This is a genomic window from Streptomyces sp. NPDC017991 (assembly GCF_044328075.1).
Taxonomy (GTDB): domain Bacteria; phylum Actinomycetota; class Actinomycetes; order Streptomycetales; family Streptomycetaceae; genus Streptomyces.
Window position 1 is genome coordinate 5791 of the sequence record NZ_JBIRGP010000019.1, and the last position, 57671, is coordinate 63461.

At 69.0% G+C, this 57671-nt stretch carries 39 protein-coding genes and 1 pseudogene (1 of these 40 running past the window's edge); 24 read left to right on the forward strand and 16 right to left on the reverse strand.

What is annotated here, in order from left to right; translation table 11 throughout:
* Nucleotides 1-1255 precede the first annotated feature (1255 nt).
* Nucleotides 1256-2590 (forward strand): ferric reductase-like transmembrane domain-containing protein, encoded by a 1335-nt coding sequence (locus ACH4DZ_RS40235; RefSeq protein ID WP_398294012.1) that lies wholly within the window; start codon nucleotides 1256-1258, stop codon nucleotides 2588-2590.
* Nucleotides 2591-3082: 492 nt separating this feature from the next.
* On the opposite strand, the gene ACH4DZ_RS40240 is transcribed toward ACH4DZ_RS40235, so the two are convergent.
* The 4 genes from ACH4DZ_RS40240 to ACH4DZ_RS40255 form a co-directional block, all read right to left on the reverse strand.
* Complete coding sequence (locus ACH4DZ_RS40240) at nucleotides 3083-4357, reverse strand: S1 family peptidase (RefSeq protein ID WP_398294014.1); 1275 nt, start codon at nucleotides 4355-4357, stop codon at nucleotides 3083-3085.
* A gap of 366 nt (nucleotides 4358-4723) precedes the next feature.
* Nucleotides 4724-5914, reverse strand: coding sequence for a protein-L-isoaspartate O-methyltransferase (locus ACH4DZ_RS40245; protein ID WP_398294016.1), 1191 nt, complete (start codon nucleotides 5912-5914; stop codon nucleotides 4724-4726).
* 428 nt (nucleotides 5915-6342) lie between these two features.
* On the reverse strand, nucleotides 6343-6765 hold the full coding sequence (locus ACH4DZ_RS40250) for a hypothetical protein (protein ID WP_398294018.1): 423 nt from the start codon (nucleotides 6763-6765) through the stop codon (nucleotides 6343-6345).
* A gap of 472 nt (nucleotides 6766-7237) precedes the next feature.
* Nucleotides 7238-8188, reverse strand: a complete 951-nt coding sequence (locus ACH4DZ_RS40255) for an NmrA family NAD(P)-binding protein (RefSeq protein ID WP_398294019.1) — start codon at nucleotides 8186-8188, stop codon at nucleotides 7238-7240.
* A 959-nt stretch (nucleotides 8189-9147) separates the two neighbouring features.
* Between ACH4DZ_RS40255 and ACH4DZ_RS40260 the strand changes: the two genes are divergently transcribed.
* Nucleotides 9148-10095 carry a hypothetical protein gene (locus ACH4DZ_RS40260; RefSeq protein ID WP_398294021.1) on the forward strand — a complete coding sequence of 316 codons (948 nt, stop codon included), beginning with the start codon at nucleotides 9148-9150 and terminating at the stop codon, nucleotides 10093-10095.
* 174 nt (nucleotides 10096-10269) lie between these two features.
* A complete protein-coding gene (locus ACH4DZ_RS40265) occupies nucleotides 10270-11229 on the forward strand; it encodes a polyprenyl synthetase family protein (RefSeq protein ID WP_398294023.1) in 960 nt (319 codons plus the stop codon).
* Nucleotides 11230-11422: 193 nt separating this feature from the next.
* On the opposite strand, the gene ACH4DZ_RS40270 is transcribed toward ACH4DZ_RS40265, so the two are convergent.
* From ACH4DZ_RS40270 to ACH4DZ_RS40280, 3 genes are all read right to left on the reverse strand, one after another.
* Nucleotides 11423-11872, reverse strand: coding sequence for a hypothetical protein (locus ACH4DZ_RS40270; protein ID WP_398294025.1), 450 nt, complete (start codon nucleotides 11870-11872; stop codon nucleotides 11423-11425).
* A gap of 905 nt (nucleotides 11873-12777) precedes the next feature.
* On the reverse strand, nucleotides 12778-13218 hold the full coding sequence (locus ACH4DZ_RS40275; protein WP_398294027.1) for a hypothetical protein: 441 nt from the start codon (nucleotides 13216-13218) through the stop codon (nucleotides 12778-12780).
* A gap of 205 nt (nucleotides 13219-13423) precedes the next feature.
* Nucleotides 13424-13792, reverse strand: a complete 369-nt coding sequence (locus ACH4DZ_RS40280) for a hypothetical protein (protein WP_398294029.1) — start codon at nucleotides 13790-13792, stop codon at nucleotides 13424-13426.
* A 92-nt stretch (nucleotides 13793-13884) separates the two neighbouring features.
* Between ACH4DZ_RS40280 and ACH4DZ_RS40285 the strand changes: the two are divergent.
* Both ACH4DZ_RS40285 and ACH4DZ_RS40290 read left to right on the forward strand, forming a co-directional pair.
* Nucleotides 13885-14423: pseudogene (locus ACH4DZ_RS40285) on the forward strand (DUF2397 family protein).
* The gene (locus ACH4DZ_RS40290; RefSeq protein ID WP_398294031.1) at nucleotides 14348-14548 is read left to right on the forward strand and encodes a DUF2397 family protein; all 201 of its coding nucleotides are present in this window, start codon (nucleotides 14348-14350) and stop codon (nucleotides 14546-14548) included. The pseudogene ACH4DZ_RS40285 and the gene ACH4DZ_RS40290 overlap by 76 nt, the downstream one beginning before the upstream one ends.
* Before the next feature lie 274 nt (nucleotides 14549-14822).
* On the opposite strand, the gene ACH4DZ_RS40295 is transcribed toward ACH4DZ_RS40290, so the two are convergent.
* Complete coding sequence (locus ACH4DZ_RS40295) at nucleotides 14823-16352, reverse strand: helix-turn-helix domain-containing protein (protein WP_398294033.1); 1530 nt, start codon at nucleotides 16350-16352, stop codon at nucleotides 14823-14825.
* A gap of 63 nt (nucleotides 16353-16415) precedes the next feature.
* On the reverse strand, nucleotides 16416-16613 hold the full coding sequence (locus ACH4DZ_RS40300; protein WP_107022172.1) for a DUF4236 domain-containing protein: 198 nt from the start codon (nucleotides 16611-16613) through the stop codon (nucleotides 16416-16418).
* Nucleotides 16614-17072: 459 nt separating this feature from the next.
* Between ACH4DZ_RS40300 and acnA the strand changes: the two genes are divergently transcribed.
* The 6 genes from acnA (at nucleotide 17073) to ACH4DZ_RS40330 (ending at nucleotide 27621) form a co-directional block, all read left to right on the forward strand.
* Nucleotides 17073-19787, forward strand: a complete 2715-nt coding sequence (acnA, locus tag ACH4DZ_RS40305) for an aconitate hydratase AcnA (RefSeq protein ID WP_398294035.1) — start codon at nucleotides 17073-17075, stop codon at nucleotides 19785-19787.
* A gap of 519 nt (nucleotides 19788-20306) precedes the next feature.
* Nucleotides 20307-21023: a response regulator transcription factor gene (locus ACH4DZ_RS40310; protein WP_398294037.1), complete on the forward strand. Its 717-nt coding sequence runs from the start codon at nucleotides 20307-20309 to the stop codon at nucleotides 21021-21023.
* Nucleotides 21020-22615 carry a sensor histidine kinase gene (locus ACH4DZ_RS40315; protein WP_398294039.1) on the forward strand — a complete coding sequence of 532 codons (1596 nt, stop codon included), beginning with the start codon at nucleotides 21020-21022 and terminating at the stop codon, nucleotides 22613-22615. Before ACH4DZ_RS40310 ends, ACH4DZ_RS40315 begins: the two co-directional genes overlap by 4 nt.
* A 581-nt stretch (nucleotides 22616-23196) precedes the next feature.
* Entirely contained in the window at nucleotides 23197-24570 is a 1374-nt protein-coding gene (locus ACH4DZ_RS40320; protein ID WP_398294041.1) for a DUF3500 domain-containing protein, read from the forward strand.
* A gap of 285 nt (nucleotides 24571-24855) precedes the next feature.
* Nucleotides 24856-25971, forward strand: a complete 1116-nt coding sequence (locus ACH4DZ_RS40325) for a lytic polysaccharide monooxygenase (RefSeq protein WP_398294043.1) — start codon at nucleotides 24856-24858, stop codon at nucleotides 25969-25971.
* Nucleotides 25972-26250: 279 nt separating this feature from the next.
* Nucleotides 26251-27621 carry a hypothetical protein gene (locus ACH4DZ_RS40330; RefSeq protein ID WP_398294045.1) on the forward strand — a complete coding sequence of 457 codons (1371 nt, stop codon included), beginning with the start codon at nucleotides 26251-26253 and terminating at the stop codon, nucleotides 27619-27621.
* Nucleotides 27622-27657: 36 nt separating this feature from the next.
* Here ACH4DZ_RS40330 and ACH4DZ_RS40335 read toward each other — a convergent pair whose 3' ends face one another.
* A complete protein-coding gene (locus tag ACH4DZ_RS40335; protein WP_398294047.1) occupies nucleotides 27658-31497 on the reverse strand; it encodes a GH92 family glycosyl hydrolase in 3840 nt (1279 codons plus the stop codon).
* A 1509-nt stretch (nucleotides 31498-33006) separates the two neighbouring features.
* On the opposite strand from ACH4DZ_RS40335, the gene ngcE reads away from it, so the two are divergent.
* The 9 genes from ngcE (at nucleotide 33007) to ACH4DZ_RS40380 (ending at nucleotide 45283) form a co-directional block, all read left to right on the forward strand.
* A complete protein-coding gene (gene ngcE, locus ACH4DZ_RS40340; protein ID WP_398294049.1) occupies nucleotides 33007-34455 on the forward strand; it encodes an N-acetylglucosamine/diacetylchitobiose ABC transporter substrate-binding protein in 1449 nt (482 codons plus the stop codon).
* A 91-nt stretch (nucleotides 34456-34546) separates the two neighbouring features.
* Entirely contained in the window at nucleotides 34547-35476 is a 930-nt protein-coding gene (locus ACH4DZ_RS40345; RefSeq protein ID WP_398294051.1) for a carbohydrate ABC transporter permease, read from the forward strand.
* A 37-nt stretch (nucleotides 35477-35513) separates the two neighbouring features.
* Entirely contained in the window at nucleotides 35514-36431 is a 918-nt protein-coding gene (locus tag ACH4DZ_RS40350; RefSeq protein WP_398294053.1) for a carbohydrate ABC transporter permease, read from the forward strand.
* Between the two features lie 194 nt (nucleotides 36432-36625).
* Nucleotides 36626-37825: an ROK family protein gene (locus tag ACH4DZ_RS40355; protein ID WP_398294055.1), complete on the forward strand. Its 1200-nt coding sequence runs from the start codon at nucleotides 36626-36628 to the stop codon at nucleotides 37823-37825.
* 133 nt (nucleotides 37826-37958) lie between these two features.
* Nucleotides 37959-39065 (forward strand): substrate-binding domain-containing protein, encoded by a 1107-nt coding sequence (locus tag ACH4DZ_RS40360; RefSeq protein WP_398294204.1) that lies wholly within the window; start codon nucleotides 37959-37961, stop codon nucleotides 39063-39065.
* A gap of 220 nt (nucleotides 39066-39285) precedes the next feature.
* Nucleotides 39286-40077 (forward strand): ATP-binding cassette domain-containing protein, encoded by a 792-nt coding sequence (locus tag ACH4DZ_RS40365; protein WP_189777611.1) that lies wholly within the window; start codon nucleotides 39286-39288, stop codon nucleotides 40075-40077.
* Nucleotides 40074-41366 (forward strand): sugar ABC transporter permease, encoded by a 1293-nt coding sequence (locus ACH4DZ_RS40370; protein WP_398294057.1) that lies wholly within the window; start codon nucleotides 40074-40076, stop codon nucleotides 41364-41366. Before ACH4DZ_RS40365 ends, ACH4DZ_RS40370 begins: the two co-directional genes overlap by 4 nt.
* A gap of 331 nt (nucleotides 41367-41697) precedes the next feature.
* A complete protein-coding gene (dxs, locus tag ACH4DZ_RS40375; RefSeq protein ID WP_398294059.1) occupies nucleotides 41698-43620 on the forward strand; it encodes a 1-deoxy-D-xylulose-5-phosphate synthase in 1923 nt (640 codons plus the stop codon).
* Nucleotides 43621-43786: 166 nt separating this feature from the next.
* Entirely contained in the window at nucleotides 43787-45283 is a 1497-nt protein-coding gene (locus ACH4DZ_RS40380; protein ID WP_398294061.1) for an amino acid permease, read from the forward strand.
* Nucleotides 45284-45303: 20 nt separating this feature from the next.
* Here the strand turns inward: ACH4DZ_RS40380 and ACH4DZ_RS40385 are convergent, their stop codons facing one another.
* Complete coding sequence (locus ACH4DZ_RS40385) at nucleotides 45304-45678, reverse strand: NTP pyrophosphohydrolase (protein WP_398294063.1); 375 nt, start codon at nucleotides 45676-45678, stop codon at nucleotides 45304-45306.
* 57 nt (nucleotides 45679-45735) lie between these two features.
* On the opposite strand from ACH4DZ_RS40385, the gene ACH4DZ_RS40390 reads away from it, so the two are divergent.
* On the forward strand, nucleotides 45736-46767 hold the full coding sequence (locus ACH4DZ_RS40390) for a hypothetical protein (RefSeq protein ID WP_398294065.1): 1032 nt from the start codon (nucleotides 45736-45738) through the stop codon (nucleotides 46765-46767).
* A 157-nt stretch (nucleotides 46768-46924) separates the two neighbouring features.
* On the opposite strand, the gene ACH4DZ_RS40395 is transcribed toward ACH4DZ_RS40390, so the two are convergent.
* The 4 genes from ACH4DZ_RS40395 to ACH4DZ_RS40410 all read right to left on the reverse strand — a co-directional run bounded on the left by ACH4DZ_RS40395 (nucleotide 46925) and on the right by ACH4DZ_RS40410 (nucleotide 54152).
* Entirely contained in the window at nucleotides 46925-49051 is a 2127-nt protein-coding gene (locus ACH4DZ_RS40395) for a 3-hydroxyacyl-CoA dehydrogenase NAD-binding domain-containing protein (RefSeq protein ID WP_398294067.1), read from the reverse strand.
* The gene (locus tag ACH4DZ_RS40400) at nucleotides 49048-50274 is read right to left on the reverse strand and encodes an acetyl-CoA C-acyltransferase (protein WP_107022155.1); all 1227 of its coding nucleotides are present in this window, start codon (nucleotides 50272-50274) and stop codon (nucleotides 49048-49050) included. Before ACH4DZ_RS40400 ends, ACH4DZ_RS40395 begins: the two co-directional genes overlap by 4 nt.
* A gap of 414 nt (nucleotides 50275-50688) precedes the next feature.
* Nucleotides 50689-51720, reverse strand: coding sequence for a LacI family DNA-binding transcriptional regulator (locus ACH4DZ_RS40405; RefSeq protein ID WP_398294069.1), 1032 nt, complete (start codon nucleotides 51718-51720; stop codon nucleotides 50689-50691).
* Nucleotides 51717-54152 (reverse strand): glycoside hydrolase family 2 protein, encoded by a 2436-nt coding sequence (locus ACH4DZ_RS40410; RefSeq protein WP_398294071.1) that lies wholly within the window; start codon nucleotides 54150-54152, stop codon nucleotides 51717-51719. Before ACH4DZ_RS40410 ends, ACH4DZ_RS40405 begins: the two co-directional genes overlap by 4 nt.
* Before the next feature lie 160 nt (nucleotides 54153-54312).
* Between ACH4DZ_RS40410 and ACH4DZ_RS40415 the strand changes: the two genes are divergently transcribed.
* The 3 genes from ACH4DZ_RS40415 to ACH4DZ_RS40425 are packed head-to-tail and all read left to right on the forward strand — an operon-like array spanning nucleotide 54313 to nucleotide 57424.
* Nucleotides 54313-55629, forward strand: a complete 1317-nt coding sequence (locus tag ACH4DZ_RS40415) for an ABC transporter substrate-binding protein (protein ID WP_398294073.1) — start codon at nucleotides 54313-54315, stop codon at nucleotides 55627-55629.
* The gene (locus ACH4DZ_RS40420; RefSeq protein ID WP_398294075.1) at nucleotides 55629-56579 is read left to right on the forward strand and encodes a carbohydrate ABC transporter permease; all 951 of its coding nucleotides are present in this window, start codon (nucleotides 55629-55631) and stop codon (nucleotides 56577-56579) included. Before ACH4DZ_RS40415 ends, ACH4DZ_RS40420 begins: the two co-directional genes overlap by 1 nt.
* Nucleotides 56576-57424, forward strand: a complete 849-nt coding sequence (locus ACH4DZ_RS40425; RefSeq protein WP_398294077.1) for a carbohydrate ABC transporter permease — start codon at nucleotides 56576-56578, stop codon at nucleotides 57422-57424. Before ACH4DZ_RS40420 ends, ACH4DZ_RS40425 begins: the two co-directional genes overlap by 4 nt.
* Before the next feature lie 151 nt (nucleotides 57425-57575).
* Here ACH4DZ_RS40425 and ACH4DZ_RS40430 read toward each other — a convergent pair whose 3' ends face one another.
* On the reverse strand, nucleotides 57576-57671 hold the end of the coding sequence (locus ACH4DZ_RS40430) for an HRDC domain-containing protein (protein WP_398294079.1). 1191 nt of this gene lie beyond the right edge of the window; the window shows 96 of its 1287 coding nt (coding positions 1192-1287); its start codon lies off the right edge, out of view; it ends in the stop codon at nucleotides 57576-57578.

Consider the following 57671-nt stretch of genomic DNA (forward strand, 5'->3'; position numbering starts at 1 on the left):
GCCCGGCGCCGCTGCGCGGGGGGGGGGGGGGCGGGGCCCCCCCCCCCCCCCCGGGGCGCCCCCCCCCCCCCGGGGGGGGGCGCGCCCCCCCCCCCCGCCCCCGGGGGGGGGGCCCCCACGTCTCACCGCTCCGCGGAGGCCCGCGTCGTTCCCACCGCAGGGGCGGCCGGGGCGCTGCCTGCCGCCGGTTTCAGACCGTCCGGTTTCCCGGGACGAGGCATCGCCCAACTCGTCCTCGTCCTCGTCCTGGAACGAACATCCTTGTGACGACCGCCGGATCCTGCCCGGTCACTTGCCGCGCTGATGGGGCCGGGCTTCTCCACGAACATTCGACGTCGGGTACGTCATGTGGTGCGGATCAGCGCCCACCCCGCTGTCCCTGCTGCTGTCGGATGACGCGCTACGGGCACCGGGAGAGGCCAGCCCCGCCGCGGACGCGACGCTGTTCGGCGAGAGAGCGGTGGGTGAGATCGGTTCGGCGACGTCGCGTGTCGCGTGCACCCACTCCGCGACTCGGTCGGGCCTCGGGACGTGGGCTGCCGGCGGTGCGACGGGGACGCCCATCCACACGCGGTCCGCTGTCTGTGCCGGGTCCTGCTGTGCCCAGGGTCGTCCTACCACGTGCGCGGGCATGGGCGCGGGCATGGGCATCCCATGCCTGCTTGTTGTACCTGGGCCTGTGCTCGGAACCGCGCCTGGGCCTGCGCTTGTGACTCCGCTGGGACCCGGCCTTGTGCCTGTGCCGGATTCGCGAACCCGGGCATCTGCTTCGGCTGCGGATTCGGATCCCTGTCGTAGATTTGCTTGATAGTGCTCAAGTACCCATTTTTCTAGGTACTTTCCTTCATCGGCGGCCTGCCCTCGATCGCGAGCGTCCTGTTTACCGTCCCTATGACAAGTGTGGCAATGTCTTTTTGACTTCTTCCGCGCTCCTCAGGGGTGAGGGCTATGTAGGCGTTCCAGAGCGCGATGTGTTCGGGGCTCATATCTCTCCAGGTTCGGGGAAGGCAGCTCAGCTTCCCGTCCGTCTCCGTCTACGGCGGGCCGACAGCTGCGGTTCAGTCACGGCAGCGGACAGACCGGAGTGTGCCGGGGACGGAGAAAGAGTGACCAGCACTGATTGACTGAACCGATCCGTGCCGACTTCCGTTCCACAACCGAGTGGGGTTCCGCAACAGGCTGGAACTCCTGTTCTCCGTGGCGTTACGGGCGTCGTCCGCCCAGTGCCGTTACGCGACGATGAGGGGTAACGAAAATGGTGACGAGTTCACGGGTGCGACACAGCACCTTGGCGCCGGTCGTCGCGGCGCAGTGGGCGCTGTGGACGTTCGCCGTCGTCAACGTGGTGATTGTCGAGGTCCTGTTCTCCACCGGTGTCGCCGGCAAGAACGGGACCCTGGGCGTCGCCAAGTTCTTCGGCCTGCAGGCGGCCCTGCTGATGGTCTTTCAGTTGCTGCTGGTGGCCCGCATACCGTGGCTGGACCGACGTATCGGGATGGACCGGCTGACGCTGTGGCACCGGTGGATCGGCTTCACCCTGCTGTGGACCATCCTCACCCACGCCACACTGGTCGTGCTCGGCTACGCCAGGCTCGACGACGCACCGATGCTGAAGACGTTCTTCGTGCTGAGTGGAGTGCCCGCCTCCCTGCTGGGCATGCTCGCCGCCGCCGTCATCATCGTGATCGCTGTGGTGTCCACCCGCCCCCTGCGGCGCCGGCTGCGCTATGAGACCTGGCACGGCCTGCACCTGCTGCTGTACATAGCTCTGGGGGCGGCGTTCGTCCACCAACTGCTGGAGACCACCACCTTCACGTCCTCCGCGTTCGCCACGGTCTACTGGTGGGCCCTGTGGCTGTTCGCCTTCGGCGCCCTGCTGATCGGGCGGATCATCGTGCCGGTCCGGCGCAACGCCTACCACCGATTCCACGTCGCGGCCGTCGTGCCCGAGTCGCACGACGTGGTATCGGTACACGTCACCGGCCGCCACCTGGATCAGTTGCCCGCTCGGGCCGGCCAGTTCTTCGTCTGGCGCTTTCCCGGACACAACCACTGGTGGCTGGCGAACCCGTTCTCGCTGTCGGCGGCGCCCGACGGTCACACGCTGCGCCTGAGCGCCAAGGCGGTGGGCGCCACCAGCGCCGGTCTGCGGCAACTGCCGGTGGGTTCACGCGCGTTCCTGGAGGGTCCGTACGGAGCGCTCACCTCTTTGCACCGATCGCGTCCCGGTGTGCTGCTGATCGCCGGCGGGATGGGGATCACCCCGATCCGGGCCCTGCTGGAGGAGGAGCCGGCCGGCGACATCGTCGTGCTCTACCGGGTGCGTACCGAGAACAACGCCATCCTGGGCGATGAGGTGCGAGAACTGGTGGATGCCCGCGGCGGGCGCCTGCATCTGCTCACCGGTCAGACCCGGGAAGGAGCCCTGCCGTTCGAGCCGGACAACCTCCGCGCCCTGGTCCCCGACATCACCGAACGCGACGTGTACGTCTGCGGCCCGCCCGCCATGACCTCGGCCGTGCTCGGCAGCCTCCGGCAACTGAAGGTTCCTGTCCGGCAGGTGCACGCCGAGAAGTTCAGCCTGGCCTGACAGGCAGCGGCCGTGCGGGTCAGGTGACCGGATCAGCCCCACGCTTCACAGAGGCGGCTGATCCGGCGGAGGCTGATTCAGGCTGATGTCGTTGCCGGAGGTTCCGGGTACGCGGTCGGGGCAGGCCCGGCACGAGTCGCGCGTAGCGCGGCCGGCGGCGGACGGTGCCGTCGGACGCCGTACGAGGACTTCGCGAAGGGCCCGAGGACAGGGGAGTACGCAGACGTCGGTCTCGTCACCTCGGTCAGAGCCGTCGGCGCGGATGTCCCGGAGCGCCCGGTCGCCTCCGTGTCGTCAGCGCAGGGGGGGCGAAGAGCCGGAACGCGAACCGGTTCTGCAAGCGGAAAGCGCCTCCCGCGTGAACCGGCGGGACCCGTCGGCAGGGTTACCGCTCTGTTCCAGGAGGCGCTTTTGCGATCGTGAGAAGTGTTCGGCCTCCACCTCGACCGGAGAGCTGGGACCCGTCGCCAGCAGGTCACACAGCCCGTGGCGTCAGCGCGAGTCGGGGTCGGTAACCAGGACCGTGCCCGACTCCGCGAGAGCCCTCGGGAGCGGCTGAAAGATCATCAGGTCGTTCGTCGGATCCTTTCCCGGAGCGCTTACGCTGGCGATACCGATCGCGATCACCGTGTCGTCTCCACGCGGATCAAGGACGAAGACCGGACCGCCGCTGTCGCCTTCGTCAGCCACGAGGGCCGCCATCGTCACTCCGAGCAGGGTGTGGTCGACGGCCTCCGACGTGTCGACGGGCACCGAAGCGTTGTGAGCGGTGATGCGGCCGCAGGTGAGCGCGGTCGTCCTTCCTCGCTTACAGACGATCGACCCGACGACGAAAGACTCGGGGGAGGCCACCCTGGAAATGCTGAGGGTCGTCGGACCGGCGGGAACCGTGGCGGAGAGCTGGTCCGCGACGGCCTCATCGGCCACAGGGATGAGAGCCCAGTCGGAGCTGTCGCGCCGGAACAGTGCGGACGGGCCGAACTCCCCGTCCGCGTGTCTCCATGTCTGACCGGCCGCGTCGTCGACCACGCAGTGCCCGGCCGTCATGACGTAGTCCTTGTTCTGCCGGGCGTCGGCGCTGCGCACCCACCACCCGGCGGAACAGATCTTGCTTCCGGTGATCTCGTCACCACTGGAGATCGCCACGGGGGCGATACGGCCACTCCGGTAACGGACATCGATCGCGCCCGGGAACGTCCGGCCCAGTTCCGAGGCGACCGCCCCGGGCAGATCCGACCGTTGCGCCTGAATCACCACGACGTTCTTGGTCACATCGATGAAGGTCGTCGCCTGCTCGACCGATCGGCGCGCCAGTAGCCGCTCCACACGGGAGCGCACATTCCGCAGATCCTGCGCCGACCGCTCGACCAGTCGTGGCTCGGCGTCTCGCGCCCGGACCTCGGCGGCCCTGCGCTCATTGGTGACGGCCACCACCAGATTGCCGCTCTTGCGGTCGAGCCACGTGCCCGCGCTCCAGCTGTCCTTGAGCGTCGGCTCGACGGTCGTGTTCAACGCGATCATCCTGGCCTGCTGGACGAGCCGGTCCCCGGCCTGGTTCCTGTTCACGTGGAGCGTCTTGGCGACCGCGGCCACGGTCTCGTCCAGCAGCGGGGTGGCCGACGGCGAGGCAGCGGCTGACGACAGCCCGGCCTTGCCATCGGAGTTCTCGGCGCTGTCGACGTTCACGACAACCAACGCGGCGACCGCCGTCAGCGTCAGGCCGGCCGCGGTCACTTTCGTGCGCCTACTCATTTTCAGCTCGGGCATTTTCTCTCCATCGCGCCGTTGGCTCGTATGACTTACGGTTCCGGCAGAGGGGGCGGGATCCGTCTCACGTACTAACGTCTGCTGTCGACGCCGGGTTCACGCACAGGCTTCGGGCGTTTTAGTCACTTCGAGCGCTTTCCGGGAATTGGCTGCTTCGGACAGTGGACCTGTTCGACGGGCTTTTCTTCCGGGAGTGGAAACCGTGGACACCGGCCCTCGGGAATTACCTGCAGATCCAGTGGAAAACGCGACCGATTGCGGCGGGGTATCCCTTTGCGTGCACGTGGCACCGGCAGGTTTTTCGCAGGCCGGAACATCCCGCTGTCGGCAGGAGGACCGGAAAACTCCGGTGCGGCGGAGGCGGGGTCAAGTCGCGATGTGAACAGTGTCGTTGCCGACCCCGGTGTTCGGTCCGGTCGGTGACGCGGCGGCCGGAATGGTCGTTCTCCAGGTGCCCCGGGTGAGGTGCAGGGTCGCGTCGGGGTCGATGGTGACGGTGGCGCCGTAGACGGGCAGGGACCCGTCGCTGAGCCAGTCGTGCCGGATGGCGTCGAGGGTGTCCCACAGACGGCGGGGGCCGCTCTGGTGGACCGTGGGGCGTTTGCCGCGGCAGCCGGTGGCACGGGCCCAGGAACCGTCCGGGTGGACCATGACGGCCGTCCTTACCCCGTCCCTGTCCTCGCTGTACGAGTGCTGCACGCCGGGCGCCGCCAGGGCCAGGCAGGTCAGCAGTTCCCAAGTCCGGGCCACCGGGACCACGGGGTGGCGGCCGGTGGTGACGTCGTCGGCGTCGTCGGTCCAGGCGTGCCGGGTGCCGGCCGGCGCAGGGTAGTCCCGGCCGGTGCGGGTGGCCATGAATCCGGCCGGTTCCCAGGTGACACACCCGCGGGCGCCGCCGTCGGAGGTCTTGTCGGCGGTGATCACCAGCCCGGTGGCGGCCAGGTTGGTGACGAGGCGTCCGCCGCCACGCAGCGAACTCAGCCAATGCGGCGGGACACCGGGCAGCCCGACCGTGGACACGATCCGGTCGAACGTGCCGGGCAGGGGGCCGGTGATGTCGGCTACGCGCACCAGGGGGCGCGCTCCGATGAGGTCGAGGCGACCGCGGGCCGTGTCGACCAGGTGGGGGTCGATGTCGATGCTGGTCACCCTGCGGTCACCGATCCGACGGGAGAGCAGTGCGGTTCCGTAGCCGGTGCCGGTCACGCACAGCACATCCGTACCGTCGGTGATCATGGCGTGCCGGTACATCGTCACGACGAGGGAGGGCAGGGTACTGGAGGAGGTGGGCGCTCCCTCCGGGTGGTCCGCCTCGGTGGCGTGATCGGCGTGCAGCGGTCCGACACGGGTCACCAGGGTGCGGTCGGCGTAGACGGCATCCGCCCACCGGCCGGGTTCGGCGGCGCCGCCGCTCAGGGTCCAGCCGGATCCGGGCCGGTAGCCCCACCAGTTGGGCACGAACAGGTGCCGCGGGACGTCAGCGAGCGGCTGGTGCCAGCGCGACGCCGGATGTACGACGGCGTCGGCCAGCGCCGCGGCGCGCGGTTTCCAGTCCATGACGATGAAGCAGCCTCTCAGTAGAGCGGGGTGCCGTCCGGGGAGGGGGCGGCTTCACCCGGAATGCCTTTATGGCCGCGGCCGGTGTCCGTGGGAGGGCGGTCGGCACCCCGGACGGCACGGCACATGTACAGGCACACGGTCCTGATACCGGACCTCGCCGCGAACCAGGCGTACACAGCGCCACACCACAGGTGAACCAGGACCAGCAGGACCAACGGCCCGCGACGAGCAGAGCCCGGGCGGGCGGCAGACGGCAAGTGCCGTGCTCCGAACTCTCGTTGTCGGGCCGGGAGCCGCCTGCCCGCCACCCCGTACAGCCCTTGCTCGTCGACACATCGGTACCGCTGGCAGGCTGAGTTCGCCTCATCGACGACCGCGATTCACCGAGAGCCTCACAGGAGGGCCCAGTTGCGCGAGCCGGAGCCTCAACAAGGCTTCATCGAGGACATCTTGTCGTTGTGACTGGCAAAGCCTCCTTCGAACACGATCGTGGCACGGGGGGCTATCTCGAAAGGAGAACCCTGGAAATCCGTGTCGTGGTAGAGGCAGTACGTGGTGTCACCAAGGTTCATGACCGTCGAAACCTTGTCGTTGAACCCGGAGTCGGTGAGGTTTCGCTGCGCGCCGGCCAGGACGACGGAGTTTGTGCTGCTGACCTCGAAGTCGCTGCTCAGAGCAAGGCCCTGCAGGGACTCAAGGGCTTCCGGATCGATGCTGGTGAAGAACTGGGAGGAAATCTCCGCAGTCGTCTTCTTCGGCTCTTCGTCCATGAGGTTCGGGACTACGAAGAACGCGCCGACCGCGAGAGATGCGGTCACGCCGACTGCTGCGAGAAACGTCTTCTTCATGAGCTTGTTTGTTCCTTCTGTGGATTTCAAAAACGGCCGAGGTCGCAGTCGCGGCATCATTGCTGCTCATCCACGTGAACGAGTGGAAGGAGGACTGCGATCCACGTTGCTTACATCAGAGGAAACGGCCGCGCGCCGGTGCCGGTTCACTCCTGGAACAAAGAAACAGGAGAGGACGGCGAAAGCGGCGATGACGGCGTAGGTAACTGGCTGAGATGCTTGCGGACTTCGGCTTGCTGGAGTCAGGAGCAGCTGACTCGTGGCCTGCCGACGGGAGAGCAGGGCCTGAGTGCCGACTGGCCGTCAAGCCGTGCCTCACCGGTACTGCGATGACACGTGCGTCGGCGTGCCACAAGGCCCGGCATCTGTGCCGAGACCGCCTGCGCCGCTCGGCCGCCCATTCCGGCCGGGCGGCACCGGCTGCTCCTCTACGGGGAGTCGGCGCTTCGCGGCGCTTTCGGAAGGATCAACCCTAACCGAGGGGGATCAAGGCCTTGTTGTGCTTGAGCCAGGTGGAGAAGTCCTGCAATTCAGGGTTGAGCGACCTGCTGATTTCGATGTCGCGGGCCTCCACCAGCGCATCGCTGCAGTCCGCCTGGTACTGGAACATGTTCGCGAGGTCATTCGCACCGGGAAACCCGAACTCGCGAAAATCCGCGGGCTTGAGCGGAGAGTACAGAACCTGTTCGCCCAGCGCCGCTGCCAGCTCGGCAGCCATCTCAGCTCCCGACAGGTGCTCCCCGGCAATGCTGACTGTTTCACCCACCATCTCAGGACCACGCTTGAAGATTCCCAGCGCGCACTTGCCGATGTCCTTCGATGAGATCCCGGAGAGCACGGCATCCCCGATGGGAAGCGTGAACCACAGCTTTCCATCCTGTGCCCTCTGAGGCCCAAGATTCAGATTGATGAAGTTTTCCCAGTAGAACGATGTCTGCAGGAATGTGGTCGGCACCCCGAGACGCGAGAACAGCTTGTTCGACTCGGCCTTGACGTCGGCGTGCGGAACGTTGTACCTGCCGTCGAGTACCGGCATGCGCCCGCTTCCCAGCGGTATGAGAGCACGAGAGTCCTCAAGGGTGGACCAGATCACGTGCTTGACGCCTGCCGCCTGGGCTCCAGCGGCCAAGTTCGCGGCGTGCACCGTTTCCTTCTCGGCAGACAGATGCTGCCAGTAAAAGGTCACACAGTACGCTCCGTAGGCCCCTTCGAACGCCTGGGATATCTCGTCCTGGCTCTCCAGGTCCACCTTGACCAGTTCCGCACCCTGGCGTTCGAGATCTTTCGCGGCCACGGAATCCACTTCCCGGGTGAGCGCGCGCACCGAGAACTCATTTTCCGGATCCGCCAGGATTGCCCGGGCCAGTCCGCCGCCTTGCGAACCAGTTGCTCCCGCAATGGCGATGATCTTCTTGTCGGTCACTGTGACTCCTGAATATGTATTGGCCGGGTCGGACTTCTCACCTATTTTTACTCGACGAATCTGTTCCGAATCTGTTCCGACCCTTTCGGACAGCTTTCTTGCTCCTTGCCTGCTCTGTTGGCTGAGAGCTCCCCGTGGACTGACGCGCCGCTTCGAGTCCGGAGCGAGACACCGACCGGGGCGCCGACACGGCCGGCGGCCGGGATCCGGGCCGGCACACCGGCTCCTCACAAACCGCTCCGGTCCGGACGGCAGGCCCGCGCGGCAGGGGGACGGAGGTTCGCTGCCCAGAGAGCTTTGCCGGGATGAAGCTGCTTCCGCGTCCGGAGTGGGCCTCAGTCCGGCTGAAGCATCCATTCAGCAGGCGGTTTTCTTTTCCATGGCGGCCGGGCAGGTACGGGCGTGCGGTCCGGCTGGTTCACCTCCCAGGCATGACGAAACCTGGTGCGCAGACGGGCGGCCGGTGTATCCCTGCCGACGGTTGCCGAAGAGGGGTTGACGCAGTCGGCGGTCCGGTCCTTGTGGCGTGTCGACAGCCGCGGCTGCCGGGGCTCGGGAGTTGGGCTCCGAGCCCTGAAAATCGGATGGTTGCGAATAATCGACTGAGATCATTCGAAGATGTGAGAAGTGGTGCAAAAAAGGATGAATCCCAATGGTTGATTCACCCGGCATCTCTCCCTTTCGGGAGATCGCGAAAAGTTCGATGAGAACGTGAACCCGTTTGCTGCGGGTACGTAATGACGCTCGAAGGCCGGCCCGACCGGTGGTCCAGTGCGGCAATGCGGGAGTTTCGCTTGGCATACTCACGACAGGCTCCTTGCCGTCGCTACTGGACGCGCGGCCCCGGAGGGGCAGGAGCGGAGCGTAGTCAGTTCGTAGCGCATCGCGTTTCGTCAAGGGCGGCTCATCCACGACCCGGCAATGGCCCGACGGCAACGATCATGCAAGGAGCTGACTGGATGACTATTGCCACCATTGATCCAATGCGTCTCTGGTGCCCGTACGACTACCGACGGAATGCGCTGGTATCTGTAGAAGACGTGGAACTGCAGTTGCATGCCTGGGCGGAGAAATACGGGCTGCTGTCCGATCCGGTCATCGCTGAACGGTTCGGCGGCGCCCGATTCGGGGAGTGCGCGGCTCTGGTGTACCCGGATGCCCCCGACTTGCTGGTGTACGCGAAGTGGCTCACATGGCTGTTCATCGCCGACGACGAGTTCGACGAGAATCGCGCGCCGACCGCCGGCGGGATCGATGGAGGTGTCCTGGACTACCTGCCTCTCGACGGACCGGCCCTGAAAATACCGACCACCCCGGTCACTGCGGCATTGGTGGACCTGTGGCGTGAACTGGCTCCCGCTATGCCACGTCTCCTGCGCGAACGCTTCCGAACACACGTGGACCAGTACGCGCGGTCATACGGGAGCGCACTCGCGCAATCCCGGACCGATGAGGCGCCCGACCTGGGACCGTACGTCGCGCTGCGCCGCTCAAGTGGCGCGGTGGAGACGTGTATGGACTTGATCGAGCGTCAGCCCGGCGCCTATCTGATTCCTCTCATCGCCGGAGCCGATCCCGTACTCGCACTGCGTGCGGCTGCCAACGACATCATCTGCTGGACCAACGACGTGCTGTCCATCGCCAAGGAAATCCGGCACGGCGAGATGAACAACCTCGTGGCCGTACTGCGTGGTGCCATCGGGATGGACTGGCAGGCGGCTCTCGAAGCGGCCACCGAGATGAACGCGGTACGCACGCGGGAGTTCGACCGCAATCAGCGACTGCTGCTCGCATCGAACGAGTTCTTCGCGCTGAGCAACTTCATCGACGGACTGAAACTGTGGATCTCAGGAAGTCTGCGATGGCATCTCGGATCACCCCGCTACGCAGACAGTCTGTCGTCGTGATCGGCTCCGTCGTCCACCAGCTCTCAGCCCCGTAGCTCAGAAAAAGGAAACGCCATGGCACAACACCTCGCGCATGTCCGGAGCCAGAGGTTGTCAAAGGCCCCTCCCGCAACGGCACTCACCCACCGCTGTGCGGAAACACTTGACGACGCACGCGAACTCGTACTGCCTGTCATGCGTGAGCTCCTGGAGGACCTCGATCCCGAGGTGCGGCGCGTCTGCGCCTATCACCAGGGCTGGGTGAACGCCGATGGGAGGCCCGCTGACGGAAACACCGGAAAACTGCTGCGGCCCGCGCTGGTCCTGCTCTCAGCACGAGCCGCCGGTGGTGACGTTGCGGATGCGGTGCACGCGGCCGCGGCTACAGAGATGGTGCATGCCTTCTCGTTGCTGCACGACGACATCATGGACGGTGACGAAGAGCGCCGGCACCGCCCGACAGCATGGAAGGCTTTCGGCGTGCCCATGGCCCTTCTTGCCGGTGATGCCTTGTTGAGCCTGAGCCATTCGGCGCTGCTGGCGAGGCCCACTCCCGGTGCGATCAGTGCCCTGCGCAGGCTCGCAGCGGACACTCAGCAACTCATCGCGGGGCAGCGTCTGGACCTTGCGTTCGAAGAGGGGAAGCAGGTCACTGTCACGGAATACGAGGCCATGGCCGGTGGCAAGACGGCCGCGCTGATGGCCTCCTCCTGTGCGATCGGTGCCGAGGTCGTCGGCGGTTCCAAAACCCTCGTCGAGGGACTGGCGCACTTTGGCACACGGCTGGGCCTGGCGTTCCAGATCAGCGATGACATCCTGGGAATCTGGGGCGATCCGCGGAAAACCGGCAAATCGGGTCGCTCCGACCTGGTGCGCCGTAAGAAGACCTACCCGGTTGTGGCAGCCCTGTCCGCGGACGGTGCGGCCGCGGACAGGCTTCGCGCCTTCTACAGGGCGACCGAGCCTCTGTCGCAGTCCGAACTCGTGGAAGTCGCCTCACTGATCGAAGAAGCCGGAGGGCTGGCTGAGGCACACCGCGCCGTCGCGGGCTGTCTCGCAGAGACGGAACGCATTCTCGGCATGCTCGGTCTTCCAGCGGAGGCACGGGACTCGCTACTCGCCGTGGCGGCCATGGTGACCGGACGGAACCACTGACATTTCCTGCACGGCCATGGCGTCCACGCCTTCAGTGGTGCGCTGTCTGCCCTCGTAGCCCCCTGCTCGGCATGCTGACAGGGGGCTACGAGGCGAGAGCCGGGCCGGCCCGTGAAGGAACCGTGCCCAGATCCGCGCAGATGGTGAACCGAGGTGCCGCACGGTCCGTCATGTGAGACAGGGCAACTGACGATCACCCTGACGGCGAGGTTCTTGTATGACGTCTTCTTCCCTCGGTGACCAAGCCGCAGCGATTGCGCAGGCCGTCATCGACGTGGATTCTCATGCCGCCCTGGGGCTCCCTGCGAAGCAGGCGGTGGACCGCCGGAATGTCGAATCGATACTTGCCGCCCTTTCTCCACAAGAACGTCATGAAGTCAGCGTGGAGATCCAGAGAGCCATCGCCGAGGGCTCGGCGGAGGTGATTCGAGCGTTCGACAAGGGCGCGATGCGACTGTCGAGCATGCTCCATGGCGAACCCGCCCGGCGGCAGCAGTGGCGGAGTGATCTGGAACGCCTGTTCCAGCAGTTGGAGTCCCGGCAGCAGGAACTTGAGTTCTCGCGGACGACGCCCGGCTTCGACTCGTACCAGGCTCCGATCAGGCAGGTTCTGGAGAGCCTGGAAGTCAAGATCGAGGTACACCTCCAGAATGAACCCGGCTTCCCGCCAGGAGAGCAGGCGTCACGGGCACCATCGCCGACCGCAGCACCGCCGGAACCACGGCTCCCGAGCTCCACTGTTCCGCCCATACCGACGTCACCTCCGGCGGCTGAGGCCTCGCTCGCGGCCCGGCCGAGCCGACCGGCACCTGGTGTGCAAGGGACCGGACGGTCCGATCCCACACCCCGAGCCCGGGACGCCGTCGGCGCGGGATCACATCTGGCAGTTCTCGCCAGGAGCTTCGCCAGATATCTCGCAAAGGCGGTACGGAATCTCTACAGGACTTTGACGGCGGCCCCTACGGGAACTGAGCCCCAGGTCTTCGAGAGCCATGGCCGGAACCGAAGCAGGGCCACCGCACCACGGACTTCCGGCACCAGCCCGGTTCTCGACACCAGGGTGAATGACCGGATCGGCCAAGGGGCCGACCAGGACACGGCCAACCGTACGGCGCGACAGACGCGTGATTCCGACAGTGTTCAGCAGCGGCTCACGAGGTCGGCGCCGACCGGTGCTTCCTCACCACCCCGGACGGCCTACGGTGTCGCAGCGTCCGCAAGGCTGTCAGAGGTCGCTGCATATCGGCAGGCGGCGACGTCCCGGGCGCCTACGGCGGACTCGCCGCCCACGGTGCGGACTTCGGCGGCCGACGTTTCGAAGGCCCGGCCACGAACACGGTAGAAGCACGTTCCTACGAGCCGGCCGAAGGCCCGAACCGAGTACCGGCCTGTCCCTCGACCGGTGAGGCAGCTGATCGGTTCACATTGCTGTCAGCGCCGGGGCGACGGATTCGGAGCAGGGGAGCGAGGCCGGTCGGCACGTGCTAGGACAGGCCGGTGTGGGCCGGCGGTTCCGGTCGACGCGAGTGTGCGCCGGTGATCCCTCATTCAGCGGCGGCCGGTGGCCAGGGTGACGAGGAACTGGCCGCCGCCCGGCTCGATGTCGGCGGTCACCGGCAACCCCGGTACCAGCCGGGAGAACCGGTCCACCAGCCAGTCCGCCGCCTCCTGGGCGTCCCGCCGGGTCGGACAGCGCCCCACCATCTCGCGGCCCCCCTTGCGCTCCAGCCTCGCGGCAACGGTGATCAGCGGCGCGGGTTCGACCACGTACAGGCCGTCCGGCCAGGCGATGACCACCTTTACCGCGCCCTTGCGGCTGTTGCATCCGCGGTGCGCGAGCCGCTCGGCGACCTTGGCCTTCCGGTCGGCCGTCCGGCTGTCGACGCTGGGCCCCCGAGGGTCGTTCACCGACTCGTCGGGGTCGACCGCTTCGTCACACACCCAGCATCGCCAGCCGTCGCGCTCGGCCACATCGTCAAGGAGACTCATCCGAGCAAACTAGCCTGTCAGGCCGCCACTCCGCGCACCAGGGCCCCGGCAGGGTCTGTACACCGGCCGACCACGCCGCAGCGCCTGGCAACCAGCGCACGGGGTGCTTTGATCTGCGTGAACGCCGATCCCTCGATGGTTCGCGAAGGTATCGGGGCGGTGGGCCCGAGGATCGTCAAGACGGCACTTGGTACAACAGGCAGGCTTACCCGGCGAACCCCGTCCACGCCTCACATGACACCTGGACGGCGGTGCCGGTCGCGGACTTGGGGTCACGGATGCGCACGGTTACGGTATCGGCCACGGCCTCGACGCAATCTTGTGTCCCGTCTTCGCGATGCGGTTCACCTCCACCCCACGCGGTGCCCGCCTTGCGCGCCGACCGACCGTGCGCCGCCTGGGCGCCTGGGGCATCCCGTACGGCATCCGCCCGCACGGTCAGGATCGAGGTCACCGACAGCCGCGCCGAACACACGCCGCCGGACCCGGAGGCACTGCCCGCCTCGGCGCCGAGGACACCGGTGGCCGGGGACCGCTTCTCGTCGCGGCACTCGCCACCCGCCGGGGCCGGCACCTCCGGTGTGGAGGGCCCGGTAGGACGGTGTGGACGGAGTGCGTGTTCACGACTCCCTGTGAGGTCGTGGGCGGAGTGAGCGGAGTGGAAGAATGTACCGAGATGACCTCCAGCGACTACAGCCCCTTCGTCCACCTCGCCGCCCCCAACGCCCCCTCTACCGCCAGCTGATACGTGCGTTCCTCGTCGCCGAGGAGCGGTTCGCGGTGCATCTGCGGCCGGAGGACGTGTACGCCGCGTTGGACGCGGGCAGCCGGCCCGCCGGTGTCGAGGCGGTGGCGCAGGCGCTGGACAAGTTCGTCGGCCGGGGCACTCCGCGGGCCGACCCGGACCACGCTCGGGTGACGGCGGTCGAGGACTTCTACCGCGGGCGGTTCATCTACTGGGGCTGCGTGGCGAACTCCAGGCGGTCGCGCCGCACGACATCGTCACGCAGTTGCGCGCACTCCTCGTGATCGCCGGGGAGGACGAGCCCGACCCGGCCAAGGCGTATGTCGCCCTGTCCGTGCTGACGGCGCGGTTCACCGACCTCACCGACAACGCCCGTGCCTTTTCATGGGCTCGCGGCAACGCACCATCGACCTGCACGACATCGAGGTCGAGGCGTTCCTCGCGTACAAGGACCGGCTGATCCAGTACCTGGAGACGTTCATCCAGGACCTCATCACGCTCGGCGGGCGCATCACCCTGTTGATCGGGGAGTTGGCGGAGCGGGGCCGGGTCGGGCCGCTTGCTGGGGCTCGCGGCCGTTCGTGAAGCGGCCGACGCCGCGCCCGAGGACGCCGATCCCGCGTGCACACGGCGGAAGTACTCCCACTTCCTGCCCCGCGCCAGCGCGCGGGGCACGGCTGCCGTCGACGAGGTCTTCGCGTAGCCGCGGCCGGTCGGCAGAGTCTGTGGAGCCTGGCCCGTAGCCCGTAGCCCGTAGCCCGTCGCGGGCGCGAAGTCCCGGCAAGTCCCAGAGATGCCGCCGCACCCCTCCCTGACCCGCTGAGTAGCAGGTCAGACGGGGTGCGGCGGCATCCGCTCATCAAATGTCCCGGAAGATCTCGATCTGCGCCCCCACCGAGTTGAGCCGCTCCGCCAGGTCCTCGTAGCCGCGGTTGATCACGTACACGTTGCGGAGGACCGATGTGCCCTCCGCCGCCATCATCGCCAGGAGGACCACCACCGCGGGGCGCAGGGCCGGCGGGCACATCATCTCCGCGGCCCGCCAGCGGGTGGGGCCCTCGACCAGGACGCGGTGCGGGTCGAGGAGCTGGAGACGGCCGCCGAGGCGGTTCAGGTCCGTGAGGTAGATCGCGCGGTTGTCGTACACCCAGTCGTGGATCAGCGTCTGGCCCTGCGCGGAGGCCGCGATCGCCGCGAAGAACGGGACGTTGTCGATGTTCAGGCCGGGGAAGGGCATCGGGTGGATCTTGTCGATCGGGGCTTCGAGCTTCGAGGGGCGGACGGTCAGGTCCACCAGGCGCGTACGGCCGTTGTCGGCGACGTACTCCGCCGTGCGGTCGTGGTCGAGGCCCATCTCCTCCAGGACCGCCAGCTCGATCTCCAGGAACTCGATGGGGACGCGGCGCACGGTCAGCTCGGACTCGGTGACGACCGCGGCGGCCAGCAGGCTCATCGCCTCGACCGGGTCCTCGGACGGCGAGTAGTCCACGTCCACGTCGATGTTCGGCACGCCGTGCACGGTGAGCGTCGTGGTGCCGATGCCCTCCACCCGTACGCCCAGCGCCTCCAGGAAGAAGCACAGGTCCTGGACCATGTAGTTCGACGACGCGTTGCGGATGACCGTCGTGCCCCCGTGGCGGGCGGCGGCCAGCAGCGCGTTCTCCGTCACCGTGTCGCCGCGCTCGGTCAGCACGATGGGGCGGCCCGGGGTCACCTTGCGGTCCACCCGCGCGTGGTACATGCCCTCGGTGGCCGCGATGTCCAGACCGAACCGGCGCAGCGCGATCATGTGCGGCTCGATGGTCCGCGTACCGAGGTCGCAGCCGCCCGCGTACGGCAGCTTGAAGCCGTCCATGCGGTGCAGCAGCGGGCCGAGGAACATGATGATCGAGCGGGTGCGGCGGGCCGCCGTCTCGTCGATCGACGCCATGTCCAGCTCGGCCGGTGGCACGATCTCCAGGTCCACGCCACCGTTGATCCACCGGGTGCGTACGCCGATGGAGCCCAGTACCTCCAGAAGGCGGTACACCTCCTCGATGCGCGCGACGCGGCGCAGCACCGTGCGGCCCTTGTTCAGGAGCGTCGCACAGAGCAGCGCCACGCACGCGTTCTTGCTGGTCTTGACGTCGATCGAGCCGGAGAGCCGACGTCCGCCGACCACCCGGAGATGCATCGGGCCGGCGTAGCCGAGCGAGACGATCTCGCTGTCCAGCGCTTCACCGATTCGAGCGATCATCTCAAGGCTGATGTTCTGGTTGCCGCGCTCGATACGGTTCACCGCGCTCTGGCTGGTGCTGAGCGCCTCGGCCAGCTGCGTCTGTGTCCAGCCCCGATGCTGCCGGGCGTCACGGATGAGCTTGCCGATGCGTACGAGGTAGTCGTCTGCCATGACGGCAGGCTATCTCAGATATGAGATGTCGCACCCGGAGGGGTCCGATGGGGTGACGGTGCCTCAGTGGCGCTTGGCGCGGGTGGTGCGCCGCCAGCCGAAGGGGCCGGGAAGGTCCATCGAGGTCGTCCGGCGCCCCGTGCTGCTGTGCGTGTGCTTGGGACCGTTCTTGCCGCCCGTGGTGACGGACCACGACTTCTTGTTGATGTTCAGCCGTACTCCGGGCAGGATCCGGAAGCTCTTGCGGAATGTGAGCGGCATGGGTGCCCCCTTCGTCGTCGTCCGCTGCCGGGTACCCCGAATACCGGTCGGCACGCCGAACGCCCTTGCGGGCGGGCCGGGTTCGGCCGCGGTCCGGCCCCGGACCGGCCCCGTCCCGGCCGAGGGGGGCTTCTCGCTCGGCGTCCGGGCGCGCGGGTGGAGTGCTGTGGAGTGTCACCGACTCATGGGCGTCACCGGTTTACGAGGCCCGCGTCACGGCCACCCGTCCGGTTCGCACCGTGCGCGACACGATCGGATGAGAGCGGTCACAGGCCTCCGGGCATGACCGTCCCGTGGTCATGTACTAGAGTTATCTCGACATCGAGATATCTGCCGAGGCGTGCCGCAGCCGCCCGGAACCGGTAAGGGTTACCTAACTTAGCTTGACCTTAGCGGATCGGCCAAGAGGGCGTGGCGGCAGGATGCGGTGGTACGCGCACATGAATGAAGGAGACTGTCGTGTCGGCGAACAGCTTCGACGCCCGTAGCACGCTCAGCGTGGGCGACGAGTCCTACGAGATCTTCCGGCTGGACAAGGTGGAAGGCTCGGCCCGCCTTCCGTACAGCCTCAAGGTCCTGCTGGAGAACCTGCTCCGTACCGAGGACGGCGCGAACATCACCGCCGACCACATCCGTGCTCTCGGCGGATGGGACTCGCAGGCCCAGCCCAGCCAGGAGATCCAGTTCACGCCGGCCCGCGTGATCATGCAGGACTTCACCGGCGTGCCCTGCGTCGTGGACCTCGCCACCATGCGTGAGGCCGTGAAGGAACTCGGCGGCGACCCGGCGAAGATCAACCCGCTGGCCCCGGCCGAGCTGGTCATCGACCACTCCGTCATCGCCGACAAGTTCGGCACCCACGACGCGTTCGCCCAGAACGTCGAGCTGGAGTACGGCCGCAACAAGGAGCGCTACCAGTTCCTGCGCTGGGGCCAGACCGCCTTCGACGAGTTCAAGGTCGTCCCGCCGGGCACCGGCATCGTCCACCAGGTCAACATCGAGCACCTGGCGCGTACGGTCATGGTCCGCAAGGGCCAGGCGTACCCCGACACGCTGGTCGGCACCGACTCCCACACCACCATGGTCAACGGCCTCGGTGTGCTCGGCTGGGGCGTCGGCGGCATCGAGGCCGAGGCCGCGATGCTCGGCCAGCCGGTCTCCATGCTCATCCCGCGTGTCGTCGGCTTCAAGCTGACCGGTGAGCTCACGCCCGGCACCACCGCCACGGACCTCGTGCTCACCATCACCGAGATGCTGCGCAAGCACGGTGTCGTCGGCAAGTTCGTCGAGTTCTACGGCGAGGGTGTGGCGGCCACGAGCCTCGCCAACCGCGCCACCATCGGCAACATGTCGCCGGAGTTCGGCTCCACCGCCGCGATCTTCCCGATCGACGACGAGACCCTGAAGTACCTGCGGCTGACCGGCCGCGACGAGCAGCAGGTCGCGCTCGTCGAGGCGTACGCCAAGGAGCAGGGCCTCTGGCTCGATCCGGCCGCCGAGCCCGACTTCTCCGAGAAGCTGGAGCTGGACCTGTCGACGGTCGTCCCGTCGATCGCCGGACCGAAGCGCCCGCAGGACCGCATCGTCCTCGCCAACGCCTCGCAGAAGTTCGCGCAGGACGTCCGCAACTACGTCGAGGACGACGACGAGGCGGGCAAGGAGTCCTTCCCGGCCTCCGACGCCCCGGCCACCACCAACGGCGTGCCGTCCCGCCCGACCACGGTCACGGCCGCCGACGGCTCGACGTACGAGATCGACCACGGCGCCGTCACCGTCGCCGCGATCACCTCCTGCACCAACACCTCGAACCCGTACGTCATGGTCGCCGCCGCGCTCGTCGCGAAGAAGGCCGTGGAGAAGGGCCTGACCCGCAAGCCCTGGGTCAAGACCACCCTCGCGCCCGGCTCCAAGGTCGTCACCGACTACCTCGACAAGGCGGGGCTCACCCCCTACCTCGACAAGATCGGCTTCAACCTCGTCGGCTACGGCTGCACCACCTGCATCGGCAACTCCGGCCCGCTGCCGGAGGAGGTCTCCAAGGCCGTCAACGAGCACGACCTCGCGGTCACCTCGGTCCTCTCCGGCAACCGGAACTTCGAGGGCCGGATCAACCCCGACGTCAAGATGAACTACCTGGCCTCCCCGCCGCTGGTCGTCGCGTACGCCATCGCGGGCTCCATGAAGGTGGACATCACCAAGGACGCGCTGGGCGCCGACCAGGACGGCAAGCCGGTCTTCCTCGAAGACATCTGGCCGACCGAGGCCGAGGTCAACGACGTGGTGGCGAACACCATCGGCGAGGACATGTTCAACAAGTCCTACCAGGACGTCTTCGCGGGCGACGCCCAGTGGCAGGCGCTCTCCATCCCCACCGGCAACACCTTCGAGTGGGACGCGCAGTCCACCTACGTGCGCAAGCCCCCGTACTTCGAGGGCATGACGATGGAGACCACCCCGGTCTCCGACATCACCGGCGCGCGCGTGCTCGCCAAGCTGGGCGATTCGGTCACCACCGACCACATCTCCCCGGCCGGTGCCATCAAGGCCGACACCCCGGCCGGCAAGTACCTCACCGAGCACGGTGTGGAGCGTCGTGACTTCAACAGCTACGGCTCGCGGCGCGGCAACCACGAGGTCATGATCCGCGGCACGTTCGCCAACATCCGCCTGCGCAACCAGATCGCGCCGGGCACCGAGGGCGGCTACACCCGCGACTTCACGAAGGAGGACGCCCCCGTCTCCTTCATCTACGACGCCTCGCGCAACTACATCGAGCAGGGCACCCCGCTGGCCATCCTGGCCGGCAAGGAGTACGGCTCCGGCTCGTCCCGCGACTGGGCCGCCAAGGGCACCGCGCTCCTCGGCGTCAAGGCCGTCATCGCCGAGTCGTACGAGCGCATCCACCGCTCGAACCTCATCGGCATGGGGGTCATCCCGCTGCAGTACCCGGAGGGGCAGACCGCCGAGTCCCTGGGTCTGACCGGCGAGGAGGCCTTCTCCTTCACCGGCATCACCGAGCTGAACGAGGGGACCACCCCGCGTACGGTCAAGGTCACCACCGACACCGGTGTGGAGTTCGACGCGGTCGTCCGCATCGACACTCCCGGTGAGGCCGACTACTACCGCAACGGCGGCATCCTGCAGTACGTGCTGCGCAGCCTGATCACCAAGTAGGCGCTCCGCGCACGGCAGTCGAGGGCCGCACTCCCGTACGTCCGGGGGTGCGGTCCTTCGCCGTGCGTGGGGTGGCGCGGGGTGTACGGGGCGACGGGCGGGTGCGCCGGCAGTCGCGACCAGCCCCGTTCGCGCCGTTCCCCGCGCCCCCGAAAGGACTGCGCCGTTCCCCGCGCCCCTAAAAGATTGCGCCGTTCCCCGCGCCCCTGAGGGGCAGGGCCGCAGCCGAGCCCTCGCCCCAGAAGGGGCGCGGGGAACGGCGCGGCCAGCCAGAGCGGACCCGCACTGTTCAGGGGCGCGGGGAACTGCGCGGCCAGCTACAGCGGACCCGCGCTTTTCAGGGGCGCGGGGAACTGCGCGGCCAGCCAGAGCGGACCCGCACTGTTCAGGGGCGCGGGGAACGGCGCGGCCAGCTACAGCGGACCCGCACCTTTTCAACGGCGCGCGGACGCGCTGACGCACGGGTGTGGCTCAGGTGGGGCACAGGGTGCTGCCAGCCGAACGGGACAGGATCACTACATGTCTGGCACCCGAAGCGAGCCCGTCCGCGTGCTGATCGTCGACGACGAACCAGGTCTGACGGAGCTGCTCTCCGTGGCCGTCACGGAAGCCGGCTGGCGGCCCTACCCGGTGGCGGACGGACAGTCCGCGCTGCGCGTCGCACGCGCCCGCGCCCCGCACGCCGTGGTCCTCGACGGCATGCTCCCCGACCTGGACGGAATCCAGGTCCTGCGCCGGCTGCGCCAGGAGAACCCGAAGCTGCCCGTCCTGATGCTCACCGCGCGCGACGCGCTGGAACACCGCATCGACGGCCTCGCCTCCGGCGCCGACGACTACGTGACGAAGCCCTTCTCCCTGGAGGAGGTCGTGCTGCGGCTGCGCGGACTGCTGCGGCGGTCGGGTGCCGAAGCCACCGGGTCCGGCGGTTCGGTGCTCGCCCTGGGGGACCTGGTGCTGACCGAGGAGACCCGGGAGGTGCACCGCGACGGTACGCACGTCCAGCTCACCGCCAAGGAGTTCGACCTGCTCGGCCTGCTGCTGAGCCATCCGCGCCAGGTGCTGAGCAAGACCCAGATCCTCGACCACGTGTGGAGCAGCTGCTTCGACGGCGGAGGGAACCTCGTCGAGGTCTACATCTCCAGCCTCCGCCGCAAGATCGACAAGGGGCGGACGCCGATGATCCACACCGTACGGGGCGTCGGGTACGCCATCAGACCGCCGGGGGCCGGCAGATGAGGCTGCGCCTGCCGGAGCGGCGTTCACTGCGCACCCGCCTCCTGCTCTTCATCGGCGGCATCCTGGTCGTCGTCTGCGCGGCGATGGCGCTCACCACCGTCCTCGCCCAGCGCGCCTATCTGATGGGCAATCTCGACCAGCGCGTCACCGACGCCGCCGAGCGCAGCCAGGGCGGACTGCAGCGCCGCACGGGCGACGACACGGACCTCGACTTCCTGAACGAGCGCGGACAGGCGGTCGGCACACTCGCCGCCCGCTTCGACACCGACACCGATGCCGACACCGATGCCGATGGCGATGGGACCGGACAGGTCATCGCGGCCCAGGTGGTCACGGACGACGGTACGCAGCAGACCCTCACCACCGCCCAGCGCGCCGCCCTGGACGGCATCGCCACCGACGGATCCCTGCACACCCGTACGATCCCCAGCCTCGGCACCTACCGTGTGACCGCCATCGCGGGCGACGGCGTCCCCGTACTCACCGGGCTCCCGATGGACGACGTACAGGACATGATCGGCGGCCTGGTCCTGATCGAGGCCGTGGCGGGCGGCCTCGGCCTGGCCGCCGCGGGCGTGGTCTGCGCCGTGGTGATACGCCGTCAACTGCGGCCGCTCGGCCGGGTGGCCGCCACCGCCGTCGAGGTCTCGCGGGTTCCGCTGGGCCGGGGCGCGGTCACCGGCCTCACCCGGGTACGCGAACGGGACACCTACCCCGGCAGCGAGGCCGGGCAGGTCGGCGCCGCGCTCAACCGCATGATCGACCACGTGGAGTCCTCGCTCGCCGAGCGCCAGCGCAGCGAGGAACGCATGCGCCGCTTCCTCGCGGACGCCAGCCATGAACTCCGTACGCCGCTCGCGTCCATCGCCGGATACGCGGAGCTGATGAACCGCGGCACGCAGCGGATCGAGCCCACGCTTGCCTGGCGGCGGGTCTCGGCCGAGTCGGCGCGCATGACGGGCCTCGTGGAGGACCTGCTGCTGCTCGCCAGGCTCGACGAGGGGCGCCCGCTCCAGTCGTCCGAGGTCGACCTCGCGGCGTTGGTCGCCGAGGCCGTGTGGGACGCGCGGGCGGCGGGCGGCGGCCACGACTGGCAACTGGCGCTGCTCCTCGACACCCCCGCGCTCGTCCTCGGCGACGAGGCCCGCCTCCATCAGGTGGTGGCCAACCTGTTGGCCAACGCGCGGGTACACACGCCCGCTGGCACGACGGTCGTCGCCTCGGTGGAGGCCACGGAGGCGCACTGCGTGATCCGCGTCCGCGACGACGGCCCCGGCATCCCGCGGCACCTGCTGCCCGCGGTCTTCGAACGCTTCACCCGTGGTGACGTCTCCCGTTCCCGCAACGCCCCCGCCGACGGCGGCTCCGGACTGGGCCTGGCCATCGTCGCGGCCATCGCGGCAGCGCACGGCGGCCGCATAGACGTACGGAGCGAGCCGGGGCGCACGGAGTTCACCCTCACCCTGCCGCCGTCCCACGTGCTCCTGGAGGCACCCTCGGCGACACCTCCGGCGACACCTCCGGCGGTGCCGGCCACGGGCGCACCACGACCCGACGTGCCCCGAGGGGCCCCCGCCCCCGATCCACGCTGACCACCGAGCAGGACGGGGCCCCGGCACGGCGGGGCCCCACCCCGGCCCACTCAGGGGCCCGGGCGGCTCCCGCAGGCCGGGAGTCCTGTGCGGGCGCGTGGGGGCTGGTCGCGCAGTTCCCCGCGCCCCTCAATGGCGGGGCGGGGCCCCACTCCGGCCCGCTCAGGGGCGCGGGCGGGGCCTGCGGGCCGGGAGTCCTGTGCGGGCGCGTGGGGGCTGGCCGCGCAGTTCCCCGCGCCCCTCAAAGGCGGGGCGGGGCCCCACTCCGGCCCACTCAGGGGCGCGGGCGGGGCCTGCGGGCCGGGAGTCCTGTGCGGGCGCGTGGGGGCTGGTCGCGCAGTTCCCCGCGCCCCTCAAAGGCGGGGCTGCGCCCCGGCCTTTGCCCCTCAGGGGCGCGGGGAACTGCGCGATCTTTCGCCCTGAAGGGGCGCGGGGAACTGCGCGACCAGCCACAACGCACCCGCACCCAACCCCACCGCCCACCACCCCCCCCACTTCAGGTGAGACTCAGGTTCCCGCCCCACAGTCGTCCCGCGCGGCCGTCCGGCAGGGATCGGCCCACGGTGAAGAGGGGTTGGCCCATGGCGGAGCAGGAGCGGCCGGTTGCGACGACGGAGTTCGACGGCGAGGAGCCCGGGGCACACGAGCCGCGGACAGGCCGTCAGGCCCACGCGGACCGGCGGAACTTCATGCGCAAGGTCTTCTTCGCCGGCGGCGCCACCGCGGTCGCGACGATGGGCGGGGCCGGCGCCTGGGCCGCCCTCGCCGCCGACGAGACTGGCGCCACCGCCTCGGCGGACCCGAGCGGCACCCCGAGCGGCACCCCGAGCGGAGCTCCCAGCGGAGCCCCCGCCGGCGCCGGAGGCCCCGGCAATCAGTCCGTCACCGAGGACTTCTTCGGCCTGACCACCGACGGCAGGAAGATCGACGACCTGTTCACGGTCCACTCCGAGGGTGTCGCGACCGCCCCGGTGATCGCCGCGGCCAACGCCTTCCTGGCCGGACTGAGCGCCACGCAGAAGTCGTCGACGCAGTTCACCGTCCACTCCACCGAGTGGCGGCTGTGGAGCAACGTCGACGCGTACGACCGTCAGGGCGTCTCGATCGCCGACCTCTCCGACGAGCAGCAGGCGCTCGGCAAGGCCCTGCTGAAGTCGGCGCTCAGTGCCGAAGGACTGGAGACCACGGAGAGGATCCGCCGGATCAACCAGGCCGCGGGGGAGGCGATCGACAACACGGACTCCTTCAACGAGGAGGCCTTCCACTACACGGTGATGGGCACGCCGTCCGCCACCGAGCCCTGGGGCTTCCAGTTCGACGGGCACCACCTGGTCATCAACTACTTCGTGCTCGGCGGCCAGGTCGTCATGAGCCCCTGCTTCTGGGGCTCGGAGCCGACCGAGATCGAGATCGACGGCACGACCGTCTCCGTGTGCAAGGAGGAGGTCACGGCGAGCCTCGCCTTCATCAACTCCCTCACCGAGGCCCAGCGGACGGTCGCGGTCGAGTCCACGACCAAGTCGAACGAGTCCATGAAGGCGGGCGCCTTCGCCGACAACGCCGTCCAGGAGTACACCGGCATCCGCGGCACGGCCCTCACCGGCGCCCAGAAGCTCAAGCTCCTCGGCATCGTCGAGGCCTTCGCCGGCCGGGCCAGGGCCGATGTCGCCGAGGCCCGACTGGCCGAGGTCCGGGCCCGTCTGAACGACACGTACGTCACCTGGGCGGGCGGCATCGCGGACGACTCGGCCTTCTACGTCCGGGTGCACAGCCCGGTCGTCTGGGTGGAGGTCGACTGCCAGGCCCCGGGCCCGCTCGCGGGCGCGTACGGCGCCTCGCAGGGCAGTGGCGCGACCCAGATGCACGTGCACTCGATCATCCGCACCCCGAACGGCAACGACTACGGGAAGGAGCTCCTGCGACAGCACTACCTGACGTCTCCCCACCACCGCTGAGATTCGTCGCGAGCCCCCTGGGCGTCCGAGAGTCACCCGTCATCGTGAGGGCCGCACCCGCCCGGGTGCGGCCCTCACGCGTCAGCCGTTTACATGTGCATCGCGCCGCGCTAGCTTCGACAGCACGTGGGGTGGGAGCGCTCCCATTCAGGGTGGACCGGAACCCGCCCCGGGGCCGCCCCCACCTCACACATCCCGCACGTACACCAGCGGCGCGACCACGCTCTACCTCGTCGCCACACGCACACCACACGGCCTGTGAACGAAGGGATGGACGCTACTGTCATGAGCCTGACAATCTCCCCGACCCCGCCACCTCGACACCCGCCACGCCGCTCACCGCTCGGCCGCCTCCCACTGCGCGCCCGCGGCAGAGCCTTCCTCCTCATCCTGCTGGCCGTCTTCGTCACGGTCCCGGCCCTCGGCCTGGTCGTCTCGGCGGGCGGCGAGGCCGAAGCCCACGGCACCCCCATGAAGCCCGCCAGCCGCACCTTCCTGTGCTGGCAGGACGCGCTCACCGACACCGGTGAGATCAAGCCGATCAACCCCGCCTGCAAGGCGGCCCAGCAGGTCAGCGGCACGACGCCGTTCTACAACTGGTTCTCGGTCCTGCGCTCCGACGGAGCCGGCCGCACCCGCGGCTTCGTGCCCGACGGCGAACTGTGCAGCGGCGGCAACACCAACTTCACCGGCTTCAACACCCCGAGCGCCGACTGGCCGCTCACCCACCTCACCTCGGGCGCGACCGTCGACTTCTCCTACAACGCGTGGGCCGCGCACCCGGGCTGGTTCTACGTCTACCTCACCAAGGACGGCTACGACCCGACCAAGGCGCTCACCTGGAACGACATCGAGGCCCAGCCGTTCCTGAGCGTCGACCACCCGGCGCTCAACGGGTCCCCGGGCACGGTCGAGGCCAACTACTCCTGGTCCGGGCAGCTTCCGGCAGGCAAGTCGGGCCGCCACCTCGTCTACATGGTCTGGCAGCGCTCGGACAGCGCGGAGACCTTCTACTCCTGCTCCGACATCGTCTTCGACGGCGGCAACGGAGAGGTGACGGGCATCCACGACCCGGGCAACCCGACCGAGCCCCCGGCCGGCGTCTGCTCGGCGAGCCGCCGTACGACGGGCAGTTGGTCGGGCGGCCACCAGTCCGAGGTGACCGTCACCAACAACGGGGACGTGCCGCTGCTCGGCTGGATGGTCGACTGGTCGCTGCCGACAGGGCAGTCCGTCGCCAGTCTCTGGAGCGGCAACGCCACGTACAGCGGCCAGAACGTGATGGTCCACAACGCCGACTGGAACGGGTCGCTCGATCCGGGCGAGAGCACCACGTTCGGTTACGTCGTCCAGGGCTCCGGAGGTGATACGGCGACCGCTCCGGCGTGCCGACCGGGCTGAGCGGCTTCGCAGCCCGTCCGGGACCGGCCCCGTCGACTCCGGGGCGGGATCCTCCCGGGGTGCTCTGGGCGGACCCGGTGGCCGTAATCCACCGGGTCCGCGAGCCGGGCAGGTCGGGGGAATGCCTGGCCGGAGGGGAGGGGGTCGTGTGGACCACGGACACGACAACGTTGTCCGGTGGTCCGAAAGCGACTCTACCTCCCCAACGGAGCGCGCAGCCAACGCAGTTGGAATCTTGAGCCACTTCTGAGGTTGGTACGGTCTCCCGCGGGAGGGCTCATGAACGAGCGGGACACGGTGCGGCGCCCGGCTGCCGTCTGCCTGGCACTGGTGATGCTGCTGACGCTGGGCGGACTCACCGGCTGCGGCACCGTCATGGACACGGGGAAGAAGTCGTCGATCGCGGTGCCGGACCTGTTCTATCTCCGGCCGCACGGGGACGACTCCGGGCCCGAGAAGAAGGTGCCCTTCCATGTCCGGGCCAAGGACGTGACGGCCAGGAGCGGCTTCGGAGCGCAGGACCACCGGCTCACCGTGGACGTCACCGGGTCCGGCCGGACCGTTCGGCTCAAGATCTCGAAGATCCGCAAGAAGAACCCCAGGTGCTCCGGGACCGCCACCCGGGTCGTCTGCAAGGTGAACGGCGACTACGACAGCTGGACCGACCTGGACCGCGTCCATCCCTACGCCGCCCCGGACGGCCGGCCCGGCGACAGCGCGGAGGTACGTTTCCGTTTCAGCACGCGCAAGGGGAGGACGCTCAGCGCCGGCACCCGCGTCGTCGTCGGCGAACCCGTCGTCAAGGTGCGTACGACGAAGGTGTTCGAGGACGTCGGGCCCGGATCCGTCCTGCGCACACCCCTCGTGGTCCGCAACACGGGGGAGGTGCCCGTGCGGGGCGTCGGGCTGCTGCTCGCCGTCGGCGGCGGTCTGGGTTTCGAGGACCGGTACCGCAACTGCCGCTATCCGGCGGCGCAGAAGGGCTTCCTCGCGGTGTGCGAGTTCCCCGATCTGCGCGTACCCGCCGGGAAGGCGGTCGTCCTCCACCCGGACCTGGCGCTGGACGTCTCCACCACGCAGCTGTACACCTCCTTCCGCCAGGAGGCGTGGGCCCTGGACATGGGCCCCGCGCAGTACAGCGTCGTACCCGAGGGCGGCGACCCCGGCGACGGCCCGCGGCTGACGACCGGCACCGCGAAGGGACCCGACCTGGAGGGCACGTTCGCGGGCGGTGACGTGGAGAGCGACATCGAGGTGGACACCCACGCGGACTTCGAGGTCTTCCCCGCCGAGGTGAGGGGCGCGCGGGGCACCGAGCACACCGTGCGTCTGAAGGTGCGCAACAACGGGCCCGCCACCCCCGGGAGCACAAGGCTCCTGTTCACCCCGCCGCCGAGCGCCACCGTGGTCGAGCAGCCCGAGGAGGCCATCGACGAGGACGTGTACGAGCCCTCCTGCGAGCTGGACAGGGGCACGTACTCCTGCCCCGTGCGCAGCGGGCTCGAAGCGGGGGAGACGAGCGCCTTCGAGTTCACGCTCCGGCTCGGTGGGCCGGGCGAGGGCGGCGTGAGCGTGACGGACACCGCCGACACCTCCCGCCGCGACCCCGACCCCGCCAACGACACGGCACCGGTTACCGTCCTGCCGTAACCGGTGCCGTGTGCGGGTGATGCGTGCCGGGCCGGATCAGCTCAGCAGTTCCACCTCCGCCAGCGTCGCCTCACCGTCGAGGACCAGGCGGTACTTCGCGTACGTGCCGGGTGCCGCGACCGAGAAGGCCCGCGTCTGCCTGTCCCAGGCGAAGGACTGCCCGGAACGCTTGTCGAGGTCCTTCCACGTGGTCCCGTCGGACGAGCCCTGCAGGACCCAGCCCTTGGGAGCCTTGGCCCCCTCGGCCGACGTCAGTGTGTACTGCACGGCCTTGACCGGGTCGGCGGTCGGCAGGTCCGCGGACGCGACGGTGGCGCTCGTGCCCGACGTGTTGTCGAACAGGGCGCCCTCGCCCTTGACGGCGTCGGTCCGGGGAGCCGGCACCTTGTCGTCCTTCGTGATCGACTCGGGCGCCGCGTTCTTGCCGGTGCCCCACGAGGAGGGCTTCGGCCCCATGTCGAACTCGATCACCGCGCCGCGCGAGAGCACCGAGTGCGGGAGCGAGGTCGACGTCCACTTCTTGCCGTTGACCTTCAGACCCTGCACGTAGACGTTCTTCGCGCTGTTCTTCGGGGCCTTCACGACGAGGTCCCGGCCGTTCTCCAGGTGCACGGTCGCCTTGGTGAACAGCGGTGAGCCGACGGCGTACTCGCCGCTGCCCATGACCAGCGGGTAGAAGCCGAGCGAGGAGAAGAGGTACCAGGCCGACTGCTCGCCGTTGTCCTCGTCGCCGTGGTAGCCCTGGCCGATCTCGCTGCCCGTGTAGAGCCGCGAGAGGACCTCACGCACGTTCTTCTGGGTCTTCCAGGGCTGGCCGGCCGCGTCGTACATGTAGTTGACGTGGTGGGCCACCTGGTTGGAGTGCCCGTACATGCCCATCCGGACGTCACGGGCCTCGGTCATCTCATGGATGACGCCCCCGTACGAGCCGACGAACTCGGGTCCGGCGGTCTCCGGGGTACCGAAGTACGTGTCCAGCTTCTCCGCGAGGCCCGACCGGCCGCCGTACAGGTTGGCCAGCCCGCGCGAGTCCTGCGGCGCGGTGAACGCGTACCCGTAGCCGTTGGTCTCCGTGTAGTCGTAGCCCCACACACGCGGGTCGTACTTCTCGGAGTCCACCCGCCAGTCGCCCTTCGCGTCCCGGCCCTGGAAGAAGCCGGCCTTCGAGTCGAAGAGGTTGACGTACTCCTGGGCCCGGTTGAGGAAGTACGCGGACTCCTCCTTGTACTTCTTCTTGCCGGTCTCCCTGTAGAGCGCCTCGCCCATCTTCGAGATGCCGTAGTCGTTGAGGTAGCCCTCAAGCGCCCACGACAGGCCCTCGTGGGTGTCGGTGCTCGTGTAGCCGATGAAGGGCGAGGTGGCCATGCCCTTGCGGCCCACGCCCGAGGAGGGCGGCACGACGGTCGCGTTCTTCACGGCCGCGTCGTACGCCGACTCCGCGTCGAAGTCGACGCCCTTGACGTACGCGTCCGCGAACGCCACGTCGGAGGAGGTGCCGGTCATCAGGTCCGCGTAGCCGGGCGAGGACCAGCGCGAGGTCCAGCCGCCGTCCTTGTACTGCTGCACGAAGCCGTCGACCATCTCACCCGCCTGGCCGGGCGTGAGGAGCGAGTAGGCCGGCCACGTCGTCCGGTAGGTGTCCCAGAAGCCGTTGTTGACGTACACCTTGCCGTCGACGATCTTCGCGCCGGTGTGCGTCGGGGTGTCCGGGCCCGGCATCGCCGAGAACGGCGAGGCGTACTGGTACTTGCCGCCGACCTTCTCGAAGCCGGAGTTCGGGTACAGGTACAGCCGGTAGAGGCTGGAGTACAGCGTCGTCAGCTGGTCCGGGGTCGCGCCCTCGACCTCGACCTTGCCCAGGATCCTGTCCCACGCCTTCTGGGCGCGTGACTTGACCTTGTCGAAGGACGTGCCGTCCGGGATCTCCTGGCGGAGGTTGTCCTTGGCCTGGTCGATGCTGATGAGCGAGGTGGCGATGCGCAGGGTGACCGTGCGGTCGGCGCCCGGCTCGAACTTCAGATAGCCCTTGACCCCCGAGGAGCTTCCCTCGGTGACGGGCGCGTCGAAGGTCCCGTACACGAAGAGGCGGGTGGCGCCCGTCGACAGACCGGACTTCACGTCCGAGTAGCCGGTGAAGGTGCCGCTCTCCTTGTCGAGGGTGAGGCCCGCCTGGTCGGTGACGTTGTCGAAGAGGACGTTCGCGTCGTCACCGGGGAAGGTGAACCGCATAGCCGCCGCGTGGTCCGTCGGCGTCATCTCCGTCTTCAGCCCGTTCTCGAACGTCACGCCGTAGTAGTACGGGCGTGCCGTCTCGTTCTCGTGCCTGAAGGGCAGCGCGCGGGCGGTGCGGCCCGTCTCCGGGGTGCCGGACGCGGCCGACGGCATCACCTGGAAGGTCTGCCGGTCGCCCATCCAGGGGCTGGGCTCGTGGCTCGCGCTGAACGCCTGGACGGTCGGCAGGTTGTCCGCGTTGTTGGAGCGCGCGTAGTCGTACAGCCAGCTCAGCGAACCCGCGTTCGTCACCGGGGTCCAGAAGTTGAAGCCGTGCGGCACGGCCGTGGCCGGGAAGTTGTTGCCGCGCGAGAAACCGCCGCTGGAGTTGGTGCCGCGGATGGTCGACGCGTAGTCCGAGAGATGCGCCTTCGGCTTCCCGGGCTTCTGCACACTCAGGTTCACGTCGTCCAGCCAGCCGCGGAACTTGGCGGGCCCCTTCGGGGAGTCGTACGCGACCAGGATGCGGTCGACGGTCCGGCCGGCCGCGACCGAGCCGATCCGCGAGGTGACGTTGTTCCACTGGTTGACGTACAGCACCTTCGAGGCGCCCTGGCCCTGCGGTGTCAGCGCGAACCCGTGCTGGTCCTGGGCGCGCAGGTCACTGAGGTAGGTGCCGTCCGTGAAGGCGAGGTCGACCGACACGTTCGTGGCGTCGTAGTCCCGGTCGCCGTCCGCCATCGACGGGAAGATCCGGTACGCCAGCTCGGTGTCGCGGCCGACGGCCACGTTCACGTCGAAGACCTTGTTGTACGAGTAGGCGCGGCCGTCCGCCTTGTGGGTGCCCGCGTACCGCAGGGCCTTCTTGCCGGTGAAGCCCGCGCCCGCCTTGGCCGTCGGGGAGCCGCTCGGACCGCGGTCCACGAGGGAGAGCATGTCCTTGGGCGTGGGGTCTTCCTCGTCGCCCGTCGAGAACTGGACGTCGGCGAGCTGCAGGGCGTCGGAGGCGCCGTTGTTCTTGGTGATGTCGAGCCGGAAGTGCTGGTACTCGGCCGGTTCGCCGAGCTTGTACGACTTCGTCTGGAACCGTTCGCCGAAGGACTCGCCGGTCCGGGTGTCGAGGGTCTTCCAGTCCTTGCCGTCCGTGGAGCCCTGGAAGGTCCAGTCGACGGGGTCGCGCTCGTCGTGGTCGTTGGCCGACGTGAGCGCGTACGTGAGCAGCTTGACGGGGGCGTCCAGCTCGAACTCCGCCCAGCCGGTGGGCGCGAAGGTCAGCCACTTGGTGCTGGGCTCCACATCGGCGAGGTTCTCCTTCACCTCGCCCCCGCCGGTGTTCTCGGCGCTCGCGCGGACGTCCGTGACGTGGTCCGTCACATTGCCGGGGATGCCGGTGCTGAAGCCGCCGTCGACCCCCGCGGCGCGCTTGGTGCCGTCCGCCGAGGTGTCGACCGTGTTGAGCCAGTCGGGTGCGGGTTCACCCGTCTCGAAGGAGGAGGCGAACTCCCGATCTGCCGCCGCCGCTTCACCGGGACGGGCTACGGCGGCGCCCTGCGAGGCCACCACCAGTGCGAAGGCGGCCGCTCCGAGGACCGCCGTGGAACCCCACCCGTGCCGTGTTCCGAGCCGGGATCTGTACAGAGACCCTTGCCGAGATCTGTGGTGCATGCGCCAGCACCCTCCCTGTCACGTGCGCCTGGACAACGTTGTCAAAATCGCTGCGCAGGTCCAGTAGGGAGTCAAGTGGCCAGTGCTGTCAAGGGTGTTGGATGTGGCGTACGGGGGTAATGCCGACAGCCGACTCGACCACCCCCTCGTGGGCGCACCTGTCGGCTTCCTGTTCGGGCCCTGATCGTTGCCTGATCGCCCGCTGTGTGGCAAGGGGGTTGCTGCCGGAACTCCGGGCCGTCGTGGCGCCCGGGACGCGCTTCCGGCCTCCGGCCGGGGGCCCCACGGGCCGCACGGGGCGCACGGGGCGCAGGCTCAAGTGCGTCCGGCGTGCGGGTCCGTGCCCCGGCGGGTTCTTGCGGCTTCCGGCCGGGGCCCCCACGGGCCGCGCGGGGTGCAGGCTGCGCCGGGGTGCGGGAGTTCGTCTGCGGGTTCGGTGGGGGCTGGTCGCGCAGTTCCCCGCGCCCCTTGAAGGGGGCTGCGCCCCCGAAGTGCGTCCGGCGTGCGGGCCCGCGCCCTGGCAGGCTCTTGCGGCTTTCGGCGGGGCCCCCACGGGCCGCGCGGGGTGCAGGCTGCGCCGGGGTGCGGGGGTTTGTCTGCGGGTTCGGTGGGGGCTGGTCGCGCAGTTCCCCGCGCCCCTTGAAGGGGGCTGCGCCCCCCCAGTGCGTCCGGCGCGCGGGTCCGTGCCCTGGCGGGCTCTTGCGGCTTCCGGCCGGGGCCCCCACGGGCCGCGCGGGGTGCAGGCTCCGCTGGGGGTGCGGGGGTTCGTCTGCGGGTTCGGTGGGGGCTGGTCGCGCAGTTCCCCGCGCCCCTTGAAGGGGGCTGCGCCCCCCAGTGCGTCCGGCGCGCGAGCCCGCGCCCTGGCGGGCTCTTGAGGCTTTCGGCCGGGGGCCCCACGCGCCGCACCGGCCATAAGCCCCAGTGCGTCCAGCACACGGGCCCGCGCCCCGGCGCGCTCTTGCGGCTTCCGGCCGGGGACCCCCGCGGGCCGCACCGGGCGCAGGCCCAAGCGGGTCCGGCACGCGGGTCCGCGACCCGGCGCGCTCTTCCGGCCTTCGGCCGGGGGACCCCCGGAGTGTGCGCCGGACGGTGTTCGCTCTCCCGTGGGGGTCCGGCAACGGCCCCGGCCTCCGGGCAGCTCATATTTCCGCGAGGTCTCACTTCGGGAAAGAGTGTCGGCCAACTGTGCATTCGATCTTGCTCCGTTGGCGGGAAGTGGACTATACCTGTCGGCGTCCGCCCCGATCGTTCGACCGGTCGCGGGCAGGCGGTTGCCGACAGACGAGGGGGCGCGGCGAACAGCGGCGTGCCGTGCATTCCCGCGGCTCCCGGTATTCCAGGCACGATCCAGCTCTACCGATGTCCCCTCGCTCAAGTGCCGGGCAGTTTGTCCGACCTGTTTTTCCTGCCGGGGGACCGGGGGTTTCCCCCGGGTAATGCAGTACCAACCGCGGTGCCGGGGAGGGTCCGGTTCACCGCCTGAGTCCTGACGAAGGCGAGGACTTGAGCATGGGATCCACTTCCGCACACAACGACCGCGAGGGTGTCGGCCGGCGCGACCTGATCAAGCGGTCCGCCGCGCTCGGTCTGATTACCGTACCCACGATGGGTTTTCTGTCCGCGTGTGCCAGCGGTGACAGCGGCGGCGAGGAAAAGGTCGACAAGGGCAAGAAGACCAAGGAGAACCCGCTCGCCGTCAACGCGAGCGCGCCGCTGGAGATCGTGATCTTCGACGGTGGTTTCGGCACGCAGTACGCCGAGGACGCCAAGGCGGTCTACGAGAAGAACTTCCCCAAGGCGAAGGTCAAGTTCTCCTCGACCCAGAAGATCCAGTCGGTCCTGCAGCCGCGCTTCAACCAGGGAACCCCGCCGGACCTGATCGACAACTCGGGTGCCGAGCAGATGGACATGGGCGTCCTGGTCGGCAAGAAGCAGCTCTCGGACCTCACCCCGCTGCTGGACGCGCCGTCCTTCGACGACCCGGCCAAGAAGGTCCGGGACACCCTGCGCCCCGGCATCGTCGAGATGGGCCAGTTCGACGGCGACCCGGTCTGGATCATGTACTACGCGTACACGGTCTACGGCGTGTGGTACTCGCAGAAGGCGCTGGACGGCCTCGACGCGACGTACCCGGAGACCTGGGACGACATGCTCGCGGTCTGCGCGAAGGCGAAGAAGAAGGGCATCGCGGGCTGGACGTACGCGGGCAAGCACCCGTACTACATCCCCTTCTCGCTCTACCCGATGATCGCCAAGGTCGGCGGCCGTGAGGTCCTGGACGCCATCGACAACCTGGAGCCGAACGCCTGGAAGCACCCGGCGGTCAAGACCTGTTTCGAGGCGTACTACGAGCTCTACAAGAAGGGCTACATCCTCAAGGGCACCCCGGGCCTGGACCACATCCAGTCCCAGACCGCCTGGACCGAGGGCAAGGCGCTCTTCATCCCGAACGGCTCCTGGGTGGAGAACGAGGCGGCGAAGACCATGCCGAAGGACTTCGACCTCGCGGTGAACGCGCCCAGCGGCATCGACAGCTCGGACAAGATGCCCTTCGGCACCATCTGGGCCTCCGGGGGCGAGCCCTTCATCGTGCCCGCCAAGGCCAAGAACACCGACGGCGGAATGGAGCAGCTGCGCATCATGCTCAGCGAGGCCTCGTCGAAGAACTTCACCTCGTCGGTCAAGTCGCTGACCGCCTTCAACGGCGGCACCGACGGAATCGAGCTGACGCCGGGTCTGAAGGCCGGTGTGGCGGCCCTGGAGAAGGCCGGCGACAACGTGGTCAACCCGCGTATCCAGGACTGGTACGTGGCGCTCCAGAAGGAGAAGATCGGCGTCGGCGGCCTCGGCGAGATGATGGCGGGGCGGCTCACCCCGGTCGAAGCCATCAAGAAGATCCAGGGCTACGCCGACGAGGCGGCCAAGGACGAGAACATCCAGCACTACAAGCACCAGTGAGCGCGGCCGGGACCCCGGACGCCGTCCGGGGTCCCGGTTCTCGTCGCGCGGCGTCGACGGCAGCCCCCGCGGGAAGATCGGGTCGGTAGGAATGCAACACGGTAAATACCGTTTCATCGTGGGGTTCTTGACGGCCCCCCTGGCCATTTACGGCCTGTTCGTCATCTGGCCCTTCATCCAGTCCATCTACTACTCGTTCACGGACTGGAGCGGTCTCAGCCCCGAGTTCAAGATGGTGGGCTTCAAGAATTACACGAGACTGCTGGACGACGAGGTCTTCTGGAAGTCGTTGCAGCACAGCGTGATGCTCGTCGTGCTGCTGCCGTTGGTGACGCTCACCATGGCGCTGTTCTTCGCCTTCATGCTCAATGTCGGCGGACGGCGCCGGAAGAATGCCGCGATCTCCGGCGTACGCGGCTCCGCCTTCTACAAGGTGGTCTACTTCTTTCCGCAGGTGCTGTCGATCGCGATCGTCGCGCTGCTGTTCCAGTTCGCCTACAACCCCAACAGCGGCGCGATCAACTCCGCTCTGAAGGCGGTCGGTCTCGACAGCGTCCAGCCTGACTGGCTGGGCGATCCGGAGCTGGCCCTCTGGTGCGTCTTCGCGGTACTCGTCTGGTGCACGGTCGGTTTCTTCGTGGTGCTCTTCTCCGCGGGAATGGCCTCCATTCCCAAGGACTACTACGAGGCGGCGCTCCTGGACGGCGCGAACCGCATCACGACCTTCTTCAGGATCACCCTGCCGTTGCTCTGGGACACCGTGCAGTCGGGCTGGGCCTACGTGGGCATCCTGGCGCTCGGCGCCGAGTCCTTCGCGGTCGTGCAGATCATGACCGTGGGCCCGAACGGCGGCGGCCCCGACTACTCGACGACCGTCCTGCCGCTGTACGTCTACCAGAAGGCGTTCCGCGACGGCCAGGCCGCCTACGCGACGACGATCGGTGTCGCCCTGCTCGCCGTGACGCTGCTGTTCGTGGCGGTCGTCATGAAGCTGGGCCGGCGCGAGCGGCTGGAGTACTGATGCGAACCGAGCTGACCGACCCGCGAGGAGGCCACGAGTGAAGACGACCGACACGCCTCCCGCCGACACCACCGGTGAGAGGCCGCCCGTCACCAAGACGACGTCCGCGCCCCCGCCCGAGGAGAAGGCCACCGGCAGGACCCTCAACGTCTTCTCGCACGGATTCCTGATCCTCTGGGCGATCATGGTGGTGATGCCGCTGCTCTGGGCGGTGATGACCTCGTTCAAGACGGACAAGGAGATCTTCAGTTCGCCGTGGGCGCTGCCCGACTCGCTGCACTTCGACAACTGGTCGCGCGCCTGGACCGAGGCGAACATGAGCGACTACTTCCTCAACACGATCATCGTGGTGGGGTTCTCGCTCCTCGGCACCATGCTGCTGGGCTCCATGGCGGCGTACGTCCTCGCGCGCTTCGAGTTCCCCGGGAACCGCTTCATCTACTTCCTCTTCATCGGAGGGATGAGCTTCCCGATCATCCTGGCGCTGGTCCCGCTGTTCTACGTCATGCAGAACCTGTCGCTGCTGAACACGCTGCCCGGACTGATCCTGGTCTACATCGGCTACTCGCTGCCGTTCACCGTGTTCTTCATGACGTCCTTCTTCCGCACCCTGCCGACCTCGGTGGCCGAGGCGGCCTTCGTGGACGGCGCCTCGCACACCAGGACGTTCTTCCAGGTGATGCTGCCGATGGCCAAGCCCGGCCTGATCAGCATCACCATCTTCAACTTCCTGGGGCAGTGGAACCAGTACATGCTGCCGACGGTGCTCAACACCGAGCCGGAGAACAAGGTGCTCACCCAGGGGCTCGTCCAGCTCGCCGTCAGCCAGGGCTACAAGGGTGACTGGTCCGGGCTGTTCGCGGGCCTCGTGATGGCCATGCTGCCGGTCCTGGCCGCGTACATCGTCTTCCAGCGCCAGGTCGTGCAGGGGCTGACCGCGGGGGCGCTCAAGTAACGGCAGGTTGATCGGTTCGGTTTGTGAGGGTGGTCCCGGATTGGAGCCGGGGCCACTCGCGCGTTACGGGCGCCCGCACGCCCCTCTCTTGCTCAACCTCTTGACGGGAGGCGACCCCAACAGCTCAGCTTAGAGTTCACTAGTTGGACATAGACGGGGTCTCACCGAGGCGACCCCGTACGCAGGAGGTCGTCGTGGAGACTCCGGGGTCGCAGTCGTCGCTGCACCGAGCCAATCTCGAACGGGTCGTACGCGCGGTGCGCCTGGCCGGGTCGCTCACCCAGGCGGAGATCGCGAGGACGACGGGCCTGTCCGCGGCCACGGTCTCCAACATCGTGCGGGAGCTGAAGGACGGCGGGACGGTCGAGGTCACCCCCACCTCGGCGGGTGGCCGAAGGGCCCGCAGCGTCAGCCTCAGCGGCGACGCCGGCATCGTCATCGGCGTCGACTTCGGCCATACGCATCTGCGCGTCGCCGTCGGCAACCTCGCGCACCAGGTGCTGGCCGAGGAGTCCGAGCCGCTCGATGTGGACGCGTCCGCCGCGCAGGGCTTCGACCGGGCGGAACAGCTGGTCAACCGTCTGATCGCGGCCACCGGCGTGGACCGCGCGAAGGTCGCCGGGGTGGGCCTCGGCGTGCCCGGGCCGATCGATGTGGAGTCCGGGACACTCGGCTCCACCGCGATCCTGCCGGGCTGGACCGGCACCAAGCCCGCCGAGGAGCTCCAGGGGCGTCTGGGGGTCCCCGTGCACGTCGACAACGACGCCAACCTCGGAGCCCTCGGGGAACTCGTCTGGGGGAGCGGCAGGGGCGTCCGGGACCTGGCCTACATCAAGGTGGCCAGCGGTGTCGGCGCCGGACTCGTGATCAACAGCAAGATCTACCGCGGCCCGGGTGGCACAGCGGGAGAAATCGGGCATATTACTCTTGATGAGTCCGGTCCTGTCTGCCGCTGCGGCAACCGGGGCTGCCTGGAGACCTTCGCGGCGGCGCGCTATGTGCTGCCGCTCCTCCAGTCCAGCCACGGCACGGATCTGACCATGGAAGGTGTCGTACGGCTGGCGCGGGACGGAGACCCTGGCTGCCGTCGGGTGATCGCCGACGTCGGCCGACATATCGGCAGTGGAGTGGCAAATCTGTGCAATCTGCTCAATCCGAGCCGGGTGGTGCTCGGCGGTGATCTCGCCGAGGCCGGAGAGCTCGTGCTAGGACCCATAAGGGAGTCCGTCGGCCGCTATGCGATCCCCAGTGCGGCGCGTCAACTATCCGTTCTGCCAGGGGCACTTGGCGGTCGGGCGGAGGTCCTCGGGGCGCTCGCCCTCGCACTCGGCGAGATGGGCGATTCAACCCTTTTGGACGGATCGCTCCCCGCTGTAACACCTGCCTTCACTTAGAGAACGGATGGCAGCGTTGCCATTCCGTTAAGGATTTACTTCTTGACGTCGCACGTGCGGCCGAGTTGACTTCCAGCCACCTCGGCCGCAACGTCGCGGCCTCGTCAGGGAGGTTTCTGAAGTGAATACGCGTATGCGTCGCGCCGCCTTTGCCGTTGCCGCTGGTGCGATGGCCGTCTCGCTGGCTGCCTGTGGCAGCGCCGAGGAGTCCGGCGACAAGAGCGACTCCACGAAGTCCGCCGCCAAGGGCGACAACATCAAGGTCGGCCTTCTCCTTCCGGAGAACCAGACCGCTCGGTACGAGAAGTTCGACAAGCCCCTGATCGAGAAGAAGGTCAAGGAGCTCACGAACGACAAGGGCGAGATCGTCTACGCCAACGCCAAGCAGGACGCCACCACGCAGTCCCAGCAGGTCGACACGATGATCACCAACAAGGTGGACGTGCTGATCGTGGACGCGGTGGACTCCAAGGCCATCGCCAACGGCGTGAAGAAGGCCAAGGACGCCGGTATCCCCGTCGTGGCGTACGACCGCCTCGCCGAGGGCCCGATCGACGCCTACACCTCCTTCGACAACGAAGAGGTCGGCCGCGTCCAGGGCAAGGCGCTCCTGGAGGCCCTGGGCGACAAGGCCAAGCCCTCCGCGAAGATCGTCATGATGAACGGCGCGGTCACCGACCCGAACGCCGCCCTCTTCAAGAAGGGCGCGCTCTCCGAGCTCGACGGCAAGGTGGACATCGCCAAGTCGTACGACACCAAGGAGTGGAAGCCGGAGAACGCCAACGCCAACATGGAAGGCGCCATCTCGGCGATCGGCAAGACCAAGATCGTCGGCGTCTACTCCGCCAACGACGGCATGGCCGGCGGTATCATCACCGCCCTGAAGGCCGCGGGCGTCTCCCCGCTGCCGCCCGTGACCGGCCAGGACGCGGAGCTGGCGGGTGTGCAGCGCATCGTCTCGGGCGACCAGTTCATGAGCGTCTACAAGTCCTACCCGCAGGAGGCGGACGTCGCCGCGCAGATGGCCGTCGCGCTCGCCAAGGGCGAGAAGCTCGACTCCATCGCCAAGGACTCGGTCGACAGCCCCACCACCAAGGGCGTCCCGTCGGTGCTCGTCCCGGTCGTCTCGCTGACCAAGGCGAACATCAACGACACCGTCATCAAGGACGGCATCTACACGATCGACGAGATCTGCACCGCCAAGTTCAAGTCCGCCTGCAGCAAGGCCGGCCTCAACTAGGTAACGGCACGTCCCATGCCGCGTACGGGAATTCGCGCCACTGAATTCCCGTACGGGCCTGTGGTCCACGCAAAGGTGGTCCCTGAGGGACAGTCGTACCGAAAGCCCCTCCGGCGCCCCGCAACCACCAGCCCCGCAAGCTAGGGCGGGGCGCCGGACGGAACACTTCCTCCCCCCAACTTTTCTGCACAACCTCCCGCCGGGTCAGGCGGCGAAGGAGATGGTTAACGTGTCCGCTACGCCTGTTCTGGCGTTGCGCGGGGTCTCGAAGCGATTCGGTGCCGTTCAGGCGCTCACCGACGTAGAGCTTGAGGTCCACGCCGGCGAGGTGGTCGCCCTGGTCGGCGACAACGGCGCCGGAAAGTCCACGCTGGTGAAAACGATCGCCGGCGTGCACCCGATCGACGAGGGTGTCATCGAATGGGACGGCAAGGCCGTCCAGATCAACAAGCCGCACGACGCCCAGCACCTGGGCGTCGCGACGGTCTACCAGGACCTCGCGCTGTGCGACAACATCGACGTCGTCGGCAACCTCTACCTGGGCCGTGAGCTGAAGAAGCGCGGCATCCTGGACGAGGTCGAGATGGAGCGCCGCTCACGCGAACTGCTCCAGACGCTGTCGATCCGCATCCCCAGCGTGCGCATCCCGATCGCCTCGCTCTCCGGCGGTCAGCGCCAGACCGTGGCCATCGCCCGCTCCATGCTCGGCGAGCCCAAGCTGGTCATCCTCGACGAGCCCACCGCGGCCCTCGGTGTCGAGCAGACCGCCCAGGTCCTCGACCTGGTCGAGCGGCTGCGCGAGCGCGGCCACGCCGTCCTGCTCATCAGCCACAACATGGCCGATGTGAAGGCCGTCGCCGACAAGGTGGCCGTGCTCCGGCTCGGCCGCAACAACGGCGTCTTCGAGGTCAAGGCGACCTCGCAGGAAGAGATCATCTCCGCCATCACCGGTGCCACGGACAACGCCGTGACCCGCCGTGCGGCGCGCAGCAACGGGGAGGCTCAGAAGTGAGCATCGACAAGACCTCCGCCAGCACGGACGAGCACGCCGTCGCGAACCCCGAGGCCGCCGCCGACGCGGTGACCGTGGTCGACCCCAGGCTGCTCGTGCGCGAGCAGGGCCTGGCCGGCTACGTCGGCGAGTTCAAGCGCAAGATGAAGGGCGGTGACCTGGGCTCCGTCCCGGTCGTCCTCGGCCTCATCGTCATCTGCATCATCTTCCAGAGCCTGAACTCGGCCTTCCTCTCCGCCGAGAACCTCAACAACATCGCCGTCGCGATGGTCGCCACCGGCATGATGTCGGTCGGCATCATCTTCGTGCTGCTGCTCGGCGAGATCGACCTGTCGGTCGGCTCGGTCAGTGGTGTGGCGGGTGCCATCACCGCCGTACTGAGCGTCACGCACGGTGTGAACGAGTGGCTTGCCGTCCTCATCGCCCTCGCGAGTGGTGCGGCCATCGGCGCGCTCCACGGCTTCTTCTTCGCCCGGATCGGCGCTCCCGCGTTCGCGGTCACCCTGGCCGGCCTGCTGTTCTGGCTCGGCTTCATGCTCCAGATCCTGGGCGAGAACGGCACCATCAACATCGACGGCGAGGGCGTGGTCGGCAAGCTGACCACGTACTACTTCTCGGACGTCGCGGCCGCCTACGGCCTCGCGCTCGTCGCCGTGGTGCTCTTCTTCGTCACCAGCTTCCTGGACAGCCGCCGCCGCGAGGCCGCGGGCATCCCGTCCCGGCCGCTGGGCGACCTGATCATGCGCACCGCCCTGCTCGCGATCGTGGCGTTCGCCGCCGCGATCATGTTCAACCAGTACAAGGGCCTGCCGCTGGCGCTGCTGCTCTTCGTCCTGGTCCTGGTCCTGAGCGACTTCGTCCTGCGCCGCACCAGCTACGGCCGCAAGATCTTCGCGCTCGGTGGCAGCGTCGAGGCGTCCCGTCGTGCCGGTATCAACGTCACGGCGGTCCGTGTCTCGGTCTTCGCCCTGGCGGGCTTCTTCGCCGCCGTCGGCGGTCTGTTCTGGGCCTCGAAGATCGCCGCGGCCAACCAGAGCGCCGGCGCGGGTGACCTTCTGATGAACGTCATCGCGGCGGCCGTCATCGGCGGCACCAGCCTCTTCGGTGGCCGTGGCCGCACGTGGAACGCGCTGCTCGGTGTCATGGTGATCACCTCGATCCAGTACGGCCTCGCCCTTGAGGGCATCGCCACGCCGGTTCAGTACATGATCACTGGTGGTGTGCTTCTGGCCACGGTCGTCATCGACTCGATCACGCGCAAGACGCAGAAGACCGCGGGTCGCGCATAACGGTTCTGCGGTTGCGCGGCTGAGCCGGGACTGCCCGTCGGTGGGTAGCCGCGGGTGCGTCGTGGCTGGTCGCGCCCCGCGGCGGAGCCGCGAATGTCACAGCCCCGCGCCCCTTACGGGGCCCGACAGCGGCGCTTGAGTGCCCGGTGCCTTCATAGGCGCCGGGCGCTTTTGTGTGGTCTGGGGGGTTTGGTGGGGGAGTCGGCGGGCGAGATGATTTACGGCCGAACGGGTGATGTACGACGCACAGCCCGGGCGTCGGCGGGAAAGACGGAACATTAGACTCGACAGGCCCGGCAACGCTCGATCGCTCTACTGCAAGGAGGCACGGGTGCCGCTGCTGACCCGCATCAAGGGACCGCGCGATCTGGACCGGCTCAGCCCGGAGCAGCTGGACCAGCTCGCGGAAGAGATCAGGACCTTCCTGGTCGACGCGGTGTCCAAGACCGGCGGCCACCTCGGCCCCAACCTCGGTGTCGTCGAGCTGACCATCGCCCTGCACCGGGTCTTCGAGTCCCCCAAGGACCGGATCCTGTGGGACACCGGACACCAGTCCTACGTCCACAAGCTGCTCACGGGCCGCCAGGACTTCTCGAAGCTGAAGATGAAGGGCGGCCTGTCCGGCTACCCCTCACAGGCCGAGTCCGAGCACGACGTCATCGAGAACAGCCACGCCTCCACGGTCCTCGGCTGGGCCGACGGCCTCGCCAAGGCCAACGAGGTGCTGCGCAAGGACGACCACCACGTCGTCGCCGTCATCGGCGACGGGGCGCTCACCGGCGGCATGGCCTGGGAGGCGCTCAACAACATCGCCGACGCCAAGGACCGCCCGCTCGTCATCGTCGTCAACGACAACGAGCGGTCGTACGCGCCCACCATCGGCGGCCTCGCGAACCACCTGGCGACCCTGCGCACCACCGACGGCTACGAGCGCTTCCTGGCCCGCGGCAAGGACCTCCTGGGGCGTACGCCCGTCGTCGGCAAGCCCCTCTACGAGACCCTGCACGGCGCCAAGAAGGGCCTCAAGGACTTCATCGCCCCGCAGGGCATGTTCGAGGACCTGGGCCTGAAGTACGTCGGCCCCATCGACGGGCACGACCTGGAGGCCCTGGAGTCCGCGCTCGCCCGCGCCAAGCGCTTCGGCGGCCCGGTCATCGTGCACTGCCTCACCGAGAAGGGCCGCGGCTACCAGCCCGCCCTGAGCGACGAGGCGGACCGCTTCCACGGCATCGGCCCCATCCACCCCGACACGGGCCTGCCCATCAAGGCGTCCGGCGCCGACTGGACCTCCGTCTTCGGCGACGAGATGGTCGCGCTCGGCAAGGAGCGCGAGGACGTCGTCGCGATCACGGCGGCCATGCTGCAGCCGGTCGGCCTGAAGAAGTTCGCGGACGCCTTCCCGAACCGCATCTACGACGTCGGCATCGCCGAGCAGCACGGCGCCGTCTCGGCCGCCGGCCTCGCCACCGGCGGACTGCACCCCGTCTTCGCGGTCTACGCGACCTTCCTCAACCGCGCCTTCGACCAGGTCCTCATGGACGTGGCCCTGCACAAGTGCGGCGTCACCTTCGTGCTCGACCGGGCCGGCGTCACCGGCACGGACGGCGCCTCCCACAACGGTATGTGGGACATGTCGATCCTCCAGGTCGTACCGGGTCTCAGGCTCGCCGCGCCCCGCGACGCCGACCAGGTCCGTGCCCAGCTGCGGGAGGCCGTCCAGGTCACGGACGCGCCGACCGTGGTCCGCTTCTCCAAGGGCGCGGTCGGCCCGGCCGTACCCGCCGTGGGCCGCGTCGGAGGCATGGACGTCCTGCGGGAGCCCGGCACGGACACCCCGGACGTGCTCCTCGTCTCGGTCGGCGCCCTCGCGCCCATGTGCCTGGAGATCGCCGGCCTCCTCGACCAGCAGGGCATCTCCACCACCGTCGTCGACCCCCGCTGGGTCAAACCCGTCGACGAGGCCATGGCCCCGCTCGCCGAGCGGCACCGCGTGGTCGTCACCGTCGAGGACAACTCCCGCGTCGGCGGCGTCGGCTCGGCGATCGCCCAGGCCCTGCGCGACGCCGGGGTGGACGTACCCCTGCGCGACTTCGGCATCCCGCCGCGCTTCCTCGACCACGCCTCCCGCAAGGAGGTCATGGCCGAGATCGGGCTGACCGCACCGGACATCGCGCGGCAGGTCACCGGACTCGTCTCCAAGCTCGACGGACGGTACGACCAGGCCCACGCCACCCCGGAGCCCGCCCGCGACTGACACGCCCGCCTGATCTGCACACCCGGCCGTCACACCCGCATGGGCCGGTTCCGCACCCTTTACGGTGGCTGAACCGGCCCATGCGCGTGAATCCCCACGCGCCGGGGCATACGGACCACGCACCCTCTCGATCATGTCGAGGACGACAAGCGTGGGAGGTACGCCCGTGAGCAGCACCCTCTTCAGGACGAAGAAGATCGAGCAGTCCATCCAGGACACCGAGGAACCGGAGCACGCGCTCAAGAAATCCCTGTCCGCCCTGGATCTGACCGTCTTCGGCGTCGGTGTCATCATCGGCACCGGCATCTTCGTCCTCACCGGCACGGTCGCCAAGAACAACGCCGGTCCCGCCGTCGCCCTGGCCTTCGTCGTGGCCGGGGTCGTCTGCGCGCTCGCCGCGCTCTGCTACGCCGAGTTCGCCTCCACGGTCCCGGTGGCCGGCTCCGCGTACACCTTCTCGTACGCCTCCCTCGGTGAACTGCCCGCCTGGATCATCGGCTGGGACCTCGTGCTGGAGTTCGCCCTCGGCACCGCGGTGGTCGCGGTCGGCTGGTCCGGCTACATCGCCTCGCTGCTCGACAACGCGGGCTGGCACCTGCCCGCGGCGCTCAGCGGCAGAGAGGGCGCCGACGGCTTCGGCTTCGACATCCTCGCCGCCGCCCTCGTCCTGGTGCTCACCGGCATCCTCGTGGTCGGTACGAAGCTCTCCGCGCGGGTCACCGCCGTCGTGGTCGCCATCAAGGTGACCGTCGTCCTCGTCGTGATCATCGCCGGTGCCTTCTTCATCAAGGGCGACAACTACGACCCGTTCGTCCCGAAGGCGAAGCCCGTGGACGCGGGCAGCGGTCTCGACTCGCCGCTCATCCAGCTGATGTTCGGCTGGGCGCCCTCGAACTTCGGTGTGATGGGCATCTTCACCGCCGCCTCCGTCGTCTTCTTCGCCTTCATCGGCTTCGACGTGGTGGCCACGGCCGCCGAGGAGACCAGGAACCCCCAGCGGGACATGCCCCGCGGCATCCTCGGCTCACTCCTCATCTGTACGACGCTGTACGTGGCGGTGTCGGTCGTCGTGACCGGCATGCAGCACTACACCAAGCTGTCCGTGGACGCGCCGCTGGCCGACGCCTTCAAGGCCACCGGACACCCCTGGTACGCGGGCTTCATCAGCTTCGGCGCCGCCGTCGGCCTCACGACGGTCTGCATGATCCTGCTGCTCGGCCAGACCCGGGTCTTCTTCGCGATGAGCCGCGACGGACTGCTGCCGCGCTTCTTCTCGCACGTCCACCCGCGGTTCAGGACCCCGCACCGGCCGACCATCCTGCTCGGCGTGATCATCGCGATCGTGGCCGGCTTCACCAGCCTCAGCGAGCTGGCCGAGCTGGTGAACATCGGCACGCTGTTCGCGTTCGTCGTCGTCGCGGTCGGCGTGATCATCCTGCGCCGCACCCGCCCGGACCTGCCCCGCGCCTTCCGCACCCCGCTGGTCCCGATCCTGCCGATCGTCTCGGTCCTCGCCTCGCTGTGGCTGATGCTGAACCTGCCCGCCGAGACCTGGCTGCGGTTCGCCGTCTGGATGGCCCTCGGCTTCCTCGTGTACTTCCTCTACGGCCGCTCGCACAGCCGCCTCGGCCGGGACGAGAAGGCAGCCGCCGACCGGAGTTGACCGGGCACGGGACCGCGAGGTCACGGTCGGACGGTCCTCGGACCCGTGACCTCGGCACCCAACTCCGTCACCCTGCGCCGCAGTTCCCGGTCCGCCGTGACCACCAGGCGCGCGCGGTCCGGGTGTTCGGCGACCAGCTCCACGATCCGGTCGTCCCCGCTGCCGGGCGCCGCCACGACCCGTACCCCGGGCACGGACGTCACACCGCGGGCGCCGCCCTCGACCACGAGGACCAGCTCCAGGGGCCCCGCGAGGCCCGGGAGGCCTTCGTCGGCGTACGGGACGAGCTGGTCCCGTACGCGCTCCGCGGCGCCCCGGCGGTCGCGCCACCAGCCGTCGGGGACGGACCCCACCACGTTGGCGGCGTCGACGATCACGAGCGGGGCGGCGTCCATACGGCCAGGGTCGCACGGAGGGCGATCACACGGCCCGATTAGAGTGGGGGAGTGTCAATGGCCCGCACACTCAACGGCACCTGGCTCATACGCGGCCGGGACGGCAGACTCAGCGCCTACGCTCCGATGGAGGAAGCGGTGTGGTGCTGGGCCGAGCAACGTCCCGACGGCCCCTGGGCGGCGCCCCGCGCGGTCGGCGGCGACCAGCGCGTCAACCCGGTGCTCGCCGTGGGCCAGGGAGCCGACGCCTACGCCCACCTGGTCTCCTGGCGGCCCACCGTCGCCGGGGAGGCCGGACTCGTCCACTCGACCCACTTCAGACCGCACCTCGCGGCCCTCGACTGGAACCCGCTCGGGCACCCCAACGCCAAAGGGGGCCGGACCGGCGTACCGGCCGTCACCGTGGACGCCGAGGGCCGCGCGCATGTCTTCGTCCGAAACAAGGGCGGCGGGGTCAGCATGCGCGGCCAGAAGGAGCGCGGGGGCTGGGGCCCCTGGCGCGACCTCAAGGGCCGCGAGGTCACCGGCGAACTCGCCGCCGTCACCCGCGCGTCCGGACGCGTCGAGCTGTACGCGGCCACGCCGGCCGGCATCCTGCGCTGGACGCAGGCCGGTCCCGGCCACATCCCCGCGCTCGACGAGGAGCCGCTGAAGGTGGCGGTCCGGCCGGGAACCCTGCGGGCGCTGACCACCTCCGACGAGCATGTGACGCTGTTCTACACGGACGACAACGACACGGTGTGCGCGTGGCGGGCGGGTGCGGAGCCGGTGGAACTCCTCGGCTGCGCGGGGCCCGGGGCGGTGTCCGCGATCCGCTGCACGCTCGACGGCGTCGACTGCACGCTGCTCGCGCAGCGGTCCGCGAGTGGGCGGGTGGCGTTCGCCGCGTATCCGACGGAGCAGGAGTCGGCGGGGGCGTGGTGGACGGACTCGGGGCCTGAGCTTCCCGCCGACGCGCAGGTGTCTCTCGCCGAGGACGCACAGGGGCGGGTGGTCGCGGCGACCCTCGCGCCGTCCACGGGGGCGCTCTCGCTGACCCACCGCAAGGACGAGCCGGGCCTGGCGCTGGAGGCCTGGCAGAGCATTTGATCCGCCCCCGCCGCCCCTTCCCGTTCCCGTCCCCTGGGGCTGCGCCCCAGACCCCCTGTCGCGCTGCGCGCTCGTCCTCAAACGCCGGACGGGCTACATGGGTAGCCCGTCCGGCGTTTGAGGACCGGGGGTTCGGGGGCGGAGCCCCCGAGAAAAGCTACGCCGGGACCGACGCCACACCCGGTGCCAGGAACGGCTTGCCGTTCGCCCGCTGGGAGACACCCTCACGGTCCAGGTACGGCGTGATGCCACCGAGGTGGAAGGGCCACCCCGCACCGGTGATCAGGCACAGGTCGACATCCTGCGCCTCGGCCACGACACCCTCGTCGAGCATGAGCCCGATCTCCTGCGCGACGGCGTCGAGCACCCGCGCCCGCACCTGCTCCTCGCTCAGGACGACATCGCCCTGCTTCAGCAGCGCGGCGACCTCGGGGTCCAGCTCCGGCTTCCCGGAGTCGTACACGTAGAAGCCGCGCTTCCCGGCCTTGACGACCGCCGCGAGGTTCGGGGAGACCGTGAAGCGGTCGGGGAAGGCCCGGTTGAGCGTCTCGGAGACGTGCAGACCGATGGCAGGACCGACCAGCTCAAGGAGGACCAGCGGAGACATCGGCAGCCCCAGCGGCTCGACCGCCTTCTCGGCGACCGCGACCGGCGTGCCCTCGTCGATGACGTTCTGGATCTCGCCCATGAAGCGGGTGAGGATGCGGTTCACGACGAACGCCGGGGCGTCCTTCACCAGGACCGCGGTCTTCTTCAGCTTCTTGGCCACGCCGAAGGCGGTCGCGAGCGCGGCGTCGTCCGTCTGCTCGCCCCGCACGATCTCCAGGAGCGGCAGGATCGCGACCGGGTTGAAGAAGTGGAAGCCCACGACCCGCTCGGGGTTCTTGAGCTTCGACGCCATCTCGGTCACCGACAGCGAGGAGGTGTTGGTGGCGAGGATCGCGTGCGCCGGGGCGACCGCCTCGACCTCCGCGAACACCTGCTGCTTGACGCCGATCTCCTCGAACACGGCCTCGATGACGAAGTCCGCGTCCGCGAAGCCCTCGGCCTTGTCCAGGACACCGGAGACCAGGGCCTTGAGGCGGTTGGCCTTGTCCTGGTTGACGCGGCCCTTGCCGAGCAGCTTGTCGATCTCGGCGTGGACGTAGCCCACACCCTTGTCGACGCGCTCCTGGTCGATGTCGGTCAGTACGACCGGCACCTCCAGGCGGCGCAGGAAGAGCAGGGCGAGCTGCGAGGCCATCAGACCGGCGCCGACGACACCGACCTTGGTGACCGGACGCGCGAGGGACTTGTCCGGGGCACCGGCCGGACGCTTGCCGCGCTTCTGCACCAGGTTGAACGCGTAGATGCCGGAGCGCAGTTCACCGCCCATGATCAGGTCGGCGAGCGCCTTGTCCTCGGCGTCGAAGCCCTGCTGCAGGTCGCCGTTCTTCGCGGCGGCGATGATGTCGAGGGCGCGGTACGCGGCCGGGGCCGCCCCGTGCACCTTGCTGTCCGCGATGAAGCGGCCCTTGGCGACGGCCTGGTCCCAGGCCTCGCCGCGGTCGATGACCGGGCGGTCGACGACGATCTCGCCCTTGAGGACGGACGCCGTCCAGAGCAGCGACTGCTCAAGGAAGTCCGCGCCCTCGAAGAGCGCGTCGGCGATCCCCAGCTCGTAGACCTGCACGCCCTTGAGCTGCTTGTTCTGGTTGAGCGAGTTCTCGATGATCACCGAGACGGCCTTGTCGGCGCCGATCAGGTTCGGCAGCAGGGCGCAGCCGCCCCAGCCGGGCACCAGGCCGAGGAAGACCTCGGGGAGCGAGAAGGCGGGCAGGGACGCGGAGACCGTGCGGTAGCTGCAGTGCAGACCGACCTCGACCCCGCCGCCCATGGCCGCGCCGTTGTAGTACGCGAACGTCGGGACCGCGAGGGCGGACAGCCGCTTGAAGACCTCGTGGCCGCCCTTGCCGATGGCGAGCGCGTCCTTGTGCTCCTTGAGGAGCTCGACGCCCTTGAGGTCCGCGCCGACGGCGAAGATGAACGGCTTGCCGGTGACGCCGACGCCGATGATCTCGCCGGCCGCGGCCTCCTTCTCGACCTGGTCGATCGCGGCGTTGAGGTTCGCCAGCGAGGCCGGGCCGAAGGTGGTCGGCTTGGTGTGGTCGAAGCCGTTGTCCAGCGTGATGAGCGCGAAGCGCCCCGCGTTGAAGGGCAGGTCGAGGTGGCGTACGTGCGCCGACGTCACGACCTCGTCGGGGAACAGCTCCGCTGCGCCCTTCAGGAGTTCAGTGGTGCTCACTTGTCGCCTCCGGCGTCCTTGTGGTGCGGGTTCTCCCAGATCACCGTGGCGCCCATGCCGAAGCCGACGCACATGGTGGTGAGGCCGTAACGGACCTCCGGCTGCTCCTCGAACTGGCGGGCCAGCTGGGTCATCAGCCGGACGCCGGAGGAGGCCAGCGGGTGGCCGTACGCGATGGCGCCGCCGTACTGGTTGACGCGCGCGTCGTCGTCGGCGATGCCGTAGTGCTCCAGGAACGCGAGGACCTGGACGGCGAAGGCCTCGTTGATCTCGAAGAGGTTGATGTCCTCGATCGACAGACCGGCCTTCGCGAGGGCCTTCTCGGTGGCGGGGATCGGGCCGTAGCCCATGACCTCCGGCTCGACGCCCGCGAAGGCGTACGAGACGAGCCGCATCCGGACCGGCAGGTCGTGCTCGCGGGCGAATTCCTCGGACGCGATGATCGAGGCGGTGGCGCCGTCGTTCAGACCGGCCGCGTTACCGGCGGTGACCCGGCCGTGTACGCGGAACGGGGTCTTGAGGCCGGCCAGGTTCTCCAGGGTGGTGCCGGGGCGCATCGGCTCGTCGGCGGTGACCAGGCCCCAGCCCGTCTCGCCGACCTCCGCGTTGGTGTTGCGCACCGAGATCGGCACCAGGTCCTGCTGGATCTTGCCGTTGGCGTACGCCTTGGCGGCCTTCTCCTGCGAGCGCACGGCGTACTCGTCGGCGCGCTGCTTGGTGATCGTGGGGTAGCGGTCGTGCAGGTTCTCGGCGGTCATGCCCATGAAGAGGGCCGACTCGTCGACGAGCTTGTCACTGACGAAGCGGGGGTTCGGGTCCACGCCCTCGCCCATGGGGTGGCGGCCCATGTGCTCGACACCGCCGGCGATGACGGCGTCGTACGCGCCGAAGGCGACGGAGCCGGCCGCGGTCGTCACGGCGGTCAGCGCGCCGGCGCACATGCGGTCGATCGAGTAGCCGGGCACGGACTGGGGCAGCCCGGCCAGGATGCCGGCCGTGCGGCCCAGCGTCAGACCCTGGTCGCCGATCTGCGTGGTCGCGGCGATGGCGACCTCGTCGATCTTCTTCGGGTCGAGTCCGGGGTTGCGGCGCAGCAGCTCCCGGATCGCCTTCACGACGAGGTCGTCGGCGCGGGTCTCGTGGTAGATGCCCTTCGGGCCCGCCTTGCCGAACGGGGTGCGGACGCCGTCGACGAAGACGACGTCCCTGACGGTACGAGGCACGATGGCTCTCCTCCAGATGCGGATTGCACTGCTGCGATGCGATGCGCTGAGCGCGCGCTCAGGTCCCATGCTACTTACGGGTAACGTAGCTGCCCAGTCCCGGGGCCCGGAGCGGCGAAGGTCACACTTCCAGTGTGGCCGCGGGGCGAACACGTGTCACACGTGCGGGCCCCCTGTGGCCGGTCGCGCAGTTCCCCGCGCCCCTGGGAGGGGTGGGGTGACGTTGTGTGTCAGGTGCGGGTGGGTCGTGGCTGAGCGCGCAGTTCCCCGCGCCCCTGAAAGGGCGGGGTGGGGCTGGTCGCGCCGTTTTCCGCGCCCCCCGCGAGGGCAAAAGCTGGGGCGCAGCCCCGGTTTTTGGGGGCGCGGGGAACTGCGCGACCGGCCCCCACCGGGGCCGCACCCTCGGACGGACCGTTACCGTGGCAGCGCCGTGGACCCCCGGGGGGTCAGCACCGGCGTGGGCACAGGATGCGACCCCCCGCCCTCACCGCCCGTGATGACGCCGAACAACGTTCGAGCGACCTCCGCCCCGAACCCGTGCACGTCATGACTCATCGCCGACAACGTCGGATGCGTCAACCGGCACAGCTGCGAGTCGTCCCACGCCAGCAGCGACACATCCCCCGGCACCGACAGCCCCATCTCGGACGCCACCGACAGCCCGGCCACCGCCATGATGTCGTTGTCGTAGACGATCGCCGTCGGCCGATCCGAGGCGGACGCGGTCAGCAGCGACCGCGTGGCCCGCGCCCCCGCCTCACCGGAGAAGTCCGTCGCCACCTGCCACGCCCCGCTCAGTTCCAGCCCCCGCGCGGCCGCGTCGAACGCGGCTGTACGGATCGCCGTGTGCCCGAGCGCCGCCGCCCCGCCCACCCGCGCGACCCTCCGGTGCCCGAGCGCCGCGAGATACCGCACGGCCTCCGTGACAGCGCTCGCGTCGTCGGTCCACACGGAGGTGAGCCCGCCGGTCAGGGAGGGGTGCCCGACGGCCACGACGGGCATCCCGAGCCGTTCGACGGCGGCCACCCGCGGATCGTCCGCCCGGAAGTCCACCAGGATCGACCCGCTGACGTGCTTGCCCCGCCACCAGGAGTCCTGGAGCCCGACCTCCTCCTCCACCGTCCGAAGAAGCCGCAGCAGCAGCGAGCACGAGTGCTCGGTCAGCACGCTCTCCACACCCGAGATGAACTCCATGTAGAACGGTTCGAGCCCGAGCAGCCTCGCCGGCCGGCAGATCGCGAGGCCCACCACGTCCACCCGCCGCCCGGCCAGCGACCGCGCGGCGAGGTTCGGCGTCCAGCCCAGCTGGCGGGCCGCCTCGAAGATCCGGTCCCGGGTCGCCTCGGACACGCCCGGTTTGTGGTTGAAGGCGAGCGACACGGCCCCCTTGGACACCCCGGCGCGGGCCGCGACGTCCTTGATCGTGACGCGGGACGGTGTCGTCATCGTGCGGGCTCCACGCAGTACAGGGCGGAGCGTACGGTCTCCGCGTCCACATCCCCCAGAGTCTCCCAGCCCCGCACGCCGATGGTCACCCGTTCTCCGGGGAGCAGCGTGACGAGCCCCCGGTCGGCCGAGGCGGCGGGCGACAGACGGTCGGCCTGCAGCAGCAGATCCCGTACGAGCGTGCGGGCGGTGACCGTCACCTCTCCCGGAGCGGCGACCGAGACGTCGAACCGCGGCAGGGGATACGGGATCTCATGGTCGGCGCCGGGAAAGTGCAGGGCCCGCAGCCCGCCCGGGCCCACGTCTCCCCCTCCGCTCCCGCTCCCGTCCGCGTCCGCCACCAGGAACTCCTTGGGCCCCACCGGCACGAGGTCCTGCGGTACGCGCAGGTCGCCGACCGCCCGTGCCCCCGCCGCCACCTCCACGTCGGCCTCCGCCACCACCCCGCCCTCCACCGACATCCGCCGCAGCACCACCCGGCACGCCCACGGGTCGGCCGACTGGTTGACGGCCGCCAGTACGAGTCCTCCGGGCCGGGGCCGCAGCGTCAGCAACCGGTCCGCGTACAGCCGTTTCAGCTCGTGGTAGAGCGGCTTCTCGCGGCCGTCCCCGTCTATCGCGGCCCAACTGGTCACCGGCCAGCAGTCGTTGAGCTGCCAGACGATCGTGCCCGCGCACACCGGCCAGTTGGCCCGCCAGTGCTCGATGCCCGTGGCGACGGCCCGTGCCTGGTTCACCTGGGTGAGGTAGTGCCACCGGTCGAAGCCGGCCTCGCCGAAGCCCTGTTCGGGCACGGCGAAGTGCCGGGCGAGTCCGCGCGCAAGCTTCCCGTTGCCGTCGTCGGCCTTCTGGTGGTGCAGCATGCCGGGGGAGTCGGGCGCGAGCACCTCGCCTGGCAGGGCGCGCCGCAGCGTGGCGTACGCGGGCGGCGCCTGCCAGCCGAACTCGGCGACAAACCGGGGGACTTCGAGCCGGTAGTCCGCGTAGTCCCGCCGGTTCCACACCTCCCAGGAGTGATGGGTGCCGTGGGCGGGGTCGTTGGGATGGTGGTCCCAGGAGCCCGACCAGGGACTGCCCGCCGTGTACGGCCGGGTCGGGTCCAACTCGGCGACCACACGCGGCAGCAGACCCAGGTAATAGCCCTCGCCCCAGGAGTCGCCGGCCAGCCGCCGCTCCCAGTCCCAGTCCCGGAATCCCCACAGGTTCTCGTTGTTGCCGTTCCACAGCACGAGCGAGGGATGCGGCATCAGCCGTACGACGTTCTCGCGCGCCTCGGCCTCCACCTCGCCGCGCAGGGGCTGCTCCTCCGGGTAGGCGGCGCAGGCGAAGGGGAAGTCCTGCCAGACCAGCAGGCCCAGCTCGTCGCACGCGTCGTAGAAGTCCTCGCTCTCGTAGAGACCGCCGCCCCACACGCGTACGAGGTCCACGCCGGCGTCGGCCGCCTGGGTCAGCCGGGTGCGGTAGCGCTCGCGGGTGATCCGGGAGGGCAGGACGTCGTCCGGGATCCAGTTGACGCCACGGGCGAAGAGCCGCTCGCCGTTGACGACGAAGGTGAACCCGGAGCCGTGCTCGTCGTCCCGCCGGTCCAGCTCGACGGTCCTGAAGCCGACGCGGCGACGCCAGGAGTCCAGCGGCCCGCCCGCGTCGGAGAGGGTCAACTCCAGCTCGTACAGGGGCTGTTCCCCGTAGCCGCGCGGCCACCACAGGTCGACGTCCGGCACCTCGACGCGTACGACCGCACTCGTGCCCACGACGTCCGCGGCCGTCTCGACCCCGCCCACGCGGGCGCTCAGCGTCAGTCCGGCCTCCACCCGTGACCGCTCGACCTCCACGTGCAACTCGACGCGCCCCACACCCTGTTCGGCCGTCACGAGCGGACGCACCCGGGATATGCGCGCCGTCGTCCAGTGCTCAAGCCGCACCGGTTTCCAGATGCCGGCCGTCACCAGGGTCGGACCCCAGTCCCAGCCGAAGGAGCAGGCCATCTTGCGGAGGTACTGGAAGGGCTCGGGGTAGGCGTTCGGCCGCTCGCCGAGCCGCCCGCGCACCGCCTCCGCCTCGCCGTACGCGGACCGGAAGTGGACCGAGAGGCGCCCGCCGAGCCCCGTGACGTCGAAGCGGTACGAGCGGTGCATGTTCCGTACCGCGCCGAGCAGTTGGCCGTCGAGCCGGACCTCGGCGACCGTGTCCAGGCCGTCGAGGACGAGGTCGGTCTGCTCGTGCCCGCCCGGCGCCGGAGCGAGCGTCGTCTCGTACAGCCAGTCGCGCCGCCCCACCCACGCCACCTCGGCCTCGCCGCGCCCGAGGAACGGGTCCGGCACGACCCCCGCTGCCAGCAGATCCGTATGCACGCAGCCCGGCACCGTGGCCGGCAACTCGGCCCCGTCGTGCCGCAGGACCCATCCCTCGTGGATCGGCGTGACATCCAGCATGCGCACTCCTAAACCGGTATAGGCCAATGCTGACCGGACGGTAGTTAACGCCCCTCAATCCTTGGCGAAATAAGGACTTTACCGGTTTAGCAACGACTGCCAGAGTGCGGAACCAGCCATCCCACTCGTGCTCATCCGTCCCCGAACGGAGCTGGTGCAGATGAACCACCGCACGAAGATCGCCGGAAGCCTCCTCGCCGCCGCGCTGCTGGCCGCGGGCTGTACCGGAAGCGGAGGCACGTCGAAGGGCGCGGACGCCGAGGCCCCCGACGACCCGGCGAAGGTGTCCGGCACGATCACGGTCCTGACCCACCGGACCGACCTCGTCCAGGACGGCACGATGAAAAGGTACGCGGCCGAATTCAACAGGACCTATCCGAAGGTCAAGGTCGAGTTCGACGCCCTCACGGACTACGAGGGCGAGGTCAAGATCCGGATGAACACCGAGAACTACGGCGATGTGCTGATGATCCCCGCCGTGATCAAGAAGGACGACTACCCCAAGTTCTTCGCGTCCCTCGGCGCCGGGACCGACCGCGCGAAGAAGTACCTGTTCACCGACTTCACCACGGTCGAGGGCAAGGTCTACGGGCAGAGCCCGATGGGGGCGCTGCCCGGCTTCCTCTACAACAAGCGGGTCTGGAAGGAGGCCGGGATCACCGACTGGCCCACCACACCGGCCGAGTTCGTCGACGGTCTGAAGGCCATCAAGTCGAAGACCGACGCGATCCCGTACTACACGAACTTCAAGGACATGTGGCCGCTGACGCAGTGGACCTACATGGACGGCGCGGTCAGCTGCGACCCCCGCGCCACGTCCCGCCTCGCCGAGGGCGACCCGTGGGCGAAGGGCGAGGACCTGCGCGTCGCCGACACCCTGCTGTACGACATCGTGCGCGGGGGGCTGATCGAGAAGGACCCGACGGCCACCAACTGGGAAGCGTCCAAGCCCGAGTTGGCCAAGGGCGACATCGCCACGATGTGGCTCGGCTCCTGGGCGATCACCCAGTTCCGGGCGGCGGCGGAACAGGCCGGCGCGGACCCGGACGACATCGGCTTCATGCCCTTCCCGGCCCAGCGGGACGGCACGTTCTGCGCGACCATGTCGCCCGACTACAACCAGGCCGTCAACATCAACTCCGACCACAAGGCGGCGGCCCGCGCCTGGATCGACTGGTTCACCGACAAGTCCGGTTACGCGGCCGACAACCTGACCCTCTCCCCGGTCAAGGGCGCCCCGCTGCCCGCGGTGCTGCGACCGTACGAGGACGCGGACGTGAAGCTCATCGAACTCGACGACGCGAAGGGCGCGGAGGTCAAGGAGATCGACAACCAGTCGGAGGTCGGCCTCTACAAGCCCGACTACCGCCAGGACCTCGTCGACCTCGCCCGCGGCGCCAGGAAGGGCAGCCTCGACGACTTCCTCGGCGACCTCGGCGAGCGCTGGGAAGAGGCGCGGAAGTCCACGGGGTCCTGATGACGGACACGACCGAGAAGGCGGCGCGGCCGAAGGAGGCCGCGCACGCCGCCCGCCCGGCACGCGCCCGTGCCCCGCGCCGGCTGCGCCTGCGGCGGGGCCTCACCCCGTGGCTCTTCCTCGCCGCCCCGCTGGTCCTGCTGATCACGTTCACGTACGCGCCGGTCGCCAACATGGTCGCGTACAGCTTCACCGACTGGGACGGCGTCAGTCCGGAGCTGAGCTACACGGGCGCCGAGAACTACGTCGAACTCTTCACCCGCCCCGAGCTGTTCGAGGTCTTCTTCGTCAGCGGCTACTACCTGGCCGCCTCCGTCGTGCAGATCGTCGTCGCCCTCTACTTCGCGACGGTCCTGAGCTTCGACGTGCGCTTCCGGAACTTCTTCAAGGGCGTGCTCTTCTTCCCGTACCTGATCAACGGGGTGGCGATCGGTTTCGTCTTCCTCTACTTCTTCCAGGACGGCGGCACCCTCGACTCGGTCCTGAGCCTCCTGGGCGTCCACTCCGACCGAGCCTGGCTGGGCACCCCGGTCTCCGCGAACGTCTCCCTGGCCGGGGTCTCCGTCTGGCGCTACCTGGGCCTGAACTTCGTCCTGTTCCTCGGCGCGATCCAGTCCGTCCCGGGCGAGCTGTACGAGGCGGCAGAGCTGGACGGGGCCAACCGCTGGCACCAGTTCCGGTACATCATCGCGCCCGGCATCAGGCCCGTACTCAGCCTGACCGTCATCCTGTCCGTCTCCGGCTCGCTGTCGGCCTTCGAGGTGCCGTTCATCATGACCGGCGGCGCGACCGGCACGGAGACCTTCGTGATCCAGACGGTGAAGCTGGCCTTCCAGTTCAACAAGACGGGGCTGGCCTCGGCCGCCGCGGTCGTCCTGCTGCTGATCATCCTGGCGGTGACCTGGGTCCAGCGACGCCTCGTCCCGGACGACAAGGTGGACCTCGTATGAGCCGTATGCCCCGCGTCCCGCGCCACCGAGTCGCCCGGACGCTCACCTACCTGTCGCTGATCGCCGCGAGCGTGGTCGTCCTGCTGCCCCTCCTCGTCGTCCTCCTGACCTCCCTCAAGTCGGAGAAGGAGATGGCGAACGACAGCGGCGCGCTCCAACTCCCCGACGACCCACTGAACTTCGACAACTACGTGACGGCCTTTCAGGACGGGCGGATGCTCTCGGCGTTCGGGAACACCGCGTTCATCCTGCTCTTCTCCGTCACCGGCACGGTGATCATCGGATCGATGGCGGCGTACGCGATCGACCGCTACACCTTCCGCTTCAGGAAGCTGGTCGTCGCGCTGTTCCTGGTCGCCACGCTCGTACCCGGCGTGACCACCCAGGTGGCGACCTTCCAGATCGTCGACAGCTTCGGCATGTTCGACAGCCGCTGGGCGCCGATCGTGCTCTACATGGGCACGGACATCGTCTCGATCTACATCTTCCTGCAGTTCGTCCGGTCGATCCCCGTCTCGCTCGACGAGTCCGCCCGGCTCGACGGCGCGAACGCCTTCACGATCTACCGGAAGATCATCCTGCCGCTGCTGAAACCCGCGATCGCGACGGTGGTGATCGTGAAGGGGATCACCGTGTACAACGACTTCTACATCCCGTTCCTCTACATGCCGTCCGAGGATCTTGGCGTGATCTCAACGTCGCTGTTCCGCTTCAAGGGCCCGTTCGGAGCACATTGGGAGAACATCTCGGCGGGAGCGGTCCTGGTCATCCTCCCCACGCTGCTGGTCTTCCTGTTCCTGCAGCGCTACATCTACAACGGCTTCACGAGGGGCGCGACGAAGTAGCCCCAGAGGAGCTCCGCGCCTCTGGGGGCGCGGAGCTGTGTCATTTTGCGGCTCCGCCGCGTGGGCGCGACCGGCCACGACGGACCGGCAGCCGCGAAGAATCCGCACCACCAACGGCGAAGGGGCGCCCCAGAACGGCCGGGACCGGGCCCTACTCCTTGGGCTTGGCCTTTACCGCCAGCGCGGCGACCAGCACAGGCGTGACCTGCGCAACCTGCCAGGCCCGGGCCCCGTACCCCGCAAGCGC

Excerpts from the sequence above, each read along its gene's own strand:
- ACH4DZ_RS40235 (WP_398294012.1), top strand. The coding sequence starts at position 1,256 with ATGGTGACGAGTTCACGGGTGCGACACAGCACCTTGGCGCCGGTCGTC.
- ACH4DZ_RS40240 (WP_398294014.1), bottom strand. The coding sequence starts at position 4,357 with ATGCCCGAGCTGAAAATGAGTAGGCGCACGAAAGTGACCGCGGCCGGC.
- ACH4DZ_RS40245 (WP_398294016.1), bottom strand. The coding sequence starts at position 5,914 with ATGGACTGGAAACCGCGCGCCGCGGCGCTGGCCGACGCCGTCGTACAT.
- ACH4DZ_RS40250 (WP_398294018.1), bottom strand. The coding sequence starts at position 6,765 with ATGAAGAAGACGTTTCTCGCAGCAGTCGGCGTGACCGCATCTCTCGCG.
- ACH4DZ_RS40260 (WP_398294021.1), top strand. The coding sequence starts at position 9,148 with ATGACTATTGCCACCATTGATCCAATGCGTCTCTGGTGCCCGTACGAC.
- ACH4DZ_RS40265 (WP_398294023.1), top strand. The coding sequence starts at position 10,270 with ATGCGTGAGCTCCTGGAGGACCTCGATCCCGAGGTGCGGCGCGTCTGC.
- ACH4DZ_RS40275 (WP_398294027.1), bottom strand. The coding sequence starts at position 13,218 with ATGAGTCTCCTTGACGATGTGGCCGAGCGCGACGGCTGGCGATGCTGG.
- ACH4DZ_RS40290 (WP_398294031.1), top strand. The coding sequence starts at position 14,348 with ATGGGCTCGCGGCAACGCACCATCGACCTGCACGACATCGAGGTCGAG.
- ACH4DZ_RS40295 (WP_398294033.1), bottom strand. The coding sequence starts at position 16,352 with ATGGCAGACGACTACCTCGTACGCATCGGCAAGCTCATCCGTGACGCC.
- ACH4DZ_RS40300 (WP_107022172.1), bottom strand. The coding sequence starts at position 16,613 with ATGCCGCTCACATTCCGCAAGAGCTTCCGGATCCTGCCCGGAGTACGG.
- ACH4DZ_RS40310 (WP_398294037.1), top strand. The coding sequence starts at position 20,307 with ATGTCTGGCACCCGAAGCGAGCCCGTCCGCGTGCTGATCGTCGACGAC.
- ACH4DZ_RS40315 (WP_398294039.1), top strand. The coding sequence starts at position 21,020 with ATGAGGCTGCGCCTGCCGGAGCGGCGTTCACTGCGCACCCGCCTCCTG.
- ACH4DZ_RS40320 (WP_398294041.1), top strand. The coding sequence starts at position 23,197 with ATGGCGGAGCAGGAGCGGCCGGTTGCGACGACGGAGTTCGACGGCGAG.
- ACH4DZ_RS40325 (WP_398294043.1), top strand. The coding sequence starts at position 24,856 with ATGAGCCTGACAATCTCCCCGACCCCGCCACCTCGACACCCGCCACGC.
- ACH4DZ_RS40330 (WP_398294045.1), top strand. The coding sequence starts at position 26,251 with ATGAACGAGCGGGACACGGTGCGGCGCCCGGCTGCCGTCTGCCTGGCA.
- ACH4DZ_RS40335 (WP_398294047.1), bottom strand. The coding sequence starts at position 31,497 with ATGCACCACAGATCTCGGCAAGGGTCTCTGTACAGATCCCGGCTCGGA.
- ngcE (WP_398294049.1), top strand. The coding sequence starts at position 33,007 with ATGGGATCCACTTCCGCACACAACGACCGCGAGGGTGTCGGCCGGCGC.
- ACH4DZ_RS40345 (WP_398294051.1), top strand. The coding sequence starts at position 34,547 with ATGCAACACGGTAAATACCGTTTCATCGTGGGGTTCTTGACGGCCCCC.
- ACH4DZ_RS40360 (WP_398294204.1), top strand. The coding sequence starts at position 37,959 with ATGCGTCGCGCCGCCTTTGCCGTTGCCGCTGGTGCGATGGCCGTCTCG.
- ACH4DZ_RS40365 (WP_189777611.1), top strand. The coding sequence starts at position 39,286 with ATGGTTAACGTGTCCGCTACGCCTGTTCTGGCGTTGCGCGGGGTCTCG.
- ACH4DZ_RS40385 (WP_398294063.1), bottom strand. The coding sequence starts at position 45,678 with ATGGACGCCGCCCCGCTCGTGATCGTCGACGCCGCCAACGTGGTGGGG.
- ACH4DZ_RS40390 (WP_398294065.1), top strand. The coding sequence starts at position 45,736 with ATGGCCCGCACACTCAACGGCACCTGGCTCATACGCGGCCGGGACGGC.
- ACH4DZ_RS40405 (WP_398294069.1), bottom strand. The coding sequence starts at position 51,720 with ATGACGACACCGTCCCGCGTCACGATCAAGGACGTCGCGGCCCGCGCC.
- ACH4DZ_RS40410 (WP_398294071.1), bottom strand. The coding sequence starts at position 54,152 with ATGCTGGATGTCACGCCGATCCACGAGGGATGGGTCCTGCGGCACGAC.
- ACH4DZ_RS40415 (WP_398294073.1), top strand. The coding sequence starts at position 54,313 with ATGAACCACCGCACGAAGATCGCCGGAAGCCTCCTCGCCGCCGCGCTG.
- ACH4DZ_RS40420 (WP_398294075.1), top strand. The coding sequence starts at position 55,629 with ATGACGGACACGACCGAGAAGGCGGCGCGGCCGAAGGAGGCCGCGCAC.
- ACH4DZ_RS40425 (WP_398294077.1), top strand. The coding sequence starts at position 56,576 with ATGAGCCGTATGCCCCGCGTCCCGCGCCACCGAGTCGCCCGGACGCTC.